At 49.4% G+C, this 57671-nt stretch carries 48 protein-coding genes (2 of these 48 only partly in view); 38 read left to right on the top strand and 10 right to left on the bottom strand.

Features of this window, described 5'->3' with window-relative positions:
• From M3223_RS11110 to M3223_RS11095, 4 genes are all read left to right on the top strand, one after another.
• A protein-coding gene (locus M3223_RS11110) for a protein adenylyltransferase SelO (protein ID WP_251561356.1) crosses the window boundary here: on the top strand, positions 1–1151 show its 3' portion. 373 nt of this gene lie to the left of the window's left edge; the window shows 1151 of its 1524 coding nt (coding positions 374–1524); its start codon lies beyond the left edge, outside the window; the stop codon is at positions 1149–1151.
• Positions 1152–1474: 323 nt separating this feature from the next.
• Positions 1475–2662, top strand: coding sequence for an oxalate decarboxylase family bicupin (locus M3223_RS11105; RefSeq protein ID WP_435368007.1), 1188 nt, complete (start codon positions 1475–1477; stop codon positions 2660–2662).
• 246 nt (positions 2663–2908) lie between these two features.
• Positions 2909–3862, top strand: a complete 954-nt coding sequence (locus M3223_RS11100) for a class 1 isoprenoid biosynthesis enzyme (protein WP_251561355.1) — start codon at positions 2909–2911, stop codon at positions 3860–3862.
• A 73-nt stretch (positions 3863–3935) separates the two neighbouring features.
• Entirely contained in the window at positions 3936–4172 is a 237-nt protein-coding gene (locus tag M3223_RS11095; protein ID WP_251561354.1) for an NHLP leader peptide family RiPP precursor, read from the top strand.
• Here the strand turns inward: M3223_RS11095 and M3223_RS11090 are convergent.
• The gene (locus M3223_RS11090; protein WP_251561353.1) at positions 4161–6074 is read right to left on the bottom strand and encodes a sensor histidine kinase; all 1914 of its coding nucleotides are present in this window, start codon (positions 6072–6074) and stop codon (positions 4161–4163) included. The genes M3223_RS11095 and M3223_RS11090 overlap by 12 nt on opposite strands.
• 289 nt (positions 6075–6363) lie before the next feature.
• Here M3223_RS11090 and rlmH point away from each other — a divergent pair, with 289 nt between their 5' ends.
• The 3 genes from rlmH to M3223_RS11075 all read left to right on the top strand — a co-directional run bounded on the left by rlmH (position 6364) and on the right by M3223_RS11075 (position 11027).
• Positions 6364–6843, top strand: coding sequence for a 23S rRNA (pseudouridine(1915)-N(3))-methyltransferase RlmH (rlmH, locus tag M3223_RS11085; protein ID WP_251561352.1), 480 nt, complete (start codon positions 6364–6366; stop codon positions 6841–6843).
• A 201-nt stretch (positions 6844–7044) separates the two neighbouring features.
• On the top strand, positions 7045–9114 hold the full coding sequence (locus tag M3223_RS11080) for an ATP-dependent nuclease (protein WP_251561351.1): 2070 nt from the start codon (positions 7045–7047) through the stop codon (positions 9112–9114).
• Entirely contained in the window at positions 9111–11027 is a 1917-nt protein-coding gene (locus M3223_RS11075; RefSeq protein WP_251561350.1) for a UvrD-helicase domain-containing protein, read from the top strand. Before M3223_RS11080 ends, M3223_RS11075 begins: the two co-directional genes overlap by 4 nt.
• Before the next feature lie 838 nt (positions 11028–11865).
• On the opposite strand, the gene M3223_RS24480 is transcribed toward M3223_RS11075, so the two are convergent.
• The gene (locus M3223_RS24480) at positions 11866–12084 is read right to left on the bottom strand and encodes a transposase (RefSeq protein ID WP_435368006.1); all 219 of its coding nucleotides are present in this window, start codon (positions 12082–12084) and stop codon (positions 11866–11868) included.
• 135 nt (positions 12085–12219) lie between these two features.
• Here M3223_RS24480 and M3223_RS11065 point away from each other — a divergent pair, with 135 nt between their 5' ends.
• The 5 genes from M3223_RS11065 (at position 12220) to M3223_RS11045 (ending at position 18341) form a co-directional block, all read left to right on the top strand.
• On the top strand, positions 12220–12456 hold the full coding sequence (locus tag M3223_RS11065) for a hypothetical protein (RefSeq protein WP_251561349.1): 237 nt from the start codon (positions 12220–12222) through the stop codon (positions 12454–12456).
• A complete protein-coding gene (locus M3223_RS11060) occupies positions 12456–13391 on the top strand; it encodes a HEPN domain-containing protein (protein WP_251561348.1) in 936 nt (311 codons plus the stop codon). Before M3223_RS11065 ends, M3223_RS11060 begins: the two co-directional genes overlap by 1 nt.
• Positions 13392–14176: 785 nt before the next feature.
• A complete protein-coding gene (locus M3223_RS11055; RefSeq protein ID WP_251561427.1) occupies positions 14177–15916 on the top strand; it encodes an ABC-F family ATP-binding cassette domain-containing protein in 1740 nt (579 codons plus the stop codon).
• A gap of 142 nt (positions 15917–16058) precedes the next feature.
• Positions 16059–17633 carry an ABC-F family ATP-binding cassette domain-containing protein gene (locus M3223_RS11050; protein WP_251561347.1) on the top strand — a complete coding sequence of 525 codons (1575 nt, stop codon included), beginning with the start codon at positions 16059–16061 and terminating at the stop codon, positions 17631–17633.
• 48 nt (positions 17634–17681) lie between these two features.
• Complete coding sequence (locus M3223_RS11045; RefSeq protein ID WP_251561346.1) at positions 17682–18341, top strand: DNA alkylation repair protein; 660 nt, start codon at positions 17682–17684, stop codon at positions 18339–18341.
• Positions 18342–18541: 200 nt separating this feature from the next.
• On the opposite strand, the gene M3223_RS11040 is transcribed toward M3223_RS11045, so the two are convergent.
• Positions 18542–19630, bottom strand: coding sequence for a sensor domain-containing diguanylate cyclase (locus M3223_RS11040; protein WP_251561345.1), 1089 nt, complete (start codon positions 19628–19630; stop codon positions 18542–18544).
• 239 nt (positions 19631–19869) lie between these two features.
• On the opposite strand from M3223_RS11040, the gene M3223_RS11035 reads away from it, so the two are divergent.
• From M3223_RS11035 to M3223_RS11025, 3 genes are all read left to right on the top strand, one after another.
• Positions 19870–24081, top strand: a complete 4212-nt coding sequence (locus M3223_RS11035; RefSeq protein WP_251561344.1) for an S-layer homology domain-containing protein — start codon at positions 19870–19872, stop codon at positions 24079–24081.
• A gap of 138 nt (positions 24082–24219) precedes the next feature.
• Positions 24220–24357, top strand: coding sequence for a WYL domain-containing protein (locus M3223_RS11030; protein WP_353057687.1), 138 nt, complete (start codon positions 24220–24222; stop codon positions 24355–24357).
• A 74-nt stretch (positions 24358–24431) separates the two neighbouring features.
• Positions 24432–24836, top strand: coding sequence for a VOC family protein (locus M3223_RS11025; RefSeq protein ID WP_251561343.1), 405 nt, complete (start codon positions 24432–24434; stop codon positions 24834–24836).
• Between the two features lie 12 nt (positions 24837–24848).
• Here M3223_RS11025 and M3223_RS11020 read toward each other — a convergent pair whose 3' ends face one another.
• On the bottom strand, positions 24849–25184 hold the full coding sequence (locus M3223_RS11020; protein ID WP_251561342.1) for a VOC family protein: 336 nt from the start codon (positions 25182–25184) through the stop codon (positions 24849–24851).
• 86 nt (positions 25185–25270) lie between these two features.
• The gene (gene tnpB / locus M3223_RS11015; protein ID WP_251561341.1) at positions 25271–26413 is read right to left on the bottom strand and encodes an IS200/IS605 family element RNA-guided endonuclease TnpB; all 1143 of its coding nucleotides are present in this window, start codon (positions 26411–26413) and stop codon (positions 25271–25273) included.
• A 266-nt stretch (positions 26414–26679) separates the two neighbouring features.
• Here tnpB and M3223_RS11010 point away from each other — a divergent pair, with 266 nt between their 5' ends.
• The 4 genes from M3223_RS11010 to M3223_RS10995 all read left to right on the top strand — a co-directional run bounded on the left by M3223_RS11010 (position 26680) and on the right by M3223_RS10995 (position 31042).
• Entirely contained in the window at positions 26680–27660 is a 981-nt protein-coding gene (locus tag M3223_RS11010; RefSeq protein ID WP_251561340.1) for a helix-turn-helix transcriptional regulator, read from the top strand.
• Positions 27661–27750: 90 nt separating this feature from the next.
• Positions 27751–28677 carry a DUF4180 domain-containing protein gene (locus M3223_RS11005; RefSeq protein WP_251561339.1) on the top strand — a complete coding sequence of 309 codons (927 nt, stop codon included), beginning with the start codon at positions 27751–27753 and terminating at the stop codon, positions 28675–28677.
• Between the two features lie 192 nt (positions 28678–28869).
• Positions 28870–29496, top strand: a complete 627-nt coding sequence (locus M3223_RS11000; protein ID WP_251561338.1) for an RNA polymerase sigma factor — start codon at positions 28870–28872, stop codon at positions 29494–29496.
• A complete protein-coding gene (locus M3223_RS10995; protein ID WP_251561337.1) occupies positions 29447–31042 on the top strand; it encodes a DUF4179 domain-containing protein in 1596 nt (531 codons plus the stop codon). Before M3223_RS11000 ends, M3223_RS10995 begins: the two co-directional genes overlap by 50 nt.
• A 259-nt stretch (positions 31043–31301) precedes the next feature.
• Here the strand turns inward: M3223_RS10995 and M3223_RS10990 are convergent, their stop codons facing one another.
• On the bottom strand, positions 31302–33557 hold the full coding sequence (locus M3223_RS10990; protein WP_251561336.1) for an S-layer homology domain-containing protein: 2256 nt from the start codon (positions 33555–33557) through the stop codon (positions 31302–31304).
• A gap of 336 nt (positions 33558–33893) precedes the next feature.
• Between M3223_RS10990 and M3223_RS10985 the strand changes: the two genes are divergently transcribed.
• From M3223_RS10985 to M3223_RS10955, 7 genes are all read left to right on the top strand, one after another.
• On the top strand, positions 33894–34271 hold the full coding sequence (locus tag M3223_RS10985; RefSeq protein WP_251561335.1) for an ACT domain-containing protein: 378 nt from the start codon (positions 33894–33896) through the stop codon (positions 34269–34271).
• Between the two features lie 151 nt (positions 34272–34422).
• Positions 34423–34800: a GntR family transcriptional regulator gene (locus M3223_RS10980; RefSeq protein ID WP_251561334.1), complete on the top strand. Its 378-nt coding sequence runs from the start codon at positions 34423–34425 to the stop codon at positions 34798–34800.
• Between the two features lie 3 nt (positions 34801–34803).
• Positions 34804–35517 carry an ABC transporter ATP-binding protein gene (locus M3223_RS10975; RefSeq protein ID WP_251561333.1) on the top strand — a complete coding sequence of 238 codons (714 nt, stop codon included), beginning with the start codon at positions 34804–34806 and terminating at the stop codon, positions 35515–35517.
• A complete protein-coding gene (locus tag M3223_RS10970) occupies positions 35518–36255 on the top strand; it encodes a hypothetical protein (RefSeq protein ID WP_251561332.1) in 738 nt (245 codons plus the stop codon). It begins immediately after the preceding gene.
• A gap of 2 nt (positions 36256–36257) precedes the next feature.
• Positions 36258–37334: a hypothetical protein gene (locus M3223_RS10965; RefSeq protein WP_251561331.1), complete on the top strand. Its 1077-nt coding sequence runs from the start codon at positions 36258–36260 to the stop codon at positions 37332–37334.
• 28 nt (positions 37335–37362) lie between these two features.
• Positions 37363–38292 (top strand): ABC transporter ATP-binding protein, encoded by a 930-nt coding sequence (locus M3223_RS10960; protein ID WP_251561330.1) that lies wholly within the window; start codon positions 37363–37365, stop codon positions 38290–38292.
• Positions 38285–39229 carry an ABC transporter permease gene (locus tag M3223_RS10955; protein ID WP_251561329.1) on the top strand — a complete coding sequence of 315 codons (945 nt, stop codon included), beginning with the start codon at positions 38285–38287 and terminating at the stop codon, positions 39227–39229. Before M3223_RS10960 ends, M3223_RS10955 begins: the two co-directional genes overlap by 8 nt.
• A gap of 167 nt (positions 39230–39396) precedes the next feature.
• Here M3223_RS10955 and M3223_RS10950 read toward each other — a convergent pair whose 3' ends face one another.
• Positions 39397–40137: a YceI family protein gene (locus tag M3223_RS10950; protein ID WP_251561328.1), complete on the bottom strand. Its 741-nt coding sequence runs from the start codon at positions 40135–40137 to the stop codon at positions 39397–39399.
• A gap of 178 nt (positions 40138–40315) precedes the next feature.
• Between M3223_RS10950 and M3223_RS10945 the strand changes: the two genes are divergently transcribed.
• The 4 genes from M3223_RS10945 to M3223_RS10930 all read left to right on the top strand — a co-directional run bounded on the left by M3223_RS10945 (position 40316) and on the right by M3223_RS10930 (position 45254).
• A complete protein-coding gene (locus M3223_RS10945; RefSeq protein WP_251561425.1) occupies positions 40316–40999 on the top strand; it encodes a response regulator transcription factor in 684 nt (227 codons plus the stop codon).
• Positions 40984–42396, top strand: a complete 1413-nt coding sequence (locus M3223_RS10940) for a HAMP domain-containing sensor histidine kinase (RefSeq protein ID WP_251561327.1) — start codon at positions 40984–40986, stop codon at positions 42394–42396. The genes M3223_RS10945 and M3223_RS10940 overlap by 16 nt, the downstream gene beginning before the upstream one ends.
• 120 nt (positions 42397–42516) lie before the next feature.
• Positions 42517–43263 carry an ABC transporter ATP-binding protein gene (locus M3223_RS10935; RefSeq protein WP_251561326.1) on the top strand — a complete coding sequence of 249 codons (747 nt, stop codon included), beginning with the start codon at positions 42517–42519 and terminating at the stop codon, positions 43261–43263.
• A complete protein-coding gene (locus tag M3223_RS10930) occupies positions 43260–45254 on the top strand; it encodes an ABC transporter permease (protein WP_251561325.1) in 1995 nt (664 codons plus the stop codon). Before M3223_RS10935 ends, M3223_RS10930 begins: the two co-directional genes overlap by 4 nt.
• A 47-nt stretch (positions 45255–45301) precedes the next feature.
• Here the strand turns inward: M3223_RS10930 and M3223_RS10925 are convergent, their stop codons facing one another.
• Both M3223_RS10925 and M3223_RS10920 read right to left on the bottom strand, forming a co-directional pair.
• Positions 45302–46312: a sensor histidine kinase gene (locus tag M3223_RS10925; RefSeq protein ID WP_251561324.1), complete on the bottom strand. Its 1011-nt coding sequence runs from the start codon at positions 46310–46312 to the stop codon at positions 45302–45304.
• Positions 46309–46980, bottom strand: coding sequence for a response regulator transcription factor (locus M3223_RS10920; RefSeq protein WP_251561323.1), 672 nt, complete (start codon positions 46978–46980; stop codon positions 46309–46311). The genes M3223_RS10925 and M3223_RS10920 overlap by 4 nt, the downstream gene beginning before the upstream one ends.
• Positions 46981–47224: 244 nt before the next feature.
• Between M3223_RS10920 and M3223_RS10915 the strand changes: the two genes are divergently transcribed.
• Together M3223_RS10915 and M3223_RS10910 are read left to right on the top strand one after the other, a co-directional pair.
• On the top strand, positions 47225–48067 hold the full coding sequence (locus M3223_RS10915) for an alpha/beta fold hydrolase (protein WP_251561322.1): 843 nt from the start codon (positions 47225–47227) through the stop codon (positions 48065–48067).
• A gap of 188 nt (positions 48068–48255) precedes the next feature.
• Complete coding sequence (locus M3223_RS10910) at positions 48256–49467, top strand: ATP-binding protein (protein WP_251561424.1); 1212 nt, start codon at positions 48256–48258, stop codon at positions 49465–49467.
• A gap of 134 nt (positions 49468–49601) precedes the next feature.
• Here the strand turns inward: M3223_RS10910 and thyX are convergent, their stop codons facing one another.
• Positions 49602–50297 carry an FAD-dependent thymidylate synthase gene (gene thyX, locus M3223_RS10905; protein WP_251561321.1) on the bottom strand — a complete coding sequence of 232 codons (696 nt, stop codon included), beginning with the start codon at positions 50295–50297 and terminating at the stop codon, positions 49602–49604.
• 153 nt (positions 50298–50450) lie between these two features.
• Here thyX and M3223_RS10900 point away from each other — a divergent pair, with 153 nt between their 5' ends.
• From M3223_RS10900 to M3223_RS10875, 6 genes are all read left to right on the top strand, one after another.
• Complete coding sequence (locus M3223_RS10900) at positions 50451–52712, top strand: helix-turn-helix domain-containing protein (RefSeq protein ID WP_251561320.1); 2262 nt, start codon at positions 50451–50453, stop codon at positions 52710–52712.
• A gap of 123 nt (positions 52713–52835) precedes the next feature.
• Positions 52836–54509, top strand: a complete 1674-nt coding sequence (locus M3223_RS10895; protein ID WP_251561319.1) for an extracellular solute-binding protein — start codon at positions 52836–52838, stop codon at positions 54507–54509.
• 74 nt (positions 54510–54583) lie between these two features.
• Positions 54584–55555, top strand: a complete 972-nt coding sequence (locus tag M3223_RS10890; RefSeq protein WP_251561318.1) for an ABC transporter permease — start codon at positions 54584–54586, stop codon at positions 55553–55555.
• A 19-nt stretch (positions 55556–55574) separates the two neighbouring features.
• On the top strand, positions 55575–56450 hold the full coding sequence (locus tag M3223_RS10885; protein WP_251561317.1) for a carbohydrate ABC transporter permease: 876 nt from the start codon (positions 55575–55577) through the stop codon (positions 56448–56450).
• A 20-nt stretch (positions 56451–56470) separates the two neighbouring features.
• On the top strand, positions 56471–57274 hold the full coding sequence (locus M3223_RS10880) for a histidinol-phosphatase (protein ID WP_251561316.1): 804 nt from the start codon (positions 56471–56473) through the stop codon (positions 57272–57274).
• Between the two features lie 148 nt (positions 57275–57422).
• Positions 57423–57671 carry the 5' portion of a hypothetical protein gene (locus M3223_RS10875; RefSeq protein ID WP_251561315.1) on the top strand. The gene runs 21 nt beyond the window's last position, so 249 of the gene's 270 nt are visible here — the first part of the coding sequence; the start codon lies at positions 57423–57425; its stop codon lies beyond the right edge, outside the window.

Raw genomic sequence — 57671 nt, 5'->3', positions numbered from 1 at the left:
CGCCGTATTCACGGGGCGGAGACGGTCGTGCGGGGCTCGGCCCGATGCTGCGCGAGTACATCATTAGCGAGGCAATGCACGGTCTGGGCATTCCGACGACCCGGAGCTTAGCGGTTGTGCTGACCGGCGAGGAAATCGTGCGGGAATCGCTGGAGACCGGCGCGATAATGACGCGGGTGGCGGCGAGCCATCTGCGTGTGGGCACGTTCCAGTTTGCCGCCCAGTGGGGAACGGGAGACGAGCTGCGCGAGCTGGCTGATTATGCGTTGGAGCGGCATTATGATGGCATTGGGGACGCTAACGATAAGGATGGGGAAAATAAATACCTGCGCCTGCTGAATGAGGTTGTGGCTCGTCAGGCGCGGCTGATTGCCCAGTGGCAGCTTGTTGGATTCGTGCACGGCGTGATGAATACTGACAATATGACGATCAGCGGAGAAACGATTGATTACGGCCCGTGCGCGTTTATGGATACATTTGATCCGGCGACCGTCTTCAGCTCCATCGACGCTCAAGGCCGTTACGCTTACGGCAACCAGCCTTATATTGGGGCTTGGAATTTGGCGCGTCTAGCGGAAGCGCTGCTGCCGCTGCTGCATGAAGACGAGGAGCAGGCACTGGCGCTTGCTCAACAGGCGCTGGCAGGCTTTACCGAGCAATATCACGGCCATTGGCTGGCGGGCATGCGGGCGAAGCTCGGATTGTTCGGAGAAGAGGCGGAGGATGAAGCTCTTATGAGCGAGCTGCTGGGCCAGATGAAGGAGCATGCGGCGGATTACACCAATACGTTCCGTGCGCTGACGTTGGGGCAGCTCGAAGGCGTGAGCATGAACGGGACTGCGGAGTTTGCGGAATGGCTGGGCAAATGGCGGGTCAGGCAGGCGAGGCATCAGGAGGGCGGCAGCGAGGATTCGGGTCAGGACGCGGTCCCGGCATCGCAGCAGCTCATGCGCCGCAGCAATCAGAATGTAATCCCGCGCAATCATCGCGTTGAAGAAGCGCTGTCCGCAGCCCAGCAGGGCGATTTCGGCGTCATGGAGCGGCTGCTGGCGGCGCTCGCTGACCCTTACGCATATTCGGCGGAGCAGGAAGCTTATACTCAGCCGGCTAAGGCGGGCGAGCGGCCTTACCGGACGTTCTGCGGGACGTAGGCTGGCGGAGGGCATTCTGGATGGACCTGAACTGATTTTGCCGATTACGAGTTGAATAATAGACGCGTTAAGAGGCCGTCCTAAAAATCATCGCGAGATGGGTTTTTGGACGGCTTTTTTGGCGTTTCTCCACGAGCAGTGCGCATCGGGTCATTTGCATATACAGAAAAAAGCAGCAGAGACGAAGCCGGTCGAACGGGCAGACAATACGTAATAGCCCGAAGCGGCGATGGCGCAGTGAAATAAGGAGAAAAAGGTCGTAACAGCGCGGATTCCGGCATACCGTAAACGTAGACTGTACGTAAGCGGAAGGAGCGATTCGCATGAGCATGAGCCGTGATCAGGCAGACCAAAGGCAAATTCCGCAGCCGATCCGCCCGGACGGCGCTGGCGGCATTGATACAGGGCCGCGCGATATCTGGCGTGATCTGGAAAATCCGGACCAGCTCGTGCCGCCGGTCACCGACAACGGGCTGCTGCCGAATATGGTGTTTTCTTTTTCGGACACGCATATGAAGCTGAATTTCGGCGGCTGGTCGCGCGAGGTAACGACCCGGGAGCTGCCAATTGCCAAGGATTTGGCCGGGGTTAACATGTACCTGAAGCCGGGCGGGGTGCGCGAGCTGCATTGGCATCAGCAGGCGGAGTGGGCGTTTATGATTAGCGGCAGCGCCCGTATAACGGCGATTGATGCCGAGGGGCGCAACTACATCGCAGATGTCGGCCAAGGGGATTTATGGTATTTTCCGCCGGGATTGCCCCATTCCATTCAAGGATTGGAGCATGGAGCGGAGTTTTTGCTCGTCTTTGATGACGGAAATTTCTCCGATCTGAACACGCTGTCCATCTCGGACTGGATGGCTCATACGCCGCGCAGCGTGCTGGCTGCCAACTTCGGGGTGGCGGAGGAGGCGTTCTGCCATCTGCCAAAGGATCAGGTATACATTTACCAAGCGTCCGTGCCCGGCTCGCTGGAGTCGCAGCGCATTGAATCGCCGTACGGCAGCGTGCCGCTTCCTTTCTCACACCGGTTAATGGCTCAAAAGCCGCTCGTCAGCTCCGGCGGGACGGTGCGCATTGCGGATTCTACGAATTTTCAAATTTCGAAAAAGATTGCTGCAGCGCTGGTGGAAATCAAGCCGGGCGCGATGCGCGAGCTGCACTGGCATCCGAACGCCGACGAGTGGCAGTATTATTTGTCGGGAACGGGACGCATGACGGTATTCGGGGGCAACGGCGCGGCGAGGACATACAATGTCCGGGCTGGCGATGTCGGTTATGTGCCTTTTGCCTTTGGACACTATATCCAGAACATAGGCAATGACTCCATCTGGTTCCTCGAAATGTTCCGCAGCGACCGCTTTGCGGACGTGTCGCTCAACCAGTGGATGGCGCTGACGCCAAAGGCGATCGTGGAGTCCAACCTGTGTGCCGGAAACGAGCTGATGGATGCGCTGAATCCGGTAAAACAGCCGGTGGTGAAGTTTCCTCGGAAGGATAAGGCAGACTGAGTTGAAGGCGGGAAAGAACCGGGACTGCGGCGGGAGCTGCGGTTCCGGTTCTTTGTGTTGAACGAGCGTTGGGATGGCTCAATGCCAGGCCAGTCATCTTTGCTCATGCTCAAATCGGTCGTCGGGTAAATTGGTATTAAATGGATGTAAATTCGAGTTGAGCCAAGCTATATTTTTTCATGATAATAACCGTCAATAATAGGGTGAGGACATACAGCTTGCAGAGCCGAAAAGGGGAGTTAACCGATGCCATGGAGTTTTGAAGCTGCAAAACGCGAAGCGGGTCTGATTTTTGCCGAGGCAAAAGAGGGAACGGACCGATGCCCGGAGCCTATGCGCAGCGTCCTGCGAGAGCTGATTGAGCAGTGCGACCCCTCGGGCCGTGAAGGCGGGTCCAACTATATGACTTATCTGCTTCCGCTGTGGTACGGGGAAAAGGCAGGCATACCGGCCGCTTTGAGCCGTGATTTTGCCGTAGGCAGCGTGTATATGATGCTGCACTATTTCCTTTTGGACGACGTGATGGACGGAGAGGAGACGAAGCTCGGGCCAAAGGTGGCGCTGGCGGCGGGCCAGCTGCTGCATACACTGTTTGTTGAGCGGTACGGGCGGCATTTTCACGGGGAGGCGGGTCTATGGGACTATTACCGGGACTACACGGAGCAGTGGAGCTCGGCGGTATCGCAGGAGGGGATCCGGCAAGCGGAGCCGGAGGATGCTGCAGGGCTGGCGCTGAAGTCAGCACCGGTCAAAATCGGCGCGGCAGCCGTTTGGCTGGCCGCAGGCCGTCCTGAGCGGATTCCCGCAGCGGAGCGGGCGGTCGATCTGGCGCTCGCCTCCTTGCAGCTGGCGGACGACTGGGCCGACTGGCAGGAGGATTTGGCAGCGGGCGAAGAACGCAGTAATGCTTTTTTGACCTTAGCGCGGCGGGAGCTAGGTCTTCCGAAGGAGCTGACGCTGACGGAAAAGCTCGTGCGGCGGGCTATTTTTCACTATGATGCTTTGGAACGGCTGGGAGAGCTTATCCAAGCTCACCGGAACAGCTTGTCCCTGCTTGGCGAAGCGCCTTCCGGGCTGACAGGCTTTCAGCATGCTGTGCTTTCGGGAATCGAGGCCGATGCCCGGTCAACGCAACAAACGGCCAGCGAGCTGGCCGTCCAAGGTGGATTCTCTCATTTTGTGTCGAATATCCCAAAATAAGTAGGGACTTCTGGGACAAAGTATGGTAAGTTATAGGAAGAAATGCCCATATCTTCCGAGAGGCTGTGATCCTATGTCTTCCCAATCATTGAAAGTGCAAATCATTCAAAAAGCATGGAAGGACGATGCGTTCAAGCAGCAGTTGCTGTCCGATCCAAAAGCCGCAATTAAGGACGCCTTCGGCGTTGAGATTCCGGACGACATCCAGCTGACGGCTGTAGCAGAATCGGACAAGAACCTCTACTTTGTACTTCCGCCGAACCCGGAAGATGTGGCAAATGGCCCGGGCGATGGCGAGTTAATGTGGTAGTTTTACCGTAGAAGAGGCAAGCTGATCTACCAGGGGGAACCGAATCGTCACTTCGGTTCCTTTTCCTTTTTGACTCTGGAAAATAATGCTGCCGTTCATGACCTCGATAATGCGCATCGTCACCATCGTTCCGAGTCCAGTGCCTTTGGATTTAGTCGAAAAATAGGGAACGCCGAGCTTGGATAGCTGCTCCTCGTCCATCCCTTCTCCGTTGTCTTTGATCCGCAGAACGGCTTCGCTTCCTTCGGCGCGGGCGGACAGCTCGATCAGGCCCTCTTCCCCAAACGCTTCGACGCTGTTTTTGATCAGATTGATGAGCGCCTGCTTCAGCTTGGACGCGCTGCCCATGACCTCCATTCCTTCTTCCGACACAACAACAAGCCGTCCCCCGTGCATCGAGGCATGCGGCCCCATGATCAGATCGAGCTGCTCCAGCAGTTCACGGATATCGAGCCGCGACACGGATTCCAGCTCCGGCTTGGCGAAGGTGAGAAAGTCGGTAATAATTTCGGCGGCCCGGTCCAGCTCATTGACGGCTATCGTAATGTAGCCTTGGTTTTGCTGATCGTCTTTTTTGGAGAGCAGCTGGAGAAATCCTCTTGTCACCTGCAGCGGATTGCGAACCTCATGGGCCACTGACGCTGCCAGATCGCTAATAATTTTCAGTTTCTCCGTCCGCTCCAGAGACAGATTAAACAGCTCCAGCTGTTTGGAGTAGGACAGCAGCGTTTTGTAGTCGTTAGATATGCGCCGCGCCAGAATAATAACCAGCGACAGGACAAAAGCGACAAAGCCAAGCTTCCAAAGAAATAGGACGTAGCTTTTGTTGTTGGCATAATAAAGAATCAGGTCGGTGGCACTGGGTAAGGCAAAAGCCAGCAGACCAAAGGCCAGCACGCGCGCCTGGCTGTCGCCGCGGCGCCAATAGGAAATGGAAAGGACAGAAATCCAGACCATCTGGACGAGCATAAGCACACCGATCGCTAAGACCGATACGATAGAGTAAATAGGGTAGAGCTTATCACCCGTCAGGCTGTACGCAAGGAACAAGAGGATGCCAAAGAGCGAGTAATACGCCTGCCAGCGGGTGAAACGATGAAAACGCGGCGATTTGCGCTCAAACGTCTCGCTCACGAAGTAGCCCAGTGCAGGGAACATCGTGAACAGCGCAAGCTCGAACAGAGCCGAGAAAAATCGGCCGCCAGACGGATAATACAAATATGGGAGCGGCGAATAGGACGCAATCAACACGCCGGTGGTCAAAGCGATGATGCAGAGCGAAATCCAGAAGCTGCGCTGATGCTTGCTTAGGAAGATGGAGCAGACGGACATCAGCAGCGCTAAAAAGATAATTGAGACGCCGAGCAGCAGGCTGGGCAGCTCGGAGCGCATATAACTTTTCTCCAGATCGTTGAACTCTCCCAGCTGGACGGGAGTAAGAAATCCGGCCCGCTCGCCGTTTGTCAGGATCAGCACATCCAGCGTGTTCTCTTCATTCGAGCTATCAACCGGCAGCAGCAGGCGGGTCATTTCGACCTGATAGTCGCGTGTCGTTTCATAAAGCAGCTTGCCATCCCGGTAGATGTTAATGTTGAGGCCGTACGTTTTGCTCGCGAGAATGCCGGGGCGAAGCCAGCTCTCCGTTGACGGAAGCTGCAGCCGAATCCAAACGCCTTTGGCGCCCGGAGGCAGCTCGACCAGCGTCTCGCCAGCATGGGCCTCCTGCCAATTGCCGCCAGCGGGCGGCGCGGTGCCGGGCTTCTCAGCGGCCCCGATCAGCATGACCTGCCAGCGGTCTAATTCGGTTTGGGGCGCGGACGCCCATATCGTTGAAGGCCAAGGCAGCAGCCCTATGAGAAGGGCGATGACAGCTAAGGCAGGGAAGTATCGAAGCGGTTTCATAAATTCCTCCGTCGAACATGATTCTCACTCGAATTATACCGCTTTCTATTAATTTTGTACGCATATTTCGACAAATTTCGTGTCCGTTGCTGTATAAATCTTATTGATAAATTGCGGATGCCAGGCTGGGGGAGAAGCGTCGGTTTTGGAGGAGATGCCTGCGATAACCGTTAGGCTGGCGGAAGGCGTTTGTTAGGGTTTACGGTCTCTTTACGGTATGATAGCTGCAGGGGTTTTAAACGGATAAGCTGCTGTCATGCGGCGGCGAAGAGAGGCTGGGAAAGAAACGATGCTGGTGCAGATTATCGGGGTTGGCAAGCTGAAAGAGAAATATTTAGTGCAAGGAATTGCGGAGTACGCGAAGCGGCTGGCTCCTTATTTGAAGTTTCAGGTTATCGAGGTTGCCGACGAAAAAGCTCCCGATACGCTCAGCGACGCCGAGGTGGGCATCGTCAAGGGCAAGGAGGGCGAGCGCATACTGGCGCAGATTAAGCCGGACGCGCATGTTGTTGCGCTTAGCCTGGACGGAGCGCTGTGGAGCTCCGAGGACCTGGCCCGCGAGCTGGACCGGCTCGGCACGTACGGCAGCAGCCATGTTGTGTTTGTCATCGGCGGCAGCCACGGGCTGAGCGATGAAGTGCTGCGGCGCGCGCAGCAGAAGCTGTGCTTCGGGCGCATGACGCTGCCGCACCAGCTGATGAGGCTGGTGCTGGTGGAGCAGATTTATCGGGCGGTGAAGATAAATCGGGGGGAGCCTTATCATAAGTAGGGTGAAAAATCGGTACGGGTAAGTAATTAAGTGTTGAGAGAAGATGTTGGATAGTGTGACTAAGAGCCGTCTAAGACCTTTGTGAAAATCAATAATATCGTCCTCTATTAATTAATTTAATGTGATAGACCTTGTTGCTTTATGGAATGAATTAAAGTAATCTCAGGAAATAATGTCCAATAATTAGTGGGGGTAAATCTCATGAATATAACTGAACTGAGAATTAGAAACTTCAGATGCTTTGGTGATAAAGAAACAACTGTAAATTTTGATCGATTAACAACAATAATTGGCTCAAATAGTAGTGGGAAAACTGCATTAATTCAAGCTTTACTAAAATTATTTGGGGTAAATTCTAAGGAGAGAACAATACATAAAAGCGATTTTCACGTACCTCCTAATATAAAACCCGATGAAGTCACAGAAGATAGATTACTTAGAATAGAAGCAAAGATAGAGTTCCCTGAATTGCAAACAGAAGGTGAAGGAATACAAACTGTACCATCATTCTTTAAGCAAATGATGACTGGAAAACCTCAGGAAGTGCCATATTTAAGAATACGTCTTGAAGCCAAGTGGACTCAAAGTGTAACACCTGACGGAGAAATTGACCCCAAACTTTTCTATGTTGTGGTACCTTATGGAGATGAGGAGAAAGATGATTCTTATAAACCTTTGCCAGCTAATGAGAGAGCATTAATTCAGATGATATATGTTCCAGCTGTAAGGGAACCGGCTAATCAATTAAAATTAGCATCTGGCACAATCTTATGGCGGTTGGTCAAAAGTATAGCTTGGCCCGAAGACACTAACAAGGAAATTCAAAAGACTATTCTACCATTAGAGCAGTATTTAAGTAGTGTTGGTGGATTGCAAGAAATACGTAATGAAGTCAAGTCTGCCTGGAGTAAGTTTCATCGTGATTCACGATATGCGAATGCAGAAATATTATTTAATGAGACATCACTCGAGTCTATGCTCAAAAACATAAATGTACAATTCTCCCCTACTGAGGATATTACCAACTACTCAATTGATAAATTAGGTGACGGGCTTCGTTCACTTTTTTACTTGTCTTTAGTTTCTACTTTATTGGGCATTGAGCAAAAAATCATAAATGATGATAAAGGCAGATTTCTTCCGAAAAAAATCCCCACAGCTTTGACTGTTTTAGCTGTTGAGGAACCGGAAAATCATATCTCACCTCATCTTTTAGGTAGAGTGACTAAAAATCTTAGAGAGATATCTGAAATTAGTAATGCACAAGTTCTCCTTACATCTCACAGTCCATCGATTGTTAAAAGAATCAATCCTGAAGAGATCCGTCATGTGAAAATTTCAATTACTGGAGAACATATAGGGAGCACCGCTGTAAGTGCAATTACTTTACCTAGTGATAGTGATTTGGCTCTTAAATATGTAAAAGAAGCTGTAAGAGCATATCCAGAACTCTATTTCGCTCAACTTGTTATACTTGGGGAAGGGGATAGCGAAGAATTAATAATACCTCGATTAATGGAAGTGGGGAATATTGCTCTTGATGACGAGACAGTATCAGTGGTTCCTTTAGGTGGGAGATTTGTAAACCACTTTTGGAGGTTGTTAAAACAATTAGATGTTCCTTTTGTCACTTTACTTGATCTTGACAGGGAACGGGGTACAGGTGGATGGAGTCGAATCAAGTACGCATTTAAACAACTAATAGAAATAAATATAGATAAGACTGAATTGTTAACAATTGAGGGCACTACATATCCAGAAGGTATTCTTGATGAAATGCATAAACGTACTATAGACGACCCAAGCGGTCCAAACTCTGTGGCGGAAATGAATAAATGGATAAAAAAGCTGGAATCCTATAATTTCTTCTTCTCAGCTCCACTAGATATTGATTTGCTCATGTTAGAGTCATTTACTGATGTGTATAAATCTATCCCTGTGAATGGGCCGGAAATTCCTGATAAAGCTATGGATCCAACAGGATATGATACGGTGGTACTTAATGGGGTAAACGCAACTTTGAAGAAAAAAAAGAATGAAACTGGACTTGGCAATACTTATACCATCGAACAGAAAGAACTTATGGTCTGGTACAATAGTTTATTCTTGGGTAGGAGTAAACCTAGTACACACTTGGAGGCGTTAGCCCTAATTGAACCAAACGACTTTTTGGATAAATGTCCAACTTCACTGATGAACACACTGAACGCCGTTAAAGAAATCCTTGGCAAAAGTAAAAAAGAACAGATTCAACTTGAGGGGATACTATGATATTTGTTAAACCGAGAGAATGGATGCCAGCGCATGGTATCATGTTAGAGTACGCTGCGGACAGGGTTGTGAAGAGCGTAGAAAATACCATGGTTGTAGCTGGTCCTGGCGCGGGGAAAACAGAGTTGCTTGCCCAACGGGCAAGTTACTTGCTTCAAACAGGAATTTGCGCCCCTCCGCAGAAAATACTTGCAATTAGCTTTAAAGTTGATGCAGCTGCAAATCTAGCGGAGCGAGTGAGAAAAAGATGTGGTAATGAACTATGTCAGAGATTCGAATCAAGAACATATGATTCCTTTGCAAAACATTTACTCGACCACTTCCGAAATAGCATCGAAGAAATGTATCGGCCAGTTCAAGACTATGAAATTGTAACTGATAAAATAGAATTGAAGAAGTTGGTGGTGCCCCACTATAAAGAACAGTATCCAGTTCATAAATTAAGATATGACACACTGATGGAGTACCTAGGAAAAGAACGATTACCGATGCCGTCCACATATAACGTAAATGACGTTTACAGTTTGTTAGCTAATGATTTATGGGGACTTATGCCAAAGGGTTCGAAGGGGTTTCCCGCAACGCTCACATTTTCTATGATTACGAGATTGGTTGAATATCTAACTCGTACAAACACGATGATTAAAAACGCCCTAAAAGTCACGTATAGCCACTTGTTTTTAGATGAATTTCAGGATACGACAAATGTTCAATATGATATGTTAAAACAAATCTTTCAACATTCAAAGACGGTCATAACAGCCGTTGGTGATGATAAGCAACGAATAATGGGTTGGGCAGGTGCTTTACCTAATGCGTTTCAAGAGTTTAAAAATGATTTTTCTTCAAAAGAAGAGTCCTTAATAAAAAATCATCGCTCTGTTCCATTTCTAATAGATATCCAAAATTACCTTGCAAGGGATCTGGATCCTTCTTCATCAATAGTTGAATATCCTAGTATAATGACAGATGGAAAAACGCCCCCCGGAGTATGCCAAATCTGGAAGTTCAAAACTCATCTACAAGAGGCGGACTATTTATCGAGAAAAATAAAAGAATGGTTAGAAGAAAAGGATATGAACCCCAGAGATCTCTGTATAATTGTAAAACAACAAGAGGATATATATGCCGATCAGATCATTTCGGTTTTGAAATCAAAAGGTATAATTGCACGGGTAGAAAAAGAGTTTCAAGATTTGCTTTCGGAAGAATGTATTACATTACTAATTCATATTCTAACATTAGTGATGAGCAATCGTGCTCCGGATTCATGGCAAATGGTTTTTGATGTCCTGATACTCTTAAACTCGAATATAGCTGATAAATCGGAAGATTTTTATAAGTATGATAGTGAACTAACTAATTTTATTTCTAAGCTAAAAACGGATCTTCCTAACTTGAAAAATGGGCGAGAATTAGAGGTTTATCTAAAGAGCATTTTTGATTTTTTTGGTGAAGATAAATATTGTGCGATGTTTCCTAAGTATAGAGGCGGCAAATATTTAAACAAAAAAGTCAAAGAGTTTTCAAGCAAACTGGCCAGTTCATATCGGGCCTTAAAAAACTGGGAACTCGCACTTAATGATATTCTCGGGTATAACAGCATCCCCATTATGACTATACACAAAAGTAAAGGCCTTGAGTACCATACTGTAATATTTGTCGGTCTAGAGGATGCAGCGTTTTGGAACTTCGTAAATAATTCAGAAGAAGATAAGAGGGCTTTTTTTGTTGCCTTTTCAAGAGCAAAACAGAGAGTCTTATTTACCTACAGTGAAAAGAGAATAATAAAACACTATGAAGAGATTGTTAACAGGCGTCAATCATCTAATAATATTTCAGTATTGTATACTAACCTGCTACAGGCCGGAGCAGAGATAGTCGAGTTGGTAGAGGCGGAGTCGCTTGTCTAAGCCACGTTAGTGCTTAGTATGATCATATGCAGCATCTTATTCCTCTCAGAGAAGTCGGAACGATATATACTGTTCATGGTATTCGATGATTTTAGATGATGTTGCTCAATAATAAAAAATAATTTAAGTACTTATGTGTGTTGAGTATTAGCTTCAAAACTTCGTAAATATTTGACTAAAATTTTTAAGAAGGCACCCGATCGGGTGCCCTTCCATTTCGCCATTAGAGTGATACGGCGAACCTTATCATAAGTAGTGGTAAAGCGGAGAGTTGAGTTAGTGGTCGACTCTATTGATTTTATTGAACCCGCATAATGGAAAAGACGAAGAAAAGCTTGTCTGGTCTTTTGTTAAACTAATAGTACAAGATTCATATCAACAACAAATCCATAATTTTCAGTTTCTTAGTTATTGCGATATGCCATGCTTTGTGTGAATCTAAGGGGATATATACGGCCCCTGAAATATCATTCGGTGTCGAGTCCGACATTTGAATAAGTTTCAATCTTTACTATTATAGTTTTGCCAAAACTAGCTTGTTCATGAAGATTAATTGGTTCAAATCCGAGTTTTTCGAAAATCTTGCAACTACTGTTTTAACCAAATCATCGTGTCCATGTACAATAAACACTTTTGTTTTATCCACTCCTCGTACCTCTTCTTTTTTATTTTCTTTAACTAAGAACCTATCCCAAAGAGAGCGCAGGCGAAGTGCATCAGCCCTAAATAGTTTCGAGCCTTCTTTTCAAAATGAACAAGTATTTTACGGAAGCGATTTTGAGCCATGAAAATAACACTTCCACCACCCAACGACGCGGACGTTTGCCTTCTTGTTTCTCTACCTTTTCATCGCCTCGTGAGCGTTCCATTGGCAGCCGGTACGGAGCACGAACAGGATGCCTTCCAACACATTCTTTAAGTCGGTTGGCTTTCGACCACCGCCAGGCTTTCGCTTATAAGTTCGGTTGGGATCTCGTTTGGTAGGTTTAGGAAGTTCATCTTTGATCATTTGCCAAAATTCATCGGATAGAGTCCAGGTTTGATTCGCATCATTCATCACCTCGTACCCTTTATTACCCAATTATTTTAGGATAAGCTCTAAGTCAGAGAATATAAGCAGGGAGTAGGGCGGGCCTATGGCGAAGAGAAGACAAAAAAGCAGGGCAAAAAGCATCTTCGTGAGATTGCAAGTATGAAAGAGTTATCTTCGAATGTAACAAGTTTGGTGAATTTGAAGCAGGCTATGCCGGTTTTAAGTCCATTTCTTAAGGAATTTGGGGTTGAAGTTGATAAGATGGAAGACGCCTTACAAGGCATAGATGGAATAACTCGACAAACAAGTAAGTTTATTAGTATACCCGACAGATATCTTGCGAATTTAGAACAGACGGCGAATTTGAAAGTAAAATACAGTATATCAGGTGATTAATGCAGACAACACATTTAAAAGCTAAATTGACTGTAAGAATAAGTGAGTTCCTTTATAAGCAATTAAACAATGTAACCATTAGTATACACATGGAGGATGTAGGGGATGTTGATTACTATTTTTCATTTATAGATGAAGAAACTATGCTAGTAGATGCTCATTATCCTATAGATGCAAGGAAATTTGAAAACTCCGATTTTGATGAGATATTTACTAAAGAGGCTGTTACCCGACTCATTTATAGTAATGAATTTAACGTAATGATCCATAATTTTTATTTAGTATTTCAAATTGCCGATCCCGCTGGATTTGAAATAACTAATTTTAAAATATTTATCGATGGATACGATACAGAGTTCGTATTTCGAGAGAGGTTGCTAAACCCATTCTCTGTGGAGAATCTTGTTAATAGAGAAAACCAGTTTGCTAGATTAATTAACAGAATTGATATCATTAGTGTCATTGATTGGCTTAAGGGACTCAAAGACTTTTGGACGGAAATTGCGCTATCAAAGACAGGTACTTCCATTAATTATTTAAGATACTTTTATGAAGATAATGGACCGTTGAATTGTTTATGGTTGTGTATGGCCTTAGAGGCACTCCTTGTCACAAATCAAAACTTCTCCAAAAATCAAATTTACGGGAAACTTAGGTATTTTATTGACGAAGAAGAGATTGATTCAAAAACACTTCAAAAATTAGTAGAGAACTTTTATTCCTTCCGTTCAAAGATTGTTCACGGAAAGTTGAATTTATATCGACCTACAATGATCTATGATGCTTCTAAAGAAGTTAATACTTTGGAAGATTCAATGATAAGTAATGAATCATTTGGTTATCTTGCGCTAAGGGTATGTTTACACACGATGATAGGGAATAATATTCACGATTTGGATTTTGAAGAAAGAATAGTATACTCGTTGAAATTATAGGTTTATGGTTCTTAGGACGCTGAGTTGCCCTGGTCGTTCAGAGAACCATGTACAGCTTCGATTATTGATGAGCTCGATGCTTGACTACTGTTCAGATTGTTCGATCTTCTAAACTAAAATCGGCATCAATAACGTGAAGTTAATTAAGATAGAATTTCAGGAACGGCCATCTTATCAAAGATGGTCTTAAATATCGCTGTTAGTATGGTGATTATTATAGTAAGCGTTAGAATTGAAGAAATAGATTGGTTGAATGAAGTTGGATAATACTTCATGATAATGATCGGCATTTTTTACTAAAGAATTACGGGATACTATGCTTTTCTCAAAAGGGAGACGTCGAGAATTAAATGAGGTCTTTACTCCAAAGGCAAGGCAATTGGCATTCTAACTATCATAAATCGGTAAACTGTGAACGACCATGGATGGGACTATCATTAAGAGAAGAAACGATGAAAATTGAACAAGGCGATTATCTAAATAAACGAATTAGATTTAAGCGTATAAGAAAAACAGGATGGACATTTATTGTGAAGATGCTTCTCTATCCCCCAATAAAACTTTCATGACGAGATTCCAATGCTCTTGGATAAGTTTTGTCATTTTTCACTGATAGACCCGACGTTAACCGCTATACAACGCAGGGAAATCCCGGAATCTGAGGGGATACAAATGTTTTGAAGTTGGCTGTAAACGGTGTTACTCTAATAACAGTAAACATCCAACCTATGTGCTACAAAACATCTAATAATATTACTATTCCAGCTATAAAGAAAGGCAATCCAATGATAAAAGTTGATCACTTATCCTTCTCATTTCCCCAAAAAGAACTCTATAAAGACATTTCATTTACGTTAGAAGAAGGGCAGCATTGCGCTTTTATAGGAACAAGCGGCAGTGGGAAAAGTACCTTAATCGATATCCTGATGGACCCGGAAAGATATCTTTTCGATGGCAAATTAGAGATGGACCCCGATTGCACAATTGGATATGTAAGCCAGTTCTCAGAGCTGGGCAACGCGGAAGAAACAACCGTTTTTGAATATATAGGCGAAAAATTTATAAAGCTTCAAAATGAAATTCAATCCATTTGTACGGAAATGGAAACCGCATCAGATATAGAACCGTTACTGGAAAAGTATCAATTCGCTTTAGACGCATTGGATGCAATGGGCGGGGATGATTTTGAAAGCAGCATTCATAAACAGCTGAATCTAGCCAACCTCTTGAAGCGAAGCGATCATAAGGTATCCGAACTGAGCGGCGGGGAATTCAAGCTTATTCAAGTGATGAAGGAAATGCTTAATCGTCCCGACCTACTGATTATGGACGAGCCTGATGTATTTCTAGACTTTGAAAACCTAAATGCGCTTAAAAAACTGATTAATTCCCACAAAGGAATGCTGCTGGTTGTTACACACAACCGGTATCTATTGAATCATTGTTTTAACAAAATGATTCACCTTGAAAACATGGAGATCCAAGAGTTTGACGGGCGATATATCGAGTATAATTTCTCGTTACTTCAGACAAAAATTGAGCTGCAAGAAATCGCAATCGCTGAACAAGAAGAAATTGAGAGATACGATCACATTATCGATAACCTTAGGGCGATCGCCACTATGAATTCAGAAGCATCTAGAGGCAGAGCTTTAAAGGCTAGAGTAAGGTTTCAAGAAAGATTGGAAGCGCGCAGAATTAAAGCGCCGTTTGTCGATATTAAGCAGCCGGATATCCGTTTTGATATGGATCATGAGCTTGAAGACACCACTGTTGTAACTGTCAAAAATTATAGTGTTTCTTTTGATGAGCTGCTGTTAGACAAGGTTAGCTTTGAAATAAAATCTACGGATAAAGTAGCCATTATCGGTCCAAACGGTACCGGGAAAACGACTTTACTCCGAGATATTTTTAAAAATAATCATGCTTCCATTGAAATAAATGCGGATGCTAAAGTGGCTTATTTATCTCAGGTTCAAGGTGAAATGCTAAAGGACTCTAATACAATACTGGAAGAATTCATTGATGCAGGGTTTAACACGTATGATGAAGCCAGATTGTATCTTGCCGCCTATGGCTTTGAAGGAGAAATTGTTAGTCAAAAGATAGAATCTCTATCTGGCGGAGAAAAAAACATTTTGCAATTGGCTAAAGTTTCTGCCCGTAAAGCAAACGTATTGCTGCTTGATGAACCGACAAGCCATTTAGACACCTATACACAACTAGCACTAGAGAAAGCCATTGAGAGCTATAAAGGCGCAATTCTCATGATTTCTCATGACTTTTATTCGGTTGTAAATGGCATGGATTATGTTTTAATCATTGAAGATAAGACGATTAGAAAAATGAGTATGCGGAAATTTAGACAGATGATCTATGCGAGTCATTTTGATAAAGATTATTTGCAAACGGAACAAAAGAAAAAATCAGTTGAAATGAAAATCGAATTGGCTTTAAAGGATTCTAATTTTGAACTGGCAAAAGGATTGCTTGATGAGCTAGAAGGGCTAATTAAGCTGCTTTAGTGTAAAAGATAAACAAAACAAAGAAAATGCCTTTAATCCTCATTCAGCGGGTTAAAGGCATTTTTAGATCAGATTTAAACCTGCGGCCTGCATAAGGCGGGGATGATATAATCACGCTAAAGAAAGCAGAAGGGTGATTGCCATGAGTGTAATACGTTTGGAGAACGTTACGAAGAAATATGAAGAGTCCATGATCTTTCGAGATATTTATTTTCGCGTTATGCAAGGGGAGCGCATTGGCCTGATCGGACGGAATGGCGCAGGCAAGTCGACCGTATTTAAACTCATCATGGGCCAAGAAGAGCCGACTAACGGCAAGGTGGAGATAGATCCGAATGTGAGGATCGGGTATTTCTCGCAATTCTCAGAACTGAGAGGAAGCCTGTCCGTCCAGCAAGAACTGGAAGCCTGCTTCGAGCAGGTGGCTCTTATTGAACGTGAGCTGCAAGAGATCGGCGACAAGCTGGGAATGGTTACGGACGATAGCGAAATGGACAGGCTGCTGGCGAGGCAGGCGGAGTTATTTGAGCAAATGGATCATCTAGATGGCTGGAACGTGTCCGTCGAGATTAACACGGTGCTTACGAAGCTAGGGTTTAATGACCGGTCTCGCAATCAGCCAATCGATGAGTTGTCCGGAGGATGGCGTAACCGCGCGGCGCTCGCGAAGATGTTAATCGAGCTGCCCGATGTCGTCCTGCTCGACGAGCCGACGAATTACTTAGATATAGAAGGCATCACATGGCTGGAGCAGTGGCTGTACCGATTCAAGGGAGCCATGATTCTGGTGTCGCATGACCGGCAGTTTATCGACAAAGTTGTGACGCGCACGATTGAGATCGAGAACTACCATTTTCAAGAATACGAAGGCAACTACACCGACTACATCCGGAAGAAAAAGATGCGCAAGAAGGAGCTGGATCGCCAGTTCCAGTGGGAAGAAGAGCTGCTTCTTATGGAATCCGAAGCGATTGACGAACGTGCGAGCAGGAAGGCCGGTTCCAAGGACCGTCTCTCGCGCAAGCTGGCAGATAATAAGAAGCGGATCGAGCCGCATCCCGTTAACGTGCTGATTACCGATATTTACGAGAAACTGCGCTTCCCGGACAAGCTATGCGAAGTGAAGCAGATCGCACAAACCTATGAGGGGCGGCAGATTTTCGAGAACGTCAGCTTTGACATTCAGAAGGAAGATCGTTTGATTATCGCGGGTCCGAATGGAAGCGGAAAATCCACGCTTATTAAGGCGCTTACCGGGCAGGAGAAGCCGGAGTCCGGAGAGGTTATCTGGGAGAAGGGTGTTAGCTACGCTTATTTCAACCGGATGTGGGAGGAGCTTGATCCGAAGAAAACCGTCAGCCACGCGGTGAATACGTACGGCTTAGGGCTGGATGCTCCACGCAAAAAGGTGAATAAGTTCCTGGCCATGCTCCAATTCTCGGAGGCCGATCTGAGTAAGATGATCGGGCATTTGTCCGGCGGCCAGAAGGCTCGGGTGGCGCTAGCCAAGTGTCTTTTATCGGGTGCATCGGTTATTATTTTGGACGAGCCGACCAACCATCTGGATCTTACGAGCATACAGGTCATGGAGCAAGCTCTAATCCACTTCCCGGGCGCCGTCATTACGGTAAGCCATGATCGCTTTTTCATCGATAAAATCGGGACGAAGATGTTGACCTTCAATCCGGTAACGGGAGTAAGTGAGCAGAGCTTGTAGAAAATAGGACATAGGACGAAACAATGCTCAGTAAAGGAGTTGTTTCCAATGAGTAAGAATAAACCTGCAGAAATGACAAAAGCAGAAAACATTTTAGCCCAGATCAACAGTAACACTAAGCTAGGCGACTTACGAAAAATCGCGAAGGACATTAAAATAGATCATGAACTAGCTATGGAGTTGTGGTCAACCAAAGAGTTTTTGCCCAGACTATTGGCTATCTTAATTATGGACAAAAAGCTGCTTTCCGAAGATGTGCTGAATAAGCTTGATCAGGATATGCAGAATCACACATATGACGAGCGAAATCACTTAATGGACTGGTTATTGGCGAATCAGCTCACCAAAGACAAGAAGCTCATTGCCTTGATGGAGTCATGGGAAAATAGTCCTTCTGCTCTTCAAAGGCGAGCCTTCTGGTATTATAAAGCGCGTCTGAGATGGATGGGGCAAACACCGTCTGATAACAACGCAGACCTGCTGTCTGCAATTGAAGCTGCGATTACGCAGGAAGAGCCGGAGGTTCAATGGGCGATGAATTTCACGGCAGGCTGGATTGGCGTTTATGATCCAAGCAATCGAGCACGCTGTATTAAACTCGGCGAGAAAACGGGTCTTTATAAAGATGAAATGGTATCAAAGGGCTGTACGCCCGATTATTTGCCGGAGTTCATTGCAATTGAAGTTAATAAACGAAATCATAATTAGTTACCTCAGAAAATTTCATTAGGATTAAAAGGATCTGAAAGTAAGCTTCCAGATCCTTTTTTAGCGGGTGAGAAGGGTGAAGAGCGGTGATTATTCGTACAAAAATTTAAGTTCCTAGTCTTCATACGCCGTTACCGGATGCAACCGTTACATTTGAAGACGGCTCAAGATGGATTCGATAATAAAAAAATGGGGAGCCATCACCCGACAAGCTCCCCATCCACTGCAATTCGATTCTTGCCGCTGGACTTGGCCAGATACATGGAATGGTCGGCCGCGCGAGTGAGATCGGACTCCGTTTTGCCCTCTTCCCATAACGTACAGCCCACGCTGGTGGTCATCGGAAGTTGAAGCTCCTTAAACTGCATCGGTGACTCAAGCTGCTCAATCAATCGTTTGGCAACCTGCATCAAGCCGTTGCTGTCGTTCTGCAGCCATGCCACCACCACGAACTCATCGCCGCCAACACGTGCGATCAGATCGGATTCACGGACCGCGTTTTTGATGCGATTAGCGAATTCTATAAGCACGAGATCGCCGACCTCATGTCCGTAAGTATCGTTGCATTGCTTGAATTTATTCAAATCGAGGTAGAACACCCCGAACAAGCCTTCTTTTTGATTGGCCCGGTTAATCCAATTTTGGATTCGAACACTAAAGCCTCTACGATTCAGTAATCCGGTCAGAATGTCGCGCTCCGTCAGCTGAATAAGCTCGCTTTCTAATTTTTCGCGTCTTTCAATTTCCGCTCTTAATTGAACCAATAATTGCTCGTAATCGTTTAGAATCCGAATTTTGTCGTCATAGTTGATCTGCTTGCCGAGCTCCGAGCCCAGAGCAAGCGATAACAACTGCAACGTCTCAATATCCCGGCTGGAGAAAGCGTCGGCACGGCCGGAGATGACTTTTAACACGCCAACGGCGTTGCTGGATTCGAACAGGGGTACACAGACCATGCTCCGCGCGCCGACTTTCATTGTTGCTTCCTTGTTGACGCGATCGTCCTGTTGCGTATCTGGCGAATACAAGATATTCTTTTCCGTCACGCACAAGCCCGATAAACTGCCGTTCTTATTGATTCGGATTCCGAGATGAGGCTGCAAGGTCCCGCTAACGGCCGCATAAACCATTTCTTCACCCGCCAGCATCTCAATCGTAGAACCGTCAGCATCGGTCAATAGGCACATCCGGTCACAAATCGTCTGCATAAATAGCTTTAAATCTAAGTTAGATAACAGCATTTGCTGCTGGACTTCCATGATGACTTTAAGGCGACGGTTCTCAATCATCTACCCTATTCCTCCATACTCGTATCGTAATCTGTCTGTCTTTATTGGTATCATGCTAGCACTTTTAGATAGATTTGTCAGCCGGACTCTCGGCATGGAAACACGGGGCGTGGCATCTCTTTTGTGCGGCTGCAATTTATTTCGTCGAACATTTCGCCGATAAAGATATAGAAGAGAAATTTATTTATGGAACAATATCGATTTAGCTTTTATTCGTATAAAACAAAGGGGAACTAGGGGTGCACAACATTCTTGACACGTTAAAACAGAAAAAGATCGTCATGGTTGTCCTCGCAGCGGCAGTATTCATCATTATTTATTCAGGGATTGTTAAGGCTCAGGAGACGGTTACATCAAAGATTACGGCAAGTTCCGTTACTACAACTTACGGAGAGCAAGTAACCTTCACTGCCAGCGCCATTAATCAGGCAATCGGCGGAACTCCACCTGGCGGGACGGTTACCTTCAAGGATGGCAATCAAGATCTTATGACTTCCCCATTAACTACAGCTGAACCAATCATTATGACAGATAGCAGAGGACCTTTTATTCAATGGGGGGAATACACTTACAAGGCCTACAGCTTTGCGGATAATCGCATTGCGATGAATATTGTTGCTTATGATTCCTCCGGCACCATCGTTAATGAATGGGAAAAGGCTGGAGCCCGTTATTTATCGCAAATTACGATGGATGCCACAGCTCGGACCTTCACCTTTTGGGGCCAGGACAACTTCACGATTACGCTGGGATGGGGAGAACTTTTAACCCCTTCGTCTAGCGCCAGCTTTAGCACATCCGATCTGGCAATCGGTACGCACTCCATTACCGGTGTGCTATCAGGGGATATCAACTATGCCGCAAGCGAATCATCTCCTCTGCTTTATACCGTACACCCTAGATACACCGTGATTTATAACGGCAACGGCAGCACAGGAGGAGACGCCCCCGCTAACAGCAGCTCGTATAATGGCACTAAGGTAGGAGTGTCCGGCAACAACGGAAATCTGGTGAAGAACGGCTACACGTTTGCAGGCTGGAACACGCAGGTGGACGGACAAGGAGCGTATTATGCAGCAGACGCTGAGGGCACGATATCGTCCGATGTGACGCTGTACGCGCAATGGACGAAGGTTTTAGAAGTTGGAACGGGTACTGTAAGTGATCCTTATCAGATTACAACCGGTGAGGAGCTTGATACGATCAGGAACTATTTGGTTCCGGATCTTTATTTTAAGCTGGCTGCGGATATTGATTTGAGCGGCTACGGCGAAAGATGGTTGCCGATCGGCGGTTCTAGCAATCCGTTTCTGGGCCATATGGACGGCAATGGACACAAGATTACTGGTTTGACCATTAATAGGCCGGATAGCAATTATGTAGGGTTGTTTGGTGACGTAGGTTATGATGCGAGTGTTTCCAATATGATCCTGGAAAATGTAACTGTTACAGGCAGACAACATGTAGGCGGCTTGATAGGCCGTAACTTTGGCGGACAGATAAGCAACAGCTACGTAACAGGAAGTGTAACAGGTAAAGCGTCCAATGTAGGCGGCTTGATAGGCTACAATTACTATGGAACAATCAGCAACAGCTTCGCCACGGCAGATGTAACGGGAAGCGGTTCTAGTGTAGGCGGTTTAAGCGGCAACAATATTGGAACGATTGACTACAGCTATGCAACAGGAAATGTAATTGGCAGCAGCTCCAATGTAGGCGGCTTGATCGGAAACAATGGCGGAACGATCAGCTACAGCTATGCAGCAGGGAATGTAACCGGAACCGGCTCGAAAGTAGGCGGTTTGATTGGCAACAGCAGCGGAACGATTATTTCTAGCTTCTACGACTCGGGTACAACCGGACAATCGGATTCAGGCAAAGGCGTTGGCCAAACGACCGCAGAGATGAAGATGCAAAGCACATATGCAGATCAAAGCTGGGATTTTGCAAGCATATGGGGGATCAGTCCAGAGCGCAATGACGGTTATCCCTACTTGCAGGCCATACAAAAGTATGTGACGTATGACGGGAACGGAAACACTAGCGGGAGCGCGCCGAGCGACAGTAAATCGTACTCGCCAGGAGTAACGGTCAACGTTTACAGCAACACGACCGCTTTTGCCAGAACGCACTATTCGTTTGCGGGCTGGAATACACAAGCGGATGGAACCGGAACGGATTATGCTGCCGGCGCTGCATTCTCCATGGGTTCGTCCGATGTGACATTGTATGCAAAATGGACCTTAAACCCGACATACACGGTGACGTATAACGGCAACGGCAGCACAGGAGGAAGCGTACCGGTCGACAGCGGCTCGTATGAGCAAGGCGTTACGATATCGGTATTCAACAACAACGGAAATCTGGTGAAGAAGGGCTACACGTTTGCAGGTTGGAATACAGCGGCCGACGGTAGCGGCACGGGTTACGTTGACGGAATGGATTTCCTTATAGGCACGAAAAATATCACCTTATTTGCGCAATGGCTGCCATCGAACACATTATTGTCAGGTCTGTCATTAGATCAGGCGGAGCTCCATTTTTCACCATCGCAGACGAAATATACTGTAGTTGTGGAGAATTCGGTTTCGAGCCTTAACCTTTTCCTGAGAAAAGGGGATCCTAACCAATCGCTGACGGTAACGGGGGCGACTTATAATTCGGTAACAGATGATGTATATACCTACGCAACATCGAGCTTGGACGTCGGACCTAACCCTATTAACATTATCGTGACGACTCCAGACGGTTCAAACACGGAATACGTAGTCACGATTACCCGAATGGGTGTCATGGGAGAGCCGATGTTATTGAATCCCTCGGTCCGTACGCTTACGTTCCCGGGCGGGCTCGTAATCAAGCTGCCTGACGAACTGGTCCTTCCCGAAGGGGCAACATTGACAGTACAACATTCGAACGCTGCGCCTTCCGGAGAAGTTAAGCTTTCTAGAGCCGGACAGATCATTGATTTCCAATTTGAGGGTATTACTATTACTCAACCTGTACAGATTACACTCGGGTATGACGAGAGCTCTGACCGGAGTAAGCTCGCTATTTATTATTACAACGAGTCTACAGGCAAGTGGGAATATCATCCTTCTCAAGTGACGGACCATAACATCGCGACGACGGTCAGCCATTTCTCCACCTATGGAGTGCTTGCGGATACGACCGCACCGGATCAGGTAACCGTAACATCGGGCGCAAAAACGACAAACACCATTACACTTCAGCTTGCCGCTAATGATGACTCAGGCGTGGCCCAATATATGATTTATCGTGACGGGATGCTCATTGCGGAAACGGCGGAAAGTACGTATATCGATTCCGGCTTGTCGGCATCGAAAACGTATACCTATACCGCTAAAGCTGTCGATAGGCTTGGAAATATTTCGAAAGTTAGTGAAAACGTGACGGTCGCAACAAACGGCGGTGGCGGTGGCGGCTCTTCTATACCAACCCCGCCAATGAGTGACTCCAAGATCATCTCCACAGATGGTAATCTAACGCTTCCTGCAGGTAAAGAGGGAGAGGTTAGCCTCGGAGAGGAGATCAAAATAACGATTCCTGCTCATGCAAACCGCAAAGAGCTAAAATTAACGATTAACAAAGTCTCTGACATTCGGACACTGATTACAAGTAAAGACGTTCTGCTCAGCCCGATATTCGAAATTCTAAAAAACTTCACGGAGAACTTCGACAAACCGGTCACTCTCTCGTTTAAATTTGATCCAAGCAGCTTGAAGAGCAAGGAGAAGCCGGTTGTTTTTTACTATGACGAATTGAAGAAGGAATGGGTGAAAGTCGGCGGTACAGTCAGCGGAAACAACATCATCGCAGATGTTGATCACTTCACAAAATTCGCTGTATTCGCGATAGCCGATGCTGCCCCTCCGGCGACAGACGGAAAAGTGAGCTTCAGCGATATCGCCGCACACTGGGCGGAGGCAAGTATCAATAAAGCGGTTAGCGCAGGCATCGTCAGCGGTTACCCGGACGGCACGTTTAAGCCGGGTCGTACGGTGACGCGTGCGGAATTTGCGGTTATGCTGATGAATGCGCTCAAGCTGCAAGTAGAAGGAGCGGAGCTGGCGTTCACGGACAACGCGAAGATTGGCGCCTGGGCGCAGAAATCCGTCGCGCAGGCCGTTTATGCAGGTATTATCAATGGTTATGAAGACGGCTCCTTCCGTCCGAATGCTGAAATCACTCGTGCGGAAATGACCGTGATGATTGCTAAGGCTATGGACCTGATTGACGGAGCGGCTGCGGCATCTGGCTTTGCAGATGATAAAGACATTCCGGTCTGGGCGAAAGGCGCAGTGGCAGCCCTGAAAAAGCTGGACGTTATCGAAGGCAAAAGCGCAAACCAATTTGCACCTGGAGATAAAACGACTAGAGCAGAGGCGGTAACGGTGCTCTTGAACATGCTGGAACAAATGGGAAAATAAAAAAATCTGCAGCAAGGCTGCTTTGAAGTCAAATTCAAAGCAGCTATTTTTTTTGAAATTACCGGCGGTTCCGACATCTTTTATTGGATTTGCAAGATTTTCTTGATTCGGATCTAATAAACCGCACCGCGTTTGCATGTGGTGTTACGTGTTCGTCAACCGGATGATTTGCTGCAGTGGGTGCTTGGCTGGGGGGCGGGCGTGATTGTAGTGGCACCTGAATCGTTCCAACATCGGATTCTTGAGGAAGCGCAAAAAATGTTCAAACGTTACTGACATAACGCTGTCAGTAGCGTTCTTTTATAATTCGGTATGTAAACGGAACATTTATTGCAGGAAGGATGATATTGGTGAACTTCGCTTCTGTACGTATCATTACCGACGACGTGGACCGTCTCGTTTTGTTCTATGAAAAAATCATGGGTGTTTCAGCGGAGCGCCCTACCCCTGTTTTTGCCGAGCTCGTTATGCCATCGTGCACTCTGGCCATCGGCCACTCCCAAACGGCGCTGCTGTTCGGAATTGGTTCCGTAGTAGCGGCCAGCAATCGCTCCGTCATTCTTGAGTTCCGCGTCGACGATGTTGATGCCGAATTTGAGCGCTTAAAGCCATTGGTCGAGGATTGGGTACAGGAACCGACCACGATGCCATGGGGGAACCGTTCTGTGCTATTCCGCGATCCCGATGGCAACCTTGTTAACCTCTTTAAGCCTGTGACTGAGGAAGCGATCAAACGGTTCAGCAGCAGGGTTTGACGGGCGGGAGCACTAATTTCTCTCCGTAAAAATTTGAAAGGTAACTCCGAACCGATCGGTTACCATGCTATAGGCCGGACTAAAATAAATGGGCTGCAGGGGGACGAGTACCGCACCTTCTAAACGTAACGCATCATAAATGCACTCCGCTTCGGATACATCCTTTAAAGTTAGGCAGATGTTGACCTCACTCCCGTGCTCCAGCGGCTGGTTGGGTTCTGAATCGCTGACAAACAATTCGGAGCTTCCGACAACCAGTACGGCATGGGCAATGCGTTTTTTCATTTCTTCGGGCATTGGCTCACTGCCTTCTTGTTCGGGAGCTTCTCCAAACGTTTGTTTAAACACGACTTGCGCGCCAAAAGTCTGCTCTTGAACGCTCCCACCACCTGGAGAGGTGGAGGATTCTTGCGAACAGAGAAGCATTCTTCTCTTTAGGAGCAAGCGATCCCTGCGGTTCCCGCAGTTGAGTGGGGAGTTCCCAATAAACGTAATCCTTCTTGCCTGATGTTCATGCTCGCGTTATGATCACGGTCGTGGTGCGTACCGCAATGGGAACAACTCCATTCCCGCAGGCTAAGCTGTTTCACGTCGCGATTTCGGTTTCCGCACACATGACAAAGCTGACTGGATGGATAGGTTTTTGCCACGGTCTGAATTTGACGGCCATACCAAGCCGCTTTATAGGTCAGCATCGTGCGAAGCGTGGCCCAACTCGCGTCTCCAATGGACTTGGCCAGCTTGGAATGTTGCATGAGGTGACTTACCTGCAGCTCTTCCAGGCAGATCGTTTGGTTTTCACGAATCCACTTGGTGGAGAGCTTGTGCAAAAAGTCCTGCCGGCAGTTGGCGATTTCCTCATGAATTCGAGCGATTTTCTGCTTCGCCTTGGCATAATTCGAACCGCCTTTTGTTCGCCGCGACAAGCGGCGCTGCCAAAACGCCAATTTCTTTTCGAAGGTGCGGAGATGCTTCGGATTGGACACGACTTCCCCGTTGCTGCACACCGCAAGCGATTTGAGACCCAAGTCAACAGCTATGACTGTTTCCAATTCCGGAAGCGGCTCCATCTCCACTTCGCATAGAATTGAGACAAAGTATTTGCCTGTTGGGTTCTTCCGAATCGTGGCTGAAAGAATTCGACCTTCCACTTCTCTAGATTTGGCAAAGCGAACCCATCCTAGCTTGGGCAGCTTCAGACGATCGCCTTCCATCGCAATATTATCGTTCGTATATTTCGTGGTATAGCTTTGCACTGGATTCCGCTTCGATTTAAAACAAGGGGCCTTATTCTGCTTCTGGTGAAACCGTGCAAAAGCATCCGCAAGGCTCCGTACACTGGATTGCAGAGCCATGCTGTCCACTTCTTTTAGCCAGGAAAAGAGACGCTTGAGGGGAGGCAATCCGATGGCACAGGTGTTATAGGTCAGCCCTTTTCCTGATTCTTGGTAGGTTCGATTCCACTTTTCAAGGAAGTGATTAAAGACATAGCGAGCGCAGCCGATGGTTTTATGGATAAGCGTCCGTTGTTCTTCCGTGGGATAGAGGCGAAAGCGAAACGCCTTGTGATGCACCATTCAACCATCACCTCCGGTTTGTGGGCCTCCCCCAATTATAGCACATACGTTCGCTTTTTACAACCAAAAAATGCCGATTCATCCCCTCCTTGTAGAAGGTGGAGTATTATTAGCAAATCTTAGATAAAATGGGTTAATTTTACATTCATCGTACTTCAACTCCTTATAGTTAAGTTTGTACCGGACACATCTTCGATTGTAACGAGTAATGGTGACAATTCATGTCATAGTTAAAATGGTTTTTTACATGCGAGGAGGCTTACCGAGTGTCTAAAACCAAACGTCTGATGGAATTAATGATTGCGGTCAATCGCAAGCGCCAATTTACGGTAAAGGAACTTGCTTATGAGTTCGGTGTATCTGCGAGAACCATTCTTCGGGATTTGCAGGAGCTGAGCGAGCTAGGCGTACCTCTTTATTCTGAGGTTGGCCCCCATGGCGGATATCGGTTGTTGCAGGAGCGGCTTTTGCCGCCAATTGCCTTCACGGAACGAGAGGCTGTGGCTATATTTTTCGCTGTCCAGGCGCTGCGTCATTATTCGTCCCTGCCGTTCGAAACGGAGACATCTGCTGCGTTAAACAAGTTCTATACCTATATGCCGGAAGATGTGCGTGAACGGATTGATCAGATGAGAGGCAGAGTTGACTTCATAACGCCGGTTCGGCAAGCGAAGTCACCGCATTTATCCGTATTGCTGGATGCCGCCATCCAACAGGTTGTCTTGCATGTGGAGTATAAGTCCAAGCAGCAGCGGGGAAAGCGGGAAATTCAACCCGTAGGCATCTATACCCAAGGGGGATTGTGGTATTGTTTGGCCTATTGTTTTCTTCGCAAGTCTTTTCGTGTGTTCCGCTGCGACCGGATTCTTTCCGCTGATCCCTCAAATTCCCCGCCGCTTGACTTGCAGCAGAACCATTTGGAGAGTAAGGAAGGGCTGACTCGTCATGAAGGCGAAACGGTATATCTTTATGCTGAATTGTCCAAAGAAGGAGTGGAAGCATGTGAGGCGGATCTTTGTCCCGTTCCTCTGCTCCATGTCCGAAAAGACGGCACGGGGTGGCTCGAGGGAGATATAGCGAGAAGTGATATTCTGTTTTTTGCTTCTTATTTTGTCGGGCTTGGCAAGGAGGCTGTGGTGAGTGAACCGAAGGAACTGCGTGCGACCATTAGAGAGCGGCTGGCTGATTTGTTGACTCACTACGCAGATAAAATGGATGAAGGCAAAGATATGGAAAAAACCTGTTGAGATATTTCAGCAGGTTTTTCTTTTTCAAATCTTTATGTTTTTCTAAACATATGTTACAGTAAACCTATGTTATTGAGGGAAGGTTAGACGATGAACATCCAACATGCGATTTTAGGACTGCTGCGGAATAGAGCGCTTACGGGGTACGACATGAAAAAAGCCATGCAGAAGTCCCCCATTATCTACTGGTCGGGCAACAACAGCCAGATCTATCGTGCGCTCGCCGAGCTTGAAAACGACGGTTTTGTCCGTGCACAGGTTCAACAAGGAGAAGCTTCTCCGACAAAAAAAGTCTATACGCTGACGAACAGCGGCAAAGGTAAATTGCATCGGTTATCGCTGGGAACGCCTGAGCTTCCGGAAATCCGCAAAACCTTTTTGATGCAGCTGGTATTTGGCGGAAACCTTACGAAGCCGGAGCTTGAATCCTTGCTTCAACAATACAGCGATGAAGTGAAGGGGATGGCGCTCGCCGTGAAAGGCGAAGTTTCCTCGGCTGACAATATGTCATATGAGTCCGTAATTGTGGAATTGGCGTTGGAGAACATTCGCCAGTCCTATGAGTCTGAGTTGGCATGGATAGAAAAAGTCCGCTCCGTGGCGCTTCCGCTGGCGGCGGAAGCATCCGACCTACAAGAAAAAGGACGTGAGTTTAAGATGGAATTCATCAAGGTTCAGAAAGATGGAAACGACTATATTAAGGTTATTTCCGGGCAAATCCGGGAGGAGCAAAACGGGGTGGATCTGGTGGCCGCCTGTGCGGAAAATGGAACCGACAAAGTTATGCTCCCTGCAGACTGTCTGTCAGAAGATTTTCTTCGTCTCTCCACCCGTGTTGCCGGATTGGTGCTGCAAAAGCTTGCAACTTACCACATCAAAGCCGTGGCCGTTATGGATGCCGACAACGTTAGGGGAAAATTTAAGGATTTCCTCATTGAAGCAAACCGCGGAAAGTTATTTCATGCCTTTGAAGACATGGAGCAGGCTGAAACATGGCTGCTGGCGGAAAAAAACTAGGACGCTGTGCAATTCAGCTTCTAATCGTCCATGTATCTAAGGGCACCTGTGGAGGGTGCCTTATTTATTTTGACTGAGAATCGATTTTAGGAAATAAACAATCGACAATGGAGCCTGGTACATTTATGTACAGACTCCTTTTTTTGCATTCCGGTGAGAGAAAAGATACAGAGGAGGAGTCTTAGAGTTGAGATGACGCAAGTGTGGGATGGCGAAGGAGGGCAAGGAATGGAGCAGACCGATGATCACTCCATAATTGAAGCCGTACTACACGGCAATAAACAGGCGTATACGGACATCGTTCGGCGCTATCAAAATAAACTTTACGGCCTGTTTCGCAAAATGGGATCTTCCGAGGCAGACGCACAGGACTTGACTCAGGAGACGCTAATTAAAGCTTATCAAAAACTGGCATCGCATAATCCTGCAAAAAGTTTTGCGGGATGGATCTATACCATCGCTGTTAATTTACAGAAGGATAAGGGCAGCAAAGCAAGGCCGGATTCGATTATGCAGGATGATGTTCGATGTGAAGAAGAAACGCCGGAATCAAGGTTATTGCAAAAGGAGCTGCGCTCCGAATTGGATCGTCTGTTGGAGGTGCTGCCTGAGCATTACCGGCTCGTATTTATCTTACGGTACACCAATCAACTTAATCATGCAGAAATCGCCGAAATCACCGGTATGTCGGTACGGCAGATCACCAATGTAATATTTCGTGCCAAAATTAGCCTGCGGAAAGTCGTAAAGGACAAGGGGGGACAGCGTTATGGCATTCTGGGAGCGTATCGAAATGAAAAGAGCCAGTCAAAAAGCTGAGGAAAGCCTGCCGACGATGCAAGACAAAATCTTAGAAGATGCGCTTTTTACAAAGGAATTGGCAGATGATTTCACCAAGCAGGTCATGTTTAAGCTGGAGGATATTGAGATTGAACCGGTATTAAAAGCAGATCAACTCCCCGAATCCCGAGCGCATAACGTTTTGCAATACCCTTCTATTGCAGCCCAGGTAAAACGCAGCCAGGCGGACGTTCGTTCTTCGCGTCTCAAAATCTGGGGCGCAGCGGCGGCGACTATCGTTCTGGTGAGCAGCACCCTGCTATTTACACAGCCCAGCCTAGCGGGCATGCTGCGCTCATTGTTTGCAATGGACGGTTATGTTGACAGCGGAATGGAAAATGTCCGGGATATGGGATTAATTCAGACCTCAGTTGCCAGTGCTTCCAACCAAGGGTATACCTTGAAGGTCAATGAAGTCATTGCCGACTCAACTCGTATTATTATCGGAGTCGATGTTTATGACGCCAAAGGCAACGCTGTGGCCGGGCAAATTGACTATGCAACAGCAGATTTCAACGTTTATTTTATTGAAAAAGGGAATTTTGGAGACGTTTCTTATGCCAGACGGGATGGCGGAAACCAATCGACAAACAGGATCGAATTGGATTTTATGCGTGGTGTACTCACTGATAAGCTGCAACTTGATATTCACATCAAGAAATTGTATTTCTTGAAAGAGAGGTCCGTTATTAAAACGGTTGAGGGAAACTGGGCGCTCACTGTGGAAGCCGATTTGGCAAAAGCAAAGGCCCAGACACTTTTTACTGAAATTAATAAAACCTATGAAACCCCTGGTGGAATTCAAATTCATATGCAGGGAGCGACGCGGACACCTAGCGGCGGATCACTGGAATTTACCACAAAGCTCTCCCCTGAAGCATCCCGAAGAGCAGTAAATGGGCAGAGCGGGTTCCATCAGCTTAACTTTCGTCTGGAGGATGAACAGGGCAACCTGGTGGGGGATAGCGTATTGTTTGAGCTTAACCGCCGGTACGAATTGGAACGCTGGAGCGGGTTAAACCAATGGTTCTACCAGTTCAACAATTTCCCCTACGATAAGCAAAAAATCCGGTTCGTTCTGGATAGTTATGTGATTCGGGAAAAGAGCGAAGCATCGGTCACATTTGATCCGGCAAAAATATCAGCAGAACAACCGGCGATATTTGAAGACTCGGGCGACAAGCTGCTTTTACATGGATTACAGATTAATCCGACTAAACCTGGTTCAGATGACATACTTGCGACTATTCCGCTTGGTGGAACTGTGAATAACGAAATCTCCAAGGACAAGTGGATCGCTATTGATGAATTTGGAAAGGAGTATTCCGTTCATTTCGCCGGCGGTATTTCGTTTGGCACATCAGGCCAGTTTAGCTTGGCAGATGCTAAATTTGTCATTGACGACTTAGATAAAAGGCCCACAAAGTTGACTCTTAAACGCACACTAGTCAATCGTTGGTATCGGGATTCCAAATGGTCCTTTATTATTCCGCAAAACGGAACAACAGGCGTCATTCCAGAGTGAGAGAGCTAGCGGGTCCTCTGCATGCAGGTGAAGCAAGCTTGCTTGAGATAACAAACCACTGATCTTACCATTGTGCCTCTCCGCAAATTGAGATTACTGTGTTGGTCAAATTTATTCATTGACATAAAAAATGCACCCGTAGAAGTCCATCGGATAGGTTTTATCCAATGTCATTTTAAGGGTGCATTTTATATTATTTCGGCGCTTCATTTGATATTTCTATTAAACGATTGTTCTGATGCTTATTATTCCTACAGTCTTAAGCCGGAGGATCAACCGTCACCGAAGCTTCTTTCGTTACGGTTTTACCCGCAGCGTTGGTAACGATAACTACCGCGACGTAGGTGTTTGGAAGATCCCAATCGATCTCGACATAGTCCATATCGTTATTAGGAGCATGGAAACCTTTTTTGACGATGGTACCCAGCTTGGCATTAGCCGGAATCTGGTTGATATAGTTTGAGTTAATGTCCGTACCTTTGGAATAATTCAATCCAGGCGTTTCCGTAGAAGCAAGATAACCGGCCCATTCTTTGTTTTTCACCAGAGGATTCGAAGTTTTGGTGTTGGTGATTGGTTGAGGTTCGCCATTGCTATCGAGTGTGAAGTACTTGATCTCCACGTTGGATTTAGAGTCGTCCAGATTCAATTCATCAGTCATGCTGAACGTAAGCAGCAGACCGCCGCCTTCCATGAGCGTGAGTGCAGGATCGACGTTGAAGGTCGGAGCAGCAGGTTCAACGGTAACGGAAGCTTCCTTCGTTACGGTTTTACCCGCAGCGTTGGTAACGATAACTACCGCGACGTAGGTGTTTGGAAGATCCCAATCGATCTCGACATAGTCCATATCGTTATTAGGAGCATGGAAGCCTTTTTTGACGATGGTACCCAGCTTGGCATTAGCCGGAATCTGGTTGATATAGTTTGAGTTAATGTCCGTACCTTTGGAATAATTCAATCCAGGCGTCTCCGTAGAGGCGAGGTACCCGGCCCACTCTTTGTTTTTCACCAGAGGATCCGAAGTTTTGGTGTTGGTGATTGGTTGAGGTTCGCCATTGCTATCGAGTGTGAAGTACTTGATCTCCACATTGGAGTTAGAGTCGTCCAGATTTAATTCATCAGTCATGCTGAACGTAAGCAGCAGACCGCCACCTTCCATAAGCGTCAGTGCAGGATCGACGTTGAAGGTCGGAGCAGCTGGCTCAACGGTAACGGAAGCTTCCTTCGTTACGGTTTTACCCGCAGCGTTAGTAACGGAAACTACCGCGACGTAGGTGTTTGGAAGATCCCAATCGATCTCTACATAGTCCATATCGCCATTAGAATGGAAGCCTTTTTTGACGATTGTACCCAGCTTGGCATTAGCCGGAATTTGGTTGCTGTAATTCGCGTTATTGGCCGTGCCCTTAGAATAGTTCTGAGCAGGGAGTTCGGTAGAAGCAAGGTAACCGGCCCACTCTTTGTTCTTCACCAAAGGTCCGGACGTTTTGGTGTTGGAAATGGCTATGCGCTGGCCGTTAGCGTCCTTCGTAAAGTACTTGATCTCCACATTAGAGTTGGCTTGGTCCAAATCCAAGTCTTCGGCCATGCTGAACGTAAGCAGCAGACCACCGCCGTCCATGAGTGTGAGCTCAGGATTAACGTTAAAGGTCGGGGCAGCTGGAGTCGCAGTTGGTGTTGCAGTAGGAGTAGCCGTTGGAGTCGCAGTTGGTGTAGCTGTTGGAGTTGCAGTTGGGGTCGACTCTGGAGTCGGAGTTGGAGTGATAGTTGGCCCCGTTGGAATAAAAGGTGTCGGCGTCGGTGACGGTGTAGGAGATACTGACGGTGTCGGCGTCGGGCTTGATGTAGCTACGGGAGTTGGAGTGGCCTGCTGAATAGCCTCAGCCGATACAAGAAAGTTTTTCCCCATGACAGCAGCTTGTTCGCGATTTGCAAACCCCTTCGGGTTAAACGTGCCGTCTGGATTGCCTTTAATCAGACCGTATTTTAATGCAATCGCGACGGAATCTCTTGCCCATGAAGAGATATCATCCGAATCTTTGAATGTCAGTTCAGCATTAGTTTCCTCAAGCTTGCCCTGATACTTCAGTGAGTTAACGAGAACGACTGCAGCGGCCTCACGTGTTAAAGTGCCATTTGGACTAAACATTCCTGCACCAGTGCCCTTAATAATTCCTGCTTCAAAAGCGGCGTCAATATAAGGAGCTGCCCAGCCGGTTACGTCTTTAAAAGTCGTTGATGTAGCCTTGGTAGTGTCGACCTTTAATCCCATAGCCTTCACCATAATCGTTACGAACTGAGCACGAGTGAGCTCGCCTTTTGGATCGAATTGAGAGCCGTTTACACCCGTCAGTATTCCTGCTTCAACGAGTTCCTGAATAGCTTCTTTAGCAAACGAGTTCTCAATGTCCGTAAAACCTTGACTGGTAGAAGCTGCATAACCGATTCCTGCTGAAGAAACTGCACCAAATAATAAAGCTGTTGAAAGCGATGCCATAATGAACTGCTTTTTCACCCTTCATACCTCCACTATGTAAAAGATAACAAAACTATCCAGATAACCGAACATAAAAATGGGACTTAGGATTGGAATTCAAAAGACCTATTAATCGACAAAATTGAGTCTACAGATTCTGTTGCTGGTATCTGTTTTGAGACTAAATGCCCATGTAATGCCTAAATTATCCACCCACTTCCTTAATGTGTCAATTAAAAAATTCTCATTTTACGCGAATTGAATTTCCAGGTGCAGCAAACGAACGAGTCAACTTGAGCCCCGCTCCCCCTTACGGGTAGAATAGAAACCAGCAGCAAAGATGCTGGTTCAACAGGTTTTTGAAGGAGGAATACCATGAATTTAACGATATTGGACGCGACATTTGCCGTTGTTAAGCTCCCCCCGAGCGCTGAAGTGCCGTCCTGGGCGGATCAAGGCGAGTTTGTTTCGATTTCCCGGACCAACGAGGAGCTTTCCATCGTCTGCTCATCGTCGGTAATACCGGATAATACGCAGGCTGAGCTGGAGCAGGACTGGAAGTGCATTAAAGTGGAAGGTGTGCTGGACTTCGGGCTGACCGGCATCCTCGCTTCGTTGGCCAATCCACTGGCGGAAAAGGAAATCAGCATTTTTGCCATTTCCACGTTTAATACCGACTATTTGCTGGTCAAGCTGCACTCCATTGACAAGGCAAGGGCAGCATTGGAACAGGCTGGACATACGTTCATCTAGGCAGCCGCATAACCTCTCCTCAAGGCGTCGCTTCGGCGCCGGGGAGAGGTTTTTTTTGTTGACAACTCATGCCGGGATGATTACATTGATCTACATGAGGTGCACTAGTCAAATAGTGCACTGGGTTGTTGCTATGAAGGAGGTGTGCTTATTGCAGCTGGATTTCAACAATCCGAAGCCTATTTATTTGCAGATGGTCGATGAGGTCAAGAAGTCTCTCGCCCGGGGCGAACTGAAACCGGGAGATAAGATTCCTTCGCATAAAGAGCAGGCGCATTTGTCCAAGGTAAATCCCAACACGGTTCAAAGAGCTTATCAGGAGATGGAGCGGGAGGGGCTGACGGAAACGTTGCGGGGACAAGGGACTTTTATTAAGAACGATCCCGAGCTGCTTGTACATATCCGGTCCGAAATGGCGCAGACGGCGGTGCAGCAGTTTATCGAGGAGATGAACGGGCTTGGTATCAATCCGGCTGAGACGGAGCGGCTTTTAAGTGAACATTTATATAACGGGAAAAAGGAGGTGTGAGCGATGAATATACCAGACAATCAGCCCGTCATTGAGCTAAAGGGACTGCATAAGCGCTATTTGTTAAAACATGCTCTGCGCGGCATCGATCTTTCCGTCCGCAGAGGCAGCATTGTCGGCCTGCTCGGGCCAAACGGAAGCGGGAAATCCACTTTGCTCAAAATGATGGCCGGCCTCATTCATCCCACCTCCGGCAGCATTACGGTTAACGGCCTCACGCCCGGCGCGCGCAGTAAAAGCACCATCGCCTATCTGCCGGAAATCGATCATCTTTACGGCGGCATGACGGTGACGGAAACGCTGACATTTATATCGGCGTTTTATGCGGACTGGCAGCCGGACAAAGCAGCTGAAATGCTTGACAGGCTGGAGCTGGATTCCAACCAGAAGGTGCGCAATTTGTCTAAAGGAATGCGGGCGCGCTTAAAGCTGATCGTTGCTCTATCCCGTAAGGTTCCGCTCGTGCTGCTGGACGAACCTTTTTCCGGCATCGCCCCGCCTTCACGGGAAAAGATCGTTCGTTCCATCATCGAGGAGTTCAATTCCGAAGAGCAGACCATTATTTTGTCTACGCACTCGGTGAACGAGGCGGAGCCAATGTTTGACGATGTCATCTTTCTGTTCGAAGGCCAGATTAAACGGTACGAATCCGCCGACCGGCTGCGCTCCGAATTCGGCTGCTCCTTGGAAAACATGTGGGAGAAGGTGTGCATGTAGATGGGCTTCGGTCAACTGTTCAAAAAGGAATGGAAAAGCATTTTTCCTTTATACGCCGTCTTCTGCGCGGTGGTAACGGCCTATCATCTCTTCACCTTATATAGAGGCGCGGGTTGGGAAGAGGACTTTATTTTTGTCAGCACCTTCATTATACCGGCTGTAATCGTCGGGCTGTTAACGGTCGGAATGGGATATTACCAGCTGCAGACGGAGTGGAAAACGAATTCGATCTATCTGCTCTTGTCCCTGCCGATTCGCGGCTGGAAGATCATGTCGGCGAAGCTGCTGGCATCGCTGCTGCCTCTCCTTGTTTCAATGAGCTGGATCACGGCAAGCTTTGCGGTTGTGGTTTTGAGAGGGAGATGGGATACGATGCATGACTTTTTCCCGCCGCTGCTGCCGTTTTTGCTCAATGTGGCGCTGAACAGCCTATGGATGTATCTGTTTACAGTCGTTTTTCTGGCGGTGCTCCTCCAGTTTTCTTTTCTATGCGGACAGCTCGCTGCCAGGTTTCAGCGAACCTTCGCCTGTCTTGCTTTTATCGGCGGGTTATGGCTGGTCATCCGCATTAGTCCTCCTTTATCGGGTCTGCTGGCCGGAATTCCGGGCATAGCTTTCGGAAGCGATGACACGGATCTGCTCTATCTCCATTCAGGCCCGTTCCTTGTCCTGCTGCTGCTCTGCGCCGGACTGGTGTGGTTAAACGGTTATTTGTTTGAGAAGGAAGTGGAGGTGTGAACATGGGATTTCGGGCAAAAAGGGTCGTGCTCCTCGCAACGATGCTTGTGCTTTTCACACTCTCTCTTGTGGATGTGGCGGTGAAAAAGGAAGAGATGTTCGAGGCATTTGGCATCCAGTTCCTGAATGAGGACAAAACCTTGGCACACGAGCAATCACGGCAAGGTATAACAGCCACCGCGGAGAACGAGCTGTCCATCGGACGGGATGGCGTTCGTGAAGTGCGCCTTTCCGGTACGGGAACCGAGATGACGGTGAGCCGCGCAACTGGAGATTCGGTTGAGCTGACGTATAAGGTCACCGCCTCAGCGCTGAACGAGGACAAGGCAAACAAGCTGCGGGATGCGGTAAAGGTAGATCAAGTGCTCCGCGACGGCGTGTTGTCGTTGTCGGCTTCGTTGAACGGCAGGCCCGTTCATGACGACGCTATCGCCATTCAATATACCTTGCTGTTGCCGGATCAGCTCGGCCTGTCGGTTCGCAATGAGCAGGGCTCGGTTCATATCGAGGATATTCAGGGAGACGTAGAAGCTAGCGTTGTGGACGGTATGCTGGAAATTTTCCGGGTGGTCGGCGATGTGTCCGTGTCTTCCACGGATGGGACTCTTTATTTGTCCGAAATTAGGGGCGGGGTTCAAGCCAAGAGCGTGTCCAGCGAAACGACGATGGTGAAAATCACGGGCGCGGCAGAGCTGGAGAGCGAGTCCGCTTACAGCTTTATCAACGAAATTGAAGGCTCGGTTACAGGCAGTGTGAATGGCGGCGGGCTGCATGTTCGCGGAGCTTCCGGTCCCGTACAGCTGCAGGTTCAAGCCGGGGATATGCAGGTGGAGGAGGTTCGGAACGATCTGATTGTGTCCGGCCAAAACTCTTCCATTCGTCTGATGCTGCCGCAAACGGGGGGATATAAGCTGAATGCAGTTGTCACCTCAGGAAAACTCCGCACAACGCTGCCGTTTCCGGTGGAAGAAGCATGGAATGATAACGGCGAGGACCGGGTTAGCGGGGTAATCGGCAGCGGCAGATGGAATGCCAAGGTGGATGCAACGGATTCAGCAGTCATGATTCATTCCGACTGATAAACAATCTAATCAAGGAGGTCTATAAATGAGTCAGGAACCGGTTGTAAGCTTGCGTCAGGTGACCAAAAGGGTAGGCCGGCATACGATTATCGACAATCTCACGTTCGATGTGCCGCAAGGGGAGATTTTTGGATTTCTGGGGCCGAACGGAGCCGGAAAAACGACAACGATCCGCATGATGGTAGGGCTGATGTCCATTACGAACGGGGAAATTCTGATCAAGGGCAAAAACATCAAAAGCCAGTTCGAACAGGCAATTCGCCATGTTGGCGCCATTGTAGAGAACCCGGAGATGTACAAGTTTTTGAGCGGATATCATAACCTGGTCCACTACGCGCGGATGATTCCGGGCATTCCGAAGGAGAGAATCCGTGAGGTAGTGGAGCTGGTCAAGCTCGAAGACCGCATTCACGACAAGGTCAAAAAATATTCGCTCGGCATGCGTCAGCGGCTCGGAGTCGCTCAAGCGCTGCTGCACCGCCCGTCCGTGCTTATTCTCGACGAACCGACGAACGGTCTTGATCCGGCCGGTATCCGCGAGCTGCGTGATTACCTGCACTATTTGACCCGGGAAGAGGGAATTACCGTCATTGTGTCCAGCCACTTGCTGTCCGAGATGGAGCTGATGTGCGACCGCGTGGCGATTCTTCAGAAGGGGCGGCTTGTCGACGTCAAGCGGATTCAGGAATTCATGAACACGGACGACAAGGCGCAGACGTTCCTGATTGAAGCGCTGCCTGTCGAGCAAGCTCTTGCCATCGTCAGGGAGGTGGAGGGAGTGAGCGGAGTGAAGCCGGTTTCCGAAGGAATCGAGCTCATAGCTGACCGGGCGGTTATTCCCGAAGTGGTTTCCCGCCTTATTGAGGCGAATATCGCGATTTATGAGGTCCGTTCGGTCCGCCAGTCGCTGGAAGACCGGTTCCTGCAAATTACGGGAGGTGAGAAAATTGGTTAGCCTGATCCTCAATGAAAACATGAAGCTGTACCGCCGGATAAGGACATGGGTTATGGTTGTGCTGATGATTGGAGCCGTCCTCCTGGGGAGCTTTATGGAATGGCACTATGACGATAAAAGCATGCAGGGCGACGGCTGGCGGACGGAGATTGCGGACGAACAGCGCCAGATGCAGCAAGGCCTTAGCAGCCCCGATATGGGGGACGATACGAAGAGGTATTATCAAGATCAAATTTTGATCAACGACTATCGCTTGGAGCATGACATCCGTCCAACCTCGGGTACGATGTGGGACGGCATAAACGGCTCGGCGGAGCTGATTGTGCTGATTACGCTGTTCACGGTTATCATTGCGGGGGACAGCCTGGCGGGAGAATTTGCGACGGGAACGATTAAGCTGCTGCTCATCCGGCCCGCAAGCCGCTTCAAAATATGGCTAGCCAAATATTTGTCGCTCATCCTGTTCAGCCTTATGCTCTTATGCATTCTGTTCGTCGTATCTGTGCTGTTCAACGGGCTGTTGTACGGGTTTGGGTGGATGAACCTTCCGCTGCTTGAGGTGAACGGCTCCGGTCAGGTCGCGGAGTATAATATGGTCGCAAATTTATGGAAAACGTATCTGCTGAACGGCGTATCGACCATTATTTTTGTATCGATGGCGTTTATGATCTCGTCCGCTTTCCGCAGCAGCACAATGGCAATCGGAATTTCCATCGCTGCGTTGTTTGCAGGGGCGATTCTGATGGAGCTGCTGCAGGCTTACGATTGGAGCAGATACCTGCTGTTTGCCAACATTGATCTTTCACAGCATCTTTCCGGCCGGCCGTATCAGGAAGGAATGACGCTCTCCTTCTCGATTATTGTACTGGCCATTCACTTTGCGGTATTTAACCTCGTCTCATGGCTCGTCTTTACGCGCCGGGACGTGGCGGCATAATTCTAAAACGAATGCAAAAAACAGGCTCCGGGCGGGTGTGCCCGGGGCCTTGTTATGTAATTAGGCTATCCAGCGAGGCAGGGCGGCCGGAGCGGCTGCGTAATCAGTGTGGAAAATAGCATATATAAACGCCCCGTCCGCCTTGAAGGCAGGCGGGGCGCTGCGCGTTAAGCCTTGTCCAGCACAAGCTCAAGCTGAACGCCAACCTCATTTTCCGTCTCCATTACAACATTATGCGGGTTTTTCATGCCGAAGTCTGCAAAGGTGACCGTCGTTGTTCCCGACACGAGCAGCTGTCCGTTCTGGTAAACGGCTTTGCTGGCGAATACGGCTTCTTTTTCGATGCCGCGGACGGTAATCGCGCCTGTCATTTTAAAGTCATAAGCCGTTCCGTCTGTCCACTCGGATGGCAGCCCATCAAAGGAGGAGACAGTAAATGTCGCTTGCGGGAATTGAGCGGCGTCCAAAAATTCCGGGCCGGTAATATGCCCGTCCCGCTGCGAGTTGCCCGAATCGGTTGAGCTCATCTCTATCGTAGCGGTTGCCGCAGTTTGCGCCCAATCATCCACATTTAACGACCAGCTGCCGCTTACCGCTTCATTGACAAAGTTGACCGTTTCCCGCGACGTGGTCACGGAGAAGTAAACTTTTGCCGCATCCGCTATTTTCCATTCTCCGTTCAGCTGCTCCCCGGTCACCGCTGCTCCCGCAGCAGAATTTAACGTTCCGGTAGTTCCGCTGCCGCTAGCCTCCTGGGTCTGGTTCGACGCATTGGTGTTGTTTGAAATAACACCTTCCACTTCTACGTTATTGCCGAGATAGTCGTCCGCCAGCGCATACGCGCCTGCCCCAATAACAGCGACAGCAGCAATACCGGTCGCGAGCCAAAGCTTTGCTTTTTTGTGCACAGTAGTTCCTCCTGTTCAGCCTGTTTTTTGTAAGAGTTCGAGATAACCTTATCAGCCGAATATGTCGGGAGAATGTCAGGCAAAAATAAAGTCTATCTCGTTGAAAATCCCCTTGCGGGGAGGCTGCTCCTATGTAAAAGTAGCAGTACGAATAGGAAGGGAAGGGGGGCCCGCCGTGATGAAGACGATTTTAATCGTGGAAGACGAGGAAGCCATTGCCCGTGTTCTGGCGGCATATCTCAAAAAAGCCGGATTCCGCGTCGACCGGGCGGCGGACGGGGAAGAGGCGATGCAGCAATTTGAAGCGGGAGACTACTCGCTTGTGCTGCTGGATATTACGCTGCCCGGCATGGACGGCTGGGAAATATTGCGGCTCATACGCGCCAAAAGCGCCTGTCCGGTCATTATGCTGACCGCCCGCGACCGGCTTCAGGACCGTCTCGGAGGATTGAACGGCGGAGCCGACGATTATATGACAAAACCGTTTGTGCCGGAGGAGGTTGTCGCGCGCATTCAGGCGGTGCTGCGCAGGCGGCCGCATTGGACAGACGGCGAGAGCAGGCGGTATTACGGCAATCTGCTGCTCGATTATGCGTCCCGTACGGTGTATTTGAATGCGGCGGAAGTGTCTCTGACGCCGCGGGACTTGGCGCTGCTGCTGTTCCTCGCCGAAAGCCCGAACCGGATTTTCACGCGGGAGCAGCTCATTGAGCAAGTATGGGGCATGGATTATGACGGGAGCGACCGAGCCGTCGACCTGTCGATTAAGCGGCTGCGCCAGTCGCTTTCGCATTGGTCTGTGGAGGCAGGCGAGATTCGCACGCTTAGAGGAACGGGGTATCAATTTTGGATCGGAGAGTAAAAAAGAACAAACAGACGTCCATTCTATCGTACTGGACGCTCCGCTACGTCGCTATTTTGTGCGTGGGCTTCGGGATTATCGTGGTTAGCTCCTTGTACCTGATTCGGGAGACAGCGACCGACAATCGGCTAAAGGCAGCGGGTCTGCTCGGACAAGAAATCGCGGACCGCGTCGCGGCCGGGGATGGTCGGCCTGTCATTCCGCCGCATATGGACAAGCTTCTAGGCAGCCGTCTGGAGTATTTTAATGTGGATGGAGAAGTATGTATCCTCATTACCGACCGGGATGGGAAGCTGTTATACTCCATGCCTTATACGAGTCAGCAGGCTATGCTGGAGCGGATGACGGCGGATCTGAAGCACTCCAAGAACCCGAAAGAAAAAGCGGTCACGACGCCGGTTGTCGCAGGCGAGGGCGCGATTGGCCAGGTCACTCTGCTCATGTCCAAAAATTCACTTGCAGCCAGCTCTTACGAACTGGAGCTGCTCCTGGTGATGTTAGGCACGCTTATTCTTTCCGGCTGGCTTACTCTCTATTTGCTTTCACGCAAGCTGTCGCTTCCGATCCGAAAGGTGGCGGAAGGAGCTCGGCTGATTCGGGCCGGTCAGTACGACGTTGACCTCAATGTGGAGACGCGCGAGCGGGAAATTCACGAGCTGGTCGATTCCTTCAAGGAAATGGCCGGGAGGCTGAAGCAGCTTGAGGAATGGCGCGCGCTTTCGCTGGGAGGCGTAACGCATGAGCTGAAAACCCCTGTGACCTCAATTAAGGGGTTGTTGATGGCGGTGCGCGACGGAGTGGTCACGCAGGAGGAAGCGCAGGAGTTCGTCGATATTGCCGTGCAGGAGACCGGCCGTCTGGAGCGGATGGTGTCTGATTTGCTTGATTACAATGCTCTTTCGGCTGGCAGCGTGGAGGTCGTAAGCGCAACGGTTGAGCTGCGCGCGTTAGTGTCGGAGATCGTTTACCAATGGGAATTGACCAACAGACAGCCCGATGCCGAGGTTTCTCTCGAGCTGCCGGGTGATGCGGTCCATGCCGTGGGAGATGCGCTGCGCATTCAGCAGATTGTCGTCAATCTGCTTAACAATGCCCGGCAGGCGGCGTCTTCAGAACGGCCGCAGACGATTCGAATACGCGTAGCCGAGGCCGGACACCGCGCTATGGTCGAGGTGGCGGACAACGGAATCGGCATCGATCCCCAGGAAGCGCCTCATATTTTTGAACGGTTTTACCGGGGAGAGAAAAAAAGGCTGCGGACGCGCGGCCTTGGCCTTGGTCTGACCTACAGCTGTTTGCTGGCGCGTGCCCAGGGAGGAGAGCTGTCGCTGCTCTCCAGTTCTCCCGATGGCTCCGTATTTGTGCTCAATCTGCCGCTAAGCTCGGAAAGGAATTAGGCTGACTAGGCACAGCTCCAAAGTGACAAAACTGTCACTCCACTCCGCCTTGACTCGATGGTTGGCATCTCACGGCCACGCTATAGTAAAAGCAGAAGAGGGACGGAAAGGAGCTGCAGCATGCAGACTGTCATTCAAACGAAACATTTAACCAAGAACTACGGCACAACAACGGTGCTGAAAGGGATCGACCTGACGGTCGAGGCGGGAGAGCTGACCGCGATCATGGGGCCGTCGGGCTCAGGCAAGTCGACTCTGATGAATGTGCTGTCGACAATTGACCGCCTGTCCGGCGGCGAGGTATGGCTGGAGGGCAAATCGCTGCTGGAGATGAAAAAGCCGGCCGCCAGGCAGTTCCGCCAGGAGCGCATGGGCTTTATTTTTCAGGATTACAATCTGTTGGACACGCTGACGGCGAAGGAGAACATTCTGCTCCCGCTGTCGCTGCGCAAAGTAAAGGCGGCGGATATGGAGAGCCGTCTGCAGCCGATTATTCAAGCGCTGAATATCGAGGGGCTGCTGAACAAATACCCAAGCGAGCTGTCCGGCGGGCAGAAGCAGCGGGTGGCCTCCGCGCGTGCGATCATTACGAAGCCGGCCATCGTGTTCGCCGACGAGCCGACAGGCGCGCTTGATTCGCGCTCCGCCACGCAGCTGCTGGAGCAGCTCGTCGGTTTGAACGAGACGTTCGGCACGACAATTTTGATGGTCACGCATGATTTTTATGCGGCAAGCTACTGCAAACGCGTCATTTTTCTCCGGGACGGGAGCATCGTAAGCGAGCTGTACGCGGGCGGTCAGGACAGAAAAACATTCTATGACCGCATTCTCGAAACCCAAAGCCTGTTAGGGGGCAAGCCGCGATGAGCCTTCTTGAGCTTACGCTTCGGAACGTAAAGCGCAGCTTCCGCCTGTACTCGATTTATCTATTCTCGATGATTACGGGCGTCATCATTCAGTACACTTTTTCTTCGCTGATGTTTAACGAGGATGTGCTGGGCGCTCTGCAAAACCGCGACAACTTTCAGCTTGGAGCGGCCATCGCTTCGGCGGCGGTTTTTCTGTTCGTCATTCTGTTCATTTTGTATGCCAATTCGTTTTTCATGCGCCAGCGCAAAAAGGAATTCGGCATGTATTTGCTCTACGGGCTAACCGAACGGCAGGTCGTGCGCATGCTATTTTATGAAACGGTTGTCATCGGCCTCATCTCGCTCGTCGCCGGCGTGCTGCTTGGCGGGTTGTTGTCCAAGCTGTTTGGCATGCTGCTCATGCGCCTGATGGAATACGATACCGCCATCTCGCTGCTGTTTCCGGTCGAGGCAATTGCCGCAACCGGCGGGCTGTTTCTGCTGCTGGCCGTCATTATCGGCGTCCAGAGCTACCGGATGGTGAACCGGCTGCAGCTGACGGAGCTGTTCCACGCCAAAGCCAAGGCGGAAAAGGCTGTGCGCGTATCCGCTTGGTTAGCTATAACGGCCGTTGTTATGCTTGCCGTTGCGTTTGCTCTTCTCTATAGCGGCAAAGGCTCGGTGTTCTGGCAGGAATACGCCAGCGCCAGTCTGATTGCAACGGCGATTGGCATCGTGGGCGGCACGTACTTGTTTTTCCGTCAATTCGTTGGCTGGATCCTGCAGCGGATCGGCCGCTCCGGCAAATACCACGAAGGAAATACGGTGTTGTGGACGTCCTCGCTGCGCTTCCAGATTCGCGGCAATACGCTGAACTTGTCCTTTATTACGCTGTTCGGCGCGGCCATTATGATGCTGATGTGTTTTATGGCGATCAACTACAAGGTGCAGTTCGAGGCAGTCGGCCGGAATTTGCCCAATGACATCGCTTTTCAATCGTTGAGCACTGCCGAGAACGAGGAGATCGATGGAATCATTCGCAGCTCCGCCCACAACGTGGAGTACCGGCTTCAGCCGAAGGCTCTCGTAACGGCTCCGGTTACGGACAGAGAGATGGCGTTTGAGAACGCCGAGATGTTTATGCCGGAGGTGCTGCTCGTCGCGCAATCAACGTTTAACGAAGCCGTGACGGCGCGCGGAGATGACGAGCAGGTGAAGCTGAAAGGAAACGAGGCGGTGACGCTGTCGCAGGGCTCGGACTTTCCGAAGGCTTTTGCGCCGGGCGAGACGCCGAGGTTTACTGTAAAGCCGTTGTTAGGCGAAGAGGAAACAGCAAGTACCGGAGAGACGGAATTTACGCTGGTCGAAAAGAAAGACTACGCCTATCTGGGATGGTCGACAAATCCCGCCACCTCGATGGATCAAAAGCCTGCGGTGCTCGTTGTCTCCGACGAGGAATACGAGCGCTTGAAGCAGAGCGGAACAGCAGAGCGGGAGTTCATCATCTATGGCTTGAGCGACGCCAACAGCGCCGTGGAGCTGTCGATCCAGGTGCATAGCATCGTTAGCCGGACGGAAGGAGCGTACTACTCCTCGTTCGCAGATGTGTATTCCAAGCAGATTGAAGGCTCGTCGCTCATGCTGTTCTCCAGCGGTTTTCTTGCGCTCATCGCGACGTTTGCGTTAGCCAGCGTCATCTACTTCAAACAGCTGCGCGAGGCGACCGACGAGCAGCAGCAGTATGCGATATTGCGCAAAATCGGGGTTGATAACCGGCAGATCAAAAGCGTTATCCGCAAGCAGCTGCTCTTTGTGTTTCTGCCGCCGCTGCTGCTGAGCGTGCTGTACAGCTGGTCGATCATTAAGTCGTACATTCTTGATTCGGTGAGCGATTTTCCGGAGCTGCCGGGTCTTGTATGGGGAATTATCGGAGCGTATTTTGCCGTGTATTTGTTGTTCTACGTCTCATCCGCCAATCTGTATTACAAAATCATAAGCCGCCGTTCTTAAAGATGCGGCGAATAAACAATAGGCCGGGGCGCAGCTCCGGCTTTTACTTATTCCGCAGCTGCAGATTCGCGATTGCCTACCGTATTCAGGTAAGGATCATGATGCTTCGGAAAATGAATCGTAAACACCGTATAACTTCCAACGATAGACTCGCAGGTTAAGTAATGCCCCAGCTTCCTGGACAGCTCCTGCGCCAAATATAACCCCATGCCCGTCGACTTTGCATGGGAGCGGCCATTGGTTCCGGTAAAGCCCCGATTGAATACGCGCGGCACATCCTTGGCGTCGATGCCGATGCCGTTGTCACGCAGGACGAGCTGCTTTTCGTCCTGCGTCACTCGTGCCGACATAGTGATTTCACCGTTGTCGCCGGTGTATTTCAAGCTGTTTGTGAGCAGCTGGTTTACGATAAACAGCAGCCACTTAGGATCGCTTTGCACGATGGTAGGCGGGATGTCCAGCCGCAGCTTCATTTTCCGGGAAATAAACGACTTGGCATGAGCTTTAACCGCCCCCTTGACCAAAGTCTCTAAATCGCAGCTTACAATCTCGTAGTCCTGGCTGAAGTTGTCGAGCTTGGCGTAGTAGAGCGCCTGATCCACATAATGCTCGATGCGGGTCACCTCCTCCTCTACGCTGCGGGCATCGGCCTTCGTCTGCTGAAGCAACCTCAATACGGAGATTGGCGTCTTGATTTCGTGAAACCAGGAGACGATGAAGTCATAATACTCCTTCTGTTTGGCATGAACCTCGTTCAGCGCCCGAATGTGTCGGATGTGCGTCTCCTCCAGCTCTCCCCGGTACGCTTCTGCTTCCAGCGACATCGGCTCGCTGTCCTCGTCGTGGCGCTTCTGTACGGCCCGTATATGACGCATATAACGGAAGCCGAGGTAAGCGGCGGTGACAAGGGACACGAGCCCGAGCGTATACCAAAATGTCTGCCAGCTCCATGGGCTGCGGGAATCCAGCCAGTAGCCTGCAACGGTCAGCAGAAACACGGCGCCGAACATAGCAATGTTAGAGCGCTCGTAGCTCAGGAAACGCCAGAAGCGGCTCATTCGACGATATACCCCATTCCTTTGCGGGTGGCGATGAAATCCTCGAGGCCAAACACGGTGATCTTCCGGCGGAGCCGGTTAACGTTCACGGTAAGTGTATTGTCGTCGACGAACTGGTCGTCGTTCCACAGTACCTGCATCAGCTCGTCACGGGACACGATCCGCCCGATATTCCTCATCATCGTTTGTAAAATAATAAACTCATTGCGGGACAGCTCGGCCGTTTTATCCCGGTATTGAATGGACGAGGTAGACAGCTGCAGGATGAGCTGACGGTGCCCCAGCTGGAAGCTTTCGTCCTGATACGTGTAATTGCGGCGCAGCAGCGCGCTTACTTTCGCAACAAGCACGTTCAGGTCAAACGGCTTCTGCACATAGTCGTCCCCGCCCATATTAATCGCCATAATCACGTCCATGTTCTCGCTTCGCGACGAGAGAAACAGGATCGGCACCTTGGAGACGGCGCGAATCTGCTGGCACCAGTAAAAGCCGTCGTATATCGGCAAATTAACGTCAAGCAGCACAAGATGCGGCTCGGCAGCCCGGAAGTCGTCCAGCACCCGGTCAAAGGAGGAAGTTTCAATGACCTCGTACTGCCATTTGCGCAGCGCCTCTGCGACGATCTCGCGGATTTTCTCGTCATCCTCTACGATCAGAACTCGGAACAAAGGAATGCCTCCGATCAGCAAATAGAATGATTTAATTATAGCATGTCTCAGTCTTTCCTACGGCGGAGCTGCGAGCGAAACGCATTGACAGGGGATTTAGCTTGCGCCCCGATGAAGAAGCGCTGGCAAGCGGCGGCCTGTGCTTTTTGCTAAACTAAACGGGAAGTTCCAAGCTTGAGAGGGATTACTTTATATTCCCTAGTAATACTTCTCTATTTTGAGACGGAATGAGGAGGAATTATAAATGACAGAACAACTATTTCGCGTCAATAACGTAGAGCTTTGCTGCGAAAGCTTTGGCAATCCGGCCGATCCGGCTATTCTGCTTATTATGGGAGCGCAGGCGTCTCTAGTTTGGTGGGAAGAGGAATTTTGCCGGCGCCTTGCAGCAGAAGGGCGTTTTGTTATCCGGTACGATAACCGCGATGTAGGCCGCTCCACCGTATACGAACCCGGGCATCCGGCGTATGTATTCGAGGATATGGTCGACGATGCGGCGGGAATATTGGATGTTTACGGAATTGAACGGGCTCATGTTGCCGGTATGTCGATGGGCGGCATGCTCACTCAAATGATGGCTCTCCGTCATCCGGGCCGGGTGCGGACTGTAACGCTGATTGCAACCTCCAACTTTGCCCCGGAGCTCCCGCCGATGGAGGAGAAGGTGGCGCAGTTTTTTGCCGACGCAGCGTCCGTGGATTGGTCTGACAAAAGCGCTGTAACAGAGTTTTCCGTTCAAAAATGGCGGGTTCTGGCAGGCTCCAAACATTCGCTTGATGAGCCGAGAATTCGCGCGCTTGTCGAAAAAGAACTGGAGCGAAGCCGCAGCATAGCAAGCATGACCAATCACGCCATACTGTCAGGGGATTTTTCCTATCTGGCAAGAACAGCCGAGATTTCCGTCCCTGCGCTGATCATACACGGAACAGATGATCCCATTATCCCCTATGCGCACGGGCTTTCATTGGCCGAAAAGCTTCCCTCGGCGAGGCTGCTGCCGCTGAACGGATCGGGTCATGAGCTGCATCCGCAAGAGTGGGACAACGTCATTTCAGCAATGGCTAAACATACCGCGCCTCAAATATGAGCTAAAAGAGCATTCCTCAATGGAGGGATGCTCTTTTTTATGTAATAAATACATAGAAAATTCCCAAGTCTTTACCTATAATTATATCGTAGAGTTCAGTTGATTCGGATAATAAACCTGTTTACATATGCAAATATTTGAAAGGAAGTTTTCCATTGTTTGAAACATTGCTTTTGAATTTTTTATTCATGCTATTTCCAGTAGTTCTATTTTTAATCTTCTTTGAAAATAGATCCTACTCCTTTAACAAAAAATTGCTTGTTGCGTTATCAGCGGTAGCTCTTGTGCTTTGTATCGCGAATCCAATTATTCTAGATAATGGATTCATATTTGACTTGAGATACGTTCCCTTTATTATTGTTGCCTTATTTGGTGGATATAAAGGCGCTTTTCCGTTGTACATCGTGCTGAATGTGTACCGGTTCTATGTCAATGGAGAGGGCACGCTTCCGTCTTTTCTTTTTTCGACCTCGGTGCTGCTGCTTGTCCCGCTGTGCAGCAGTTATTTTAAAAAGCAGAGCTCCAAGAGCAGGGTTATTACCGCCACGACGATTGCTTTTGCAACGATGGCTTGGTACCTGCTGACGCTCAGCTTTATGATTAAATCATTAAACCGGGAGTTCTGGATTCTCGCTGCGAACGCCTTATCCACTCATGTCATCGTAACGAGCGTCATTATGATTCTGCTTGAGAAAATCATTCAAAATATAAAAAATCGGGAGCGGCTGATTCAGTCTGAGCGGCTAAGCGTCGTCAGCGAGCTTGCGGCCAGCGTGTCGCATGAAATAAAAAATCCGATTACGGTGACGAGCGGCTTCCTTCAGCTGCTTTACAAGTCGCCCACGATTTCGCAGGAGGAGCGGAGATTTGTCGATTTATCGCTGCAGGAGCTGCAGCGGGCGGAGAAAATTGTCAGTGACTTTCTTTCCTTTGCCAAGCCGCAACGGGATAATTTGATCTACTCCAACATGAGCGAAGAGCTGGACTACACCCGAAACGTCATTATGCCGTACGCTTCCGTTCACGGAGTAGAGGTCAGGTATAAGTTCCAGAACTCGCTGAAATGCAGCTATGACCGGAATCAAATTCAGCAGTGTTTCATTAACTTGTTCAAAAATGCAGTTGAAGCGATGAAGGAATTGGGGGGAGGTATTCTCACCATTGAGGCGTTTGAGGACCGGAGCACGATTATGATTCGTATTCGGGATACGGGAATCGGTATGTCCAAGGAGGAATTATCACGGCTGGGCAAGCCGTATTATTCCACAAAAGCGGAAGGAACCGGTCTTGGCATGTCTATGGTTTACAGCACGATTCAAGAGTTAGGAGGAACGGTTGAGGTGCACAGCGAGAAGGGAGAAGGCACAACGGTGCTGCTGTTTATCCCGACGAAACAATAAACAGTTAGGCAAGTCTCATTAACGATTGCGGTGAAATGCGTTACATAGTTGAGGAGCGGTTTAACTCTTCAAAAATAGAACACAACAAAGGCCATCCGATGAGGATGGCCTTTGTTGAATGAATGATAAAAGGTTTATTCACTGGCTTCCTCCAGCAGCTGTTCCATCGAAACGGGAAAAAGAGGTTTAGCCAGCTCGTACACAGCTCTCGCATACTCCTGAATCTCGTATTGCGAATCATGAGCAAGCCGCTGCTGGAGAAAATGGCAAACCGATTGAAGGGAGGTCGTCCAGTAATAGGCCGTGTACATGCCGTAAGCGGACGGAATAAGCAGCCGCGCTTGTTCAGGCGCGATATTGTTGTCCAGCGCCCATTCGTAATCCTTCAACCCGTGCTCAATTTGGCGCAGTAGCCTTTCCGTAGCTTCCCGGCCGATTGCTTCTTCTACCGGATCTCCGCTTCCTTGCTTGGAGTTTTCAGGCTTGCTCCGCCAGTCGACGGGATTCGGAACGTAGTTCTCGACATCAATCGTTATGTACCGGCGCGAGGCTTCGTTCCAGGCATCCATCGTATGATCGCTGCCGACGACATATTTCCAGTGCTGCCTCGCCACCATTAGCGGCGCATAGAACTCAAACTGCATCATCGCATGGCGGAAAGGAGACATATGGTCTTCTCTCGCCAAAAACTGAATCAGCTTCCGGTCACTTGGCGTGAGCTCTTTTGACTCCTTGGCGTAGGATACCCGCGCGCTGTTTACAACGGACAGGTCGCTCCCCATATGGTCAACCAGCCGCACATATCCTTTATCGAGCACATCCAATTTCATTTGGCATCCTCCTGACTCGTTTCCAGCATCCCAACGATCATACTAACAAATAATGGGTGTGTAAACGGTCCGATCCTTCACTTCAATAAAGGATTCCTCACGGTTCGACACGAATGACATAAAACACCATTCGCTCCGACGGGAGGACTCCGCTTGAAGGTCAGCTTAAAACAGAGAAACTCCTTTTTTGTGAAAACGATGCTCACGTATGTGCTCATCTTCACGATTCCGTTTGCCATATTTGGCTTGTCCACCTACTATTGGGCGGCCAGTACGATAAAGGAGCAGACCGACAACACGTACCTCGGCCTGCTGGAGGATACCCGGCGTGAAGTGGAACGCAGCTTCAATGCGCTGGATACGTTTGCGGTTCAGCTTTCCTATATGCCTCGCATCGCCAAGTTTATGAATATGGAAGGAAACAGCTTCAGCTATGAGCGTGTTGATATCGGCGATTTGCTGAATACGATGAATGAGCTGAACATTTATAAGTCTACCTATCCTTTGCTCGACGAGATTGTGCTCCATTTCAACGGCAAGGATACCGTGCTTTCGACGCTTGGAAAAGACAACACGGAACGTTTTTTCCTCGATTTGCTTCGCTACCGGGATATCACCCCCGACCAGTGGCAAGTTATCCTTTCGGAACCGAACAACCGCCGCATTCTGCTCCCCGAAGAGGTGGGCATTTCCAGTCAATCGCGCCGTGTCATTACCTACATTCAGTCGCTGCCGCCGGGCGGCTCCGGCTTTCAAGCTACGCTGATGCTGCTTATCCGTGAGGAATCGCTGCGGCAGATGCTTTCCAGCTCGGCGCTGGCGGAGCAGAGCGCCGTGTACATGGCGGATGCGCAGGGCAAACCGATTGCCAGCGTGAATGGAACCGCCGAAATCGGCTCCTACGTACAGACCCGGCTGGCAGCTAAGGCTGCGCCAGCCGTATCCGGCAGCCTGGGCAGCGTGGCGCTGTCGGACGGCTCGTCGTATTCCGTCTATCATTCCTTGCCCGATAGCCACGGGTGGTCCTATACCATTGCGGTTCCAAGCGGGACGGTGCTTGCAAAGCTTACGCTCATCCGCAATGCGGCTATCGGGCTGTCTCTATTTTATCTCGCTCTTGGAATCGGCCTCTCTTATTTGCTTGCCCGGCGCAATTACCGGCCGCTAGCCAAGCTGATTGAGCTGGTGCGCAGCAAGCTGATGCGGGAGGCTTCGCCCGGCAACGAGTTTCATTTTCTGGAGCACACGATTTACGATATGCTCACCGATGCCAATCGCAGCGAGTATGAGATCGCTCTTTACCGGCCGCTGGCCCGCAACACCTGCCTGACCCGGCTCATTACTCAAAGCTCAACCGGCGATGACGGACTTCTGCAGGCGATGGAGCTGCTGGATCTTTCGTTTCCGAACGATCTGTTTGCCTGCGCCGCTTTACTGCTGAGCGAGGAGCAGCAAATGCCTGAAGCCTTTTACGGATCCGTCCGCACTCGTCTGGAGGAGCTTGGCGTGACATTTTACTGGGTTGAAATAGACGAAACGAACAAAACGCTCTTGCTGAACATGGAGCGGGAGGGGGATCGCGAGCCGGCGCTTGCGGCCGTTGCCGAGGAGCTTCGCGCCGCTTCGGTCGCTTTCCGCTGCATCGGGGCCGGAGCCGTCTGCCGCCAGCTTGCCGAGCTGAACCGTTCCTACGAGTCGGCGCTGCGCGCCTTGGAATTCCGCTTTCTGAAAGGCGACGGCAGCGTAATTGATGCGGATGAATACAACGAGGAAGGCCAATGGAACGGCTATCTGGCAGAGGAGACGCAGCTCATTCAGGCGCTTGCCGCCGGAGACGGCAGCGCCGCCCGGCAAATGGCCGCTGCCGTTATGCAGCATTACGTGAGCCGCCACCGGCTGACGCCGGAAGCAATGCGCTACTTGGGCTACAGCATCGCGGCCGCTGCGCTGAAGGCGCTGGAGCAGGCGAACATCGGCCCGTCGCCGTCCTTCCGGCTAAAGGACATGATGCAGCTGGATACGATGGAGGAGATGATCCGGGCCATCGGACGGTTGTACGAGGAGGCCGTTCAGCTTCTTGCCAAGGACGACGAATCCGGTTCAGGCCAGCTGATTCGCGACGTAAAGACCTATTTGAACGACAGCTACAGCGATCAAAATTTGTCCTTGACCTCCGTTGCCGAAGCGTTCCGCATCTCTCCTTCTTACCTGAGCCGCTCCTTCAAAGGTGTTACCGGCACTACCTTTATCAATTATGTGAACCGCCGCAGAATCGAGGCTTCCAAGCCGTTATTGGACGGCAGCGCCACGATTCTTCAGGTCGCACAGCAGGTCGGCTTTGACAACGATATTACGTTCCGCCGCCTGTTCAAAAAATATATGGGCATTACCCCTAGCCAATACAAGCCGTCTTAACCTGTAAACAGGGCAATTTCTGTATGGCGGGAGCATGGATTGTTCGTATACACTGCCGTTCTTGCTCCCCTACAATGAGGCCATCACTCGATTCGAGTCGAAATCAAAGGGGAGATGGGCGCGATGAAAAAGAAAACGATTCAGAAAGCCAAACTTGTAAGCGCATTAATGGCGGCAATGCTCGCCGCTGCGGGATGTCAGGCCGGCTCAGGCGATTCCGGTTCAACTGGAAACAAAGGAACCGATGCGTCCCCGCAGCCAAGCGCTTCCGCAGCGCCGGGAACAGCGTCGGAGCCGAAAAACCCGATGCCGATTGTGACGGACGGTTCGGTGACGCTGACCGTGGCGGCTCCGGATAATCCTTATGCAGCAGCGAGTCTCGCTCAAAATCTTCCTGTGTGGCAGGAGATCGAGAAGGCGACCGGCGTCAAAATTAAATGGGATGTTGTGCCCGGCAGCCAGTTCCAGACGGCGATGCAGACTCGACTTGCCTCCGGCACCAATCTTCCCGACGTTATTTTGTCTACCTTTGATTTATACAAATATTCCAAGGACGGCCTGCTGCTGCAGCTGGACGATCTCATAGCCAAATACGGCGAGAACGCGGTCAAAGTGTTCGAGGCCAAACCGCTGCTGCCTGCGCTGATGAAAACGCCTGAAGGAAACACGTTCCACCTGTCCGGCACGAGGGACGACGAGGTCGCAGCCGGACCCTATGGCTGGCTCATCCGCAAAGACTGGCTGGATCAGCTCGGACTGGCGGAGCCGGTAACGGTGGACGATTGGTACAGCGTTTTGAAAGCGTTTAAAGAGAAGGATCCCAACGGAAACGGCAAACAGGACGAGATTCCGATGACCAACTACAACGGAGTTACCCAGCTGTACAACTGGGGTAACGCCTGGGGACTTCATCTGCGTACAAGCGATGGCTTTTACCCCGATGCCAACGGGAAGATTCAGTACGAATGGCTCGATCCAAAGGCGAAGGAAATGGTCGTATTCCTGAATAAGCTCGTCAAAGAAGGCTTGCTGGATATGGAATTCGCGGTGAACAAGAAGGACCAGATGACGTCTAAAATTATCCGCAGCCTGTCCGGAGCCACGCTGGCATGGCAGGAATCCAATACGTTATGGACCAACAAGCTGCGCGAGGCGGGACAGCCGAAGGCGCAGTGGGTGATGACGACGCCGCCGGGAGGTCCGAACGGGTATAAGGGGCATATCGAAAAAACCGGTGTTGTAAACGGCTACGCGGTCATCAACAAAAAGTCCCCCAACGCGGAAGCTGCGTTCCGCTGGCTCGATTACGTCATCTACAATGAGGAAAATATGAAGCGGATGACGCTCGGCGTAGAAGGAAAAACCTACGAGATGAAGGATGGGCAGCCGGTGATGACGGACTTTGTCACCCAAAATCCGGACGGTCTTGGCGCGGTGGAGGTTATCCGTTCCGTAGGCGGCTGGCAGCTGTTCAGTCAGGCGAGCAAGCTCGATTATATCGCCAAGCTGAAACAGACGGATGAAATTTTGGCCGAAAGAGCGAAGCTGGTGCAGCCGTACCTCGTGCCGACGGCGGAGTTTGCGATGCCGACCGAGGACGAGTTTACGAAAATCAACCGCAAGCTGACGGATATTACAACCTATAAAGACGAGATGGTTGCCAAGTTCATTCTCGGCCAGGAGCCGATCGACAAGTGGGATCAATTTACAAAGCAGATCCAAGCGATCGGAATCGACGAGGTTGTTGCCATCCGTCAAAGCCAATATGACCGGCTGATGAGCCAAAATCAGAAGTAAACCGGCGGCAGCGCGCAGGCGGCAGGTCTGCGCGTCTGTTCCTTCATGACGAATTCCAGAAAGGAAACCGCAGCATGCAAACCTCTATTGCTCCCTCAGAGTCTCGTGCCGGAGTCCCTCTGCCAAAGCGTGAAAGCGCGCTTGAGCGGCTCAGAAAAAACACGAGCCGAGACAAATTCCTCGTATTGCTGGTATTGCCGTCGGTCATTTATTTTATCGTGTTCCATTACGTTCCGATGTACGGAATTCTAATGGCGTTTAAAGATTTTTCGCCGTCGCAGGGAATTTGGAACAGCCCTTGGGTAGGGCTGAAATGGATTCGGGAATTTTTTGATTCCATCTATTCCTTCCGCCTCATTAAAAACGTGCTTTTGCTCAATTTATACGGTCTCTTGTGGGGATTCCCAGCTCCAATTATATTTGCGCTGCTGCTTAACGAAATCCGCCGCAACGTGTTTAAGCGGGTCGTGCAAACGGTCAGTTACATGCCGCATTTCATTTCCGTCGTGGTCATCGCCGGCATGACGATTACGTTTCTGTCCCCAAACGACGGTATCGTAAACGTTATGCTGGATAAACTCGGCCTGGCGCGGATCAATTTTTTGAGCGAGGTGGACTGGTTCCGCACCATTTATATCAGCACCGACGTGTGGGCCAGCTTCGGCTACAGCTCCATTCTTTATTTGGCCGCGCTGGCGGCCATCGATCCGCAGCTGTACGAGGCGGCGCGCATCGACGGAGCTTCCCGTTTCAGACAGCTGCTGCATGTGACGCTGCCGGGAATTGCGCCAACCATCATCATTTTGCTGCTGCTCCAGCTGGGGCGCATGATGAGCGTCGGTTTTGAAAAAATCATCCTGCTCTACAATCCTTCAACGTATGAAGTGTCGGACGTCATCTCCTCATACGTGTACCGGATTGGCCTTGTGGGAGGGGAGTTCAGCTTTGCCGCCGCAGTTGATCTGATGAACGCGACGATTAATTTTGCGCTTATTGTGACGTTTAACTGGTTAAGCCGCAGGCTGACCCAGACCTCATTATGGTAGAAGGGAGGCCAGCCGGGTCATGACTCATTCCACTACGCCTGCCGGCAGGCTGGCGGATGCCGTTATTACCGCCATCATGCTTTTTGTCATCGTCATCTGTCTGTATCCGCTTCTGTATGTGTTTAGCATGTCCATCAGTGATCCGCTTGCTGCTGCTGCGCAAGAGGTATGGCTGCTGCCGAAGGGTTTTTCCTTGAATGCCTACAATCTGGTATTTGAGAATCCCGATATATGGACGGCGTATTTCAATACTCTATGGTATACCGTCGCCGGCACCGCCTTTAACGTGCTGATGACCATTACGCTGGCTTATCCGCTGTCGCGCCGGAGCTTTTTTTTGCGGGGACCGATCACCTTTCTTGTTGTATTCACGATGCTGTTCAGCGGCGGTCTTATCCCGACATTCATTTTGGTCAATAACCTTGGACTGTACAATACGAGATGGGCGCTCATTATTCTCGGCGCGATTGGCGTCTGGTATGTCATCATTGCGCGTACCTACTTCAGCACGATTCCGGAAAGTCTGATCGAGTCGGCGAAGCTGGACGGAGCGAACGACATTCGCATCTTTTGGACGGTTATTCTGCCGCTGTCAAAGCCGATTATTGCGGTGCTGGTGCTCTTTTATGCGGTGGGACACTGGAACAGCTACTTCAGCGCCCTCATTTACTTGCCGAACAAGGATTTGCAGCCGCTGCAGCTCTATCTGGTAAAAGTGCTCGTTGAAAATACCGGCCTTGCCGATTCGGTTATGCCCAGCGAGGAGAAGAGCCTTGCCATCATGCAAATCAAGTATGCAATAATCATCGTAGCTACCCTTCCTATTCTGTTTGTTTATCCGTTTTTGCAAAAATATTTTGTTAAAGGTGTTATGATTGGAGCCATCAAAGGCTAGTCCCGAAAGGAGAGCAGGACATGTTCGTGGATTATCACACGCATCACGACAGATGCGGACATGCGCAAGGGTCCATGGAGGATATGATCAAGGCGGCAATCGAGCTCGGCATGAGCCAGATCGGCTTGTCCGACCATAGTCCGTTCTTCTGTGATGAGAACGACCATCCAAGCCCTGGCATGACGATGGCCAAGTCGGATTTTCCGAACTATGTGCAAGAGATGATTGGGTTAAGGGAGAAGTACAAAGACCGGATTGACGTGCGCCTCGGGGTGGAATCGGATTATTTGCCGGGCCTTATGGAGCAGTATGCGGCTATCTATGCGCAGTATCCTCTGGATTATATTATCGGCTCGGTGCATTATTTCAGAGGTTATCATGTGTTTGCCTCGGAGCGGTGGCGGCAGGAGGACGTCGATATTGACGGAACCTACGTGGACTATATCCGGCTGATTCAGGAGGCGGCGCGCTGCGGCAAGTTCGACATTCTCGGGCATATCGACGCCGTTAAGGGATTAAACGTCCCGTGCTCAATCTCGCTTGATGCGCTTTGGGACGAAACCGCACAGGTGATCGCCGATGCCGGAGTTGCCGTTGAAATCAACACATCCGGGCTGCGCAAAAAATGCGGCTCCTGGTTCCCGTCCGCCGACATTGTCGAGCGGCTGCACCGGCTCGGCGTGCCGTTTGCGTTTGGCTCCGATGCTCACGGGCCCGATCAGCTGCTGCATGACTGGAGCGGCGTTACCGGTTTTCTCAAGGAAATCGGCGTAAAAGAGATCGCGACCTTTAAGCGGCGCGAGCGGATTATGCTGTCACTATAATACGGATTTAATAGAGGCACCCGACGAGGGTGTCTTTTTTAATTCGTGAAAATAGGCTAGCTGCTAGACTATCAACTAGTGCGCCTACCGCATGCGAAGCATAGATATATAGAGCAGGAACAAACCAGTGTAAAGGATGGTTAGAACGATGCTATTCAAAAAGCTTCAAGGCGGCTCTACGATTGGCCAATCTTGGTCGAATACGGTCAAAGACGGGGATTTTGACCGAAATTGGTCTATTGCCTCAGGGCCGGCGGGTTTTATCATTTATACAGCAGCGAAAAACGGTTCCGTCGCTTTTATTGAGCTGATAAACGGACAAAAATACAAGCTGCAGTTCAAGAAAGGAAAACGAATTTGGCTCGGCACCGGCGGAGTCGCTATTTTTGATACCCCG

Origin of the sequence: Paenibacillus pasadenensis (genome assembly GCF_023715725.1) — a bacterium.
In the GTDB taxonomy this organism is placed as follows: Bacteria; Bacillota; Bacilli; order Paenibacillales; family Paenibacillaceae; genus Paenibacillus_O; species Paenibacillus_O pasadenensis_A.
Note: the sequence above shows the minus strand (reverse complement) of the source record. Positions and strands in the feature narration are given on the sequence as shown.

Coding starts and splice junctions, on each gene's coding strand:
- M3223_RS11105 (WP_435368007.1), top strand. CDS start 1,475: ATGAGCATGAGCCGTGATCAGGCAGACCAAAGGCAAATTCCGCAGCCG.
- M3223_RS11100 (WP_251561355.1), top strand. CDS start 2,909: ATGCCATGGAGTTTTGAAGCTGCAAAACGCGAAGCGGGTCTGATTTTT.
- M3223_RS11095 (WP_251561354.1), top strand. CDS start 3,936: ATGTCTTCCCAATCATTGAAAGTGCAAATCATTCAAAAAGCATGGAAG.
- M3223_RS11090 (WP_251561353.1), bottom strand. CDS start 6,074: ATGAAACCGCTTCGATACTTCCCTGCCTTAGCTGTCATCGCCCTTCTC.
- rlmH (WP_251561352.1), top strand. CDS start 6,364: ATGCTGGTGCAGATTATCGGGGTTGGCAAGCTGAAAGAGAAATATTTA.
- M3223_RS11080 (WP_251561351.1), top strand. CDS start 7,045: ATGAATATAACTGAACTGAGAATTAGAAACTTCAGATGCTTTGGTGAT.
- M3223_RS11075 (WP_251561350.1), top strand. CDS start 9,111: ATGATATTTGTTAAACCGAGAGAATGGATGCCAGCGCATGGTATCATG.
- M3223_RS24480 (WP_435368006.1), bottom strand. CDS start 12,084: ATGAATGATGCGAATCAAACCTGGACTCTATCCGATGAATTTTGGCAA.
- M3223_RS11065 (WP_251561349.1), top strand. CDS start 12,220: ATGAAAGAGTTATCTTCGAATGTAACAAGTTTGGTGAATTTGAAGCAG.
- M3223_RS11060 (WP_251561348.1), top strand. CDS start 12,456: ATGCAGACAACACATTTAAAAGCTAAATTGACTGTAAGAATAAGTGAG.
- M3223_RS11055 (WP_251561427.1), top strand. CDS start 14,177: ATGATAAAAGTTGATCACTTATCCTTCTCATTTCCCCAAAAAGAACTC.
- M3223_RS11050 (WP_251561347.1), top strand. CDS start 16,059: ATGAGTGTAATACGTTTGGAGAACGTTACGAAGAAATATGAAGAGTCC.
- M3223_RS11045 (WP_251561346.1), top strand. CDS start 17,682: ATGAGTAAGAATAAACCTGCAGAAATGACAAAAGCAGAAAACATTTTA.
- M3223_RS11040 (WP_251561345.1), bottom strand. CDS start 19,630: ATGATTGAGAACCGTCGCCTTAAAGTCATCATGGAAGTCCAGCAGCAA.
- tnpB (WP_251561341.1), bottom strand. CDS start 26,413: ATGGTGCATCACAAGGCGTTTCGCTTTCGCCTCTATCCCACGGAAGAA.
- M3223_RS11005 (WP_251561339.1), top strand. CDS start 27,751: ATGAACATCCAACATGCGATTTTAGGACTGCTGCGGAATAGAGCGCTT.
- M3223_RS11000 (WP_251561338.1), top strand. CDS start 28,870: ATGACGCAAGTGTGGGATGGCGAAGGAGGGCAAGGAATGGAGCAGACC.
- M3223_RS10995 (WP_251561337.1), top strand. CDS start 29,447: ATGGCATTCTGGGAGCGTATCGAAATGAAAAGAGCCAGTCAAAAAGCT.
- M3223_RS10985 (WP_251561335.1), top strand. CDS start 33,894: ATGAATTTAACGATATTGGACGCGACATTTGCCGTTGTTAAGCTCCCC.
- M3223_RS10975 (WP_251561333.1), top strand. CDS start 34,804: ATGAATATACCAGACAATCAGCCCGTCATTGAGCTAAAGGGACTGCAT.
- M3223_RS10970 (WP_251561332.1), top strand. CDS start 35,518: ATGGGCTTCGGTCAACTGTTCAAAAAGGAATGGAAAAGCATTTTTCCT.
- M3223_RS10965 (WP_251561331.1), top strand. CDS start 36,258: ATGGGATTTCGGGCAAAAAGGGTCGTGCTCCTCGCAACGATGCTTGTG.
- M3223_RS10960 (WP_251561330.1), top strand. CDS start 37,363: ATGAGTCAGGAACCGGTTGTAAGCTTGCGTCAGGTGACCAAAAGGGTA.
- M3223_RS10945 (WP_251561425.1), top strand. CDS start 40,316: ATGAAGACGATTTTAATCGTGGAAGACGAGGAAGCCATTGCCCGTGTT.
- M3223_RS10935 (WP_251561326.1), top strand. CDS start 42,517: ATGCAGACTGTCATTCAAACGAAACATTTAACCAAGAACTACGGCACA.
- M3223_RS10930 (WP_251561325.1), top strand. CDS start 43,260: ATGAGCCTTCTTGAGCTTACGCTTCGGAACGTAAAGCGCAGCTTCCGC.
- M3223_RS10925 (WP_251561324.1), bottom strand. CDS start 46,312: ATGAGCCGCTTCTGGCGTTTCCTGAGCTACGAGCGCTCTAACATTGCT.
- M3223_RS10915 (WP_251561322.1), top strand. CDS start 47,225: ATGACAGAACAACTATTTCGCGTCAATAACGTAGAGCTTTGCTGCGAA.
- M3223_RS10910 (WP_251561424.1), top strand. CDS start 48,256: ATGCTATTTCCAGTAGTTCTATTTTTAATCTTCTTTGAAAATAGATCC.
- thyX (WP_251561321.1), bottom strand. CDS start 50,297: ATGAAATTGGATGTGCTCGATAAAGGATATGTGCGGCTGGTTGACCAT.
- M3223_RS10895 (WP_251561319.1), top strand. CDS start 52,836: ATGAAAAAGAAAACGATTCAGAAAGCCAAACTTGTAAGCGCATTAATG.
- M3223_RS10890 (WP_251561318.1), top strand. CDS start 54,584: ATGCAAACCTCTATTGCTCCCTCAGAGTCTCGTGCCGGAGTCCCTCTG.
- M3223_RS10885 (WP_251561317.1), top strand. CDS start 55,575: ATGACTCATTCCACTACGCCTGCCGGCAGGCTGGCGGATGCCGTTATT.
- M3223_RS10880 (WP_251561316.1), top strand. CDS start 56,471: ATGTTCGTGGATTATCACACGCATCACGACAGATGCGGACATGCGCAA.